This is a genomic window from Gracilinema caldarium, assembly GCF_029265695.1.
GTDB lineage: Bacteria > Spirochaetota > Spirochaetia > Treponematales > Breznakiellaceae > Gracilinema > Gracilinema caldarium_A.
Genome location: NZ_JAJUHW010000010.1, coordinates 1 through 56,652, shown reverse-complemented (window position 1 = coordinate 56,652; position 56,652 = coordinate 1). Strand labels below are relative to the sequence as shown.

Sequence of the window (56,652 nt, the reverse complement as noted above, 5' to 3'; positions counted from 1 at the left end):
TTTTAGCCAAGGTGGCATACCAGTGGGCATCAAAATAATTGTTCCGTGCTAAATTGGTCTCTGCCAGATTAAGAGCTTCCCTCACTGTTACTGGACCCTTCTGTCCTGAAAGCAGTGGGATTATTCCTTCTGATGTTTCGATATAGCCCTTTTCAATTTCCGGATGTTCAATTTTGAACATTTTGGCCTTTTCTTTGTCCTCTGCAATAGCCAACGTGTCTCGTAATGCTTGGGTTTCTTCGCTTTGCTGCCAAATACGTTCGCAAATAGCAAGATGTAATGCCGCTTCTTTCCAATCTTCCCGGGCGATTTCTGCTGCTGCCTTATCCCGGGCTTCTTTAAAAAGCCGTGCCTGGCTTTGCATTTGATATTTACCATCATAGAGCAAAGGTTGTATGAGCAGCAGCAGTATTCCATATGCTGCACTGGCCCCAATTATAATCACCAGCGGTTTAGCCATACTGCTAAAAAAATGGGGGGAAAACCGGCTGTGTTCCTGTTCTTTGACAATAGTAAATACAAAACTAGAGGCAATTGCAGAAAAGAGCAGAATCGGAAAAAGGTTAATAAAGTCGATAAAGCTTTTTGTGAGCGGCCAGCTCAGCCAATAAATGGGCAGCGGCAATGGTTCCGGCGGAAGCAAAAAGTAACGGCCTATTAATAACACCACAGCAGCAAGAGAATAAACTGCCAGGACAGGTATGATTTTAATCTCCTGTTCATGAGCCATTGGATTTCTTCCTATCCTTGCTTAAGTATAATAAAAATGCAAAAAGATGAATAAAGGTACCCACTATAAAAAGGGGTAACAATGCAATGAAAGGCAGCATTATTGATGGAACCACGGGTGTAATAAATGCCCCAATGATATTCATAACAGGTTCTGAAAAAAGAAAATTCTGTATCCAGAGGGAAAAGCGCAAGAGTAGCAGTCCAAAAAGCAAGTTTGCCAATGGCCATTCACTGAGATTAATGAGCGGTCCCAGGGATGTTAAGAAATACAAAAGTAATGCTACTGCAACGGTAAAAGATAATAAGCCTGCTTCCCAAAACTGTGCTAAGTGTTTACCCAGGTCTGTACTGTCCTGAATAAGGTCGTTGATAAGGCTGTTTTGCTGTGGAAGGAGACTTGTAAGCCTTACAGAGCTTCCCTTGTTTTGAATGAGAACCTGTTTTGTGTTTCCTTCGAACAATATAGTTCCCGGCTGAATTGCAAGATTGCTTGTAATAGGAACATGAGTTCCAAGCAGCGGCAAACTTCTTTCATAAAGAAAGGTCACTGCAATACTAAAACCGGTAATAATAATAAATAAAAGCGGTATTGATATAAATACTGGTATTTTTCTTCTATAAGCATAATTAACGCCAACAATAGCTGTGCTGTAAAGCGTGATAATCTGAATCATCCAAAATACGTTTTTTATTAATTGTCCCACATTGATAGTACTAGGCGGTACATTGCAGGCGTTAAATATATAATCAAAGAGAAAACTAAGACCGAGACAAACGGCAAAGATCCCTATAAAAAATGCGAAGATTAAAATGATAAGCCGGGGAGTACTTTTCACAATACCATAGCCTACCATGCAATATGAGCATATGCAAGGCAAAAATTATTCAGAATTTATACCCAATTTTTCCCAGGCTATTAACAGGTTATCCACAATTTAAATTTTACTAAACTCGTTAAAGTTTCGCAATCATTAAAGATTTTTGACATTTATAAGAAGATAGAAATCTTTAATTATAAATTTTTATTTCATTGTAATATTATGATTTAGTACAAATAATTAAAGATTTAGCTACAACCAATTAAGTCCTTTGTCTACATAAATAGACAATAGAATTGTCTACTCTTGTATAAGCCACAAATTATCCACAAGCTTTCCACATTATTTTATGACTAAAGTGCTTTACAATTGGTACCCAAAACCATATAGTGTCTTGATTTGAAAGGATTTATTTTTATCTGAAACCCTCTCTAATTTGCGGCGGAGCCTGCAAACGGCCATATCAGCTATCCGAGATGTCTTTTGGCGTCCAGGCCAAAGCTGTCCCTGCAAAACAGAACGACTGATCTGATGCTTTTCTGAAACAGCTAACATCCGCAATATCAATGCTTCTGTGTCATTCAGCTCAATAGTCCCCGCAGGGCCTTTTAAAATTTTGTCATGTAAAGAAATGTTGTATTCCGGAAACTGGATTTCCCGCTGCATGAACAATTGACGGGAGACCCGGACGGTGAATTCTCGGTAGTCAAAAGGATAACTGATAAAATCACGGGCCCCAAGGAAGAACGCCGTTTCTATTTCGGATAGGTTCCCGTATGAGATAAAGGGGTGATTATTTAATTGATAATACCCCTTGGAGACTATCAAACTGTTAGGGACAAGTACGAGTGTGGATTGAGCTGCCTTTTCCGGCACCTCATGGGCTAAAATAACAGAAAAGGGAAATTGTGCTGCCCGGAACCAACTCTGAACTGCAGGATCGGCTCCGATTACATACAGATTTCCCTGATCAAACATAGGTTCCTGAACTATTAGTTTGATGAATTTTCAGGCAGGGCCTTCATTTTTTCTTTAAGTTCAAGGAGCATTAAATCAGCAGAAGCATCGGATTTTTCAAGAGCCGCAAAGCGTTTTTCCAGGTTGGTGTCCTTTGAAAAATCCTCCAGTTCCTTTGCCGCATCGGCTTCGGCTTCCAATTGGTCTACCTTCTGGGCCATCCGGTCAAAGGCTTCAAAGGCACTCTTGTTGCCCGTAACGTTGGAAATAGTGTTCTGTATTTTTTGCTGTGCCTCTGCCCGTTTTGCCCTGGCAATAAGCAGGTTTTTCTTGCGCTGGGCCTCTTCGATCTTGTTCTGGAGTTCCCGAAGGCTCTCTTTCAGTTTTTCTACCGAAGCTTTCTGGGCTTCCCACTGCTTTTTATATTCTACATAATTGTTTTCATACTCCTGTTTTCGCAGGAGCGCTTCTTTTGCAAGATCATCCTGGCCGGCCCGGACTGCAAGCATGGCCTTGCGTTCCCATTCTTGAGCTTGGGCCTGCTGATTCATGGTTTCCCGTTCCAGCTTTTTTTCATCCGCAATAGCCATCGCAACGGCTTTCTTGGATTCTATCAGCTGCTCATTCATATCGATGATCAGCTGGTTCAGCATTTTTTCGGGATTTTCTGCTTTATTAATCATATCATTCACGTTGGATGATATGAGGGTTTTCAGTCTGGAAAAAATTCCCATACGGAAGGACCTCCTACTTTGTTTTGGGAAGATATTCAGAAAGAATTGAATAGTGCTCCGTTAAAGCCAGGCTCATTGCTTCCAAGGATGCTCTGAATTCTTCAAAATCCATAGTCTCATATTCAAGGGTGTCAATCAAGATGATATCATTATTCTCAAGTGCATAAGCCCCGTGCACTACATCGCTGGCGTTGAGTTCCAGCAGTTTAGTGAACAATTCTAATTTGTTTTTTTCTGGAGTATGCATAACGAGAACCCGGATGATAACAAGGGGATGGGCATACACCACAACAACACCGTTCAGGCTGTGCTGCTCGTCTTCGATTATCCACATGTTATCGCCCAAATCACGGTAGGTGAGCATTAAATCGATGAGATATCGTTCAATTTTTGTTTCCGCCATGCAAAACTCCTTTTCGGATTATGGCTAGAAGAGGCTTATCCCAGGAAAACCTGTCCCGCATTATCGATGGCCAGGATCGTTTTGCATTCCGAACAGCGGAAACGGCCCGGCTTTACTGCCTTGAGCTTTTTTGAACAGATAGGACAGGAAAAAATCTTGGGGAATACCGAGGTTTTTTCCGTAGTGGAGCCGGAACGGAAAAAGTCGATAGATTCTTCAAGATTGTCCTTGATATTAAAGAACTGTGAAAAGCCTAAAAGCTGGAAAACCTCATATACTTTGGGCTGAATTTCCAAAAGTACCAGATCTCCGCCCCTGGGTTTAACCGACTTAAGGAAGGCCGTAAAAGAACCGATGCCGGTAGACGACACATAGTTGAGTCCGCCGCACTGGAAAATAAGCCGTATAAATCCGGCTTCTATTGCTTTTGCTACCCGTTTCTGAAAGTAGTTAGAGTTATATGTATCAATATATCCGGTGAGATACAGTACCAGACAACCGTCAACCTCATTTACTTTCTGTAGTTTAATTTTGAGGCTTTCGTCTTTCTCATCATCAAACCCAGGTACGATATCGTTATTAGTCATGACGCTCCTTCCGTCCTGAGGCCATGGGGCCCAAGATTTAAAACCGCTGTTGCACTACAGAATTATCGTCTCTATAGTATCGGCTGACAAGAGACCAATATACACTATATTATTCGTCTCTCTCTAATTTGTCAAACAGGTGCCACCGGTTTCCCCTAAAATGATAGGTTGTTTTTTGCTATATTACAAGACCGTTATCAACGGGAATAAGCGCTCCATTAAGATGCGGCTGTTTCAGAATCTCGACGGCCATGTTGGCAATAGTTTCGCTCGCTATGAGTGTGCCACCGGGCGCTTTTTCTCGGGCGTAGCGGCGGTCCTGTTCTGTTAGATACTCGGTATCAATCATGCCGGGGCAAATGACATTACAGGTTACATTAACCGCGCCGCCGATTCGTGCCACCGATTTTGCTAAGACACCGAGGCCTGTCTTGGCCGCAGCGTAGGCTGTGGTTGTTAAAAACCCGCGGATACTCTCCGTGTTGGTGCCTCCGAATAGGAGAATACGGCCCCATTGCTGACTGAGCATCTGATCCAAATAGGCGGAAACCAAAGCTCCGGGGAATGCTAAATTCATTTTTGTCATATAATCCCAGTCATTTGCTTCCAGCTGTGTGAGGGGTTTCCGAAGAAAGGGGCCAAAGGAAATAACGAGAATATCCGTCTTTGGTACCTGTTCAAGCAGCTCCGTAACAGATTCTGGCCCCTTAAGTGGTTTAAGCAGTGCCCTGTGGCATTGGTCCGCTGTCGTGATGCCTGCTGCCCCTTGGATGTTTTGAATGTCTTGAAGTGTTTGATCCAGCCGTTCCTGAGAAGACCCGCCATGCACAATGATATGGGCCCCCTCTCGGGCTAAAGCAAGGCTGATCGCTTTGCCAATACCGCCTGATCCGCCGATAACCAATGCGGTACGTCTACTGAATATTGAATCCATATATGCTATAGTACTCCAACTATGCAGCTTTTGGATATTGTGGTTGTCCTTTCCCGGCCGGCTGAATCGGGAAATGTAGGAGCCGTATGCCGGGCTATGAAAAATATGGGGCTTTCGCATCTTCGTATTGTTTCTCCCGAAGCCCCTTTGGTCGATGAACAGATCCGGGCCCGTGCGGTCCATGCAACAGATGTTTGGGATGGGGCTGAACTGTATTCAACCCTTAAAGACGCCATTGCCGATTGCGCCTTCGTGATTGGTACCACTGGCCGCAGGGGGAAAAAGCGCAAACATGTTTCAATGACTCCAGAAGAAGTGGCGGAGTTTTGTTATACCCATCCGGGGCCAGCGGCCATCGTGTTCGGTAACGAACGGACAGGTCTCGACTCTGATGAAATCGCCATCTGTAATCTGGCTTCCCATATTCCGGTCGATGAAGCCTTCCCTTCGCTCAATCTATCTCATGCGGTTCAGGTGTACACCTATGTGATCCATCGCTATTTCACAAGCTGTGAATTAAAGGATACACAAGGAACATGGAAGCCGGTTTCTCAAAATGAAATTGAGTCTCTTGTGAAAACGGTTACCGATTCACTTGCTTCTATAGGTTTTTATAAACAGGCAGGAAGAGATCTGCAGGAACGGTTTTTTCGGGATCTTTTTGCCCGTTCTGGTATTACCAAAGAGGAACAGGAGTATTTAGCAGGAATTTTCAGAAAAATCGGCAAGCTTGCAAATTGATATCTGATTATACCCTTGTCAAAGCAGACAAGCCGCTACATACTTATTGATATGAAACGTTTTTTCATTGGTCTTGCTTGTTTATTACTGGTTTTTGGCGCTGCCCAAGCACAAACTGCGAAATCTTCTGCGGTAAAGCGAATTTATTCAGTCGATTTCAGTATTACCATTCGTGATCTGTTTCTGGCTGCAAAGACCCAAGATGATAGCTCCATACCTGTAGATAAGGCAATCCTCCTGGATGGCGATATTGGCACGATTACTGTGCATCAAGATACGGATAAGAATTTTATCGCCGAAGTTGAACTTTTAAATGGAACCTGGGTCGGAGAAGATCAGGTTGATTTATATCGAACCTATGTTATATTCGAGGGGCTTCAATTCCGCTCTTGGTTTTCTCCCCAGTCTCAGACGAAGCTTAAGCCCGGACAGACTGTACTGATCCTTGGTTCCTATGAAGGTATAGGCCAAGATTATGATGAGAAGACCCTTGTGCCTATCGTAAAAGCACTGGATATACGGCATATTTATTAAAGTAGTTAGAATCGAATATGCTCAGCCTGTATTGGACCTGTTCCCGCAAGCATGCTGGCCCGTTCAATAGTCATTTTTAATTGCCGTACATTGCCGGGCCAAAAATAGCTGGAGAGTTTTGCGAGTGCATTATCAGCAATTTCCGTGCCGTATGGTTTTAAAAAGTGTTTTGCCAGAGCGGGAATATCTTCTTTGCGGTCTCTGAGGGGTGGGATGTATATGGTAATACCTTCCAGTCGGTATTTCAGGTCGGAACGGAAACATTTAAGCTCAATCAGTTCGTCAAGATTTTTATTAGTAGCGGTAATCAGCCGAAAGGATATTTCGCGGAGCGCCTGTCCCCCAAGGCGTCTTACATACCCATCTTCGATTATTCTCAAGAGTGCCACTTGAAGCGCAGGGCTTGCTTCTCCTATTTCATCAAGAAAAAGACTGCCCCCATTAGCCAATTCAAAACAACCCTTATGGGGCCGTGCATCGGTAAAGGCCCCTTCCTCGCAGCCAAAGAGTTCGCTTTCTATCAATGTTGAGGGTATAGCCCCGATATTGCGGACCACAAAGGGGCCCTGGCTGCGGCTGGACTGGCGGTGTATCTCTCTGGCAACCAGATCCTTGCCGGTGCCGCTTTCTCCCAGAATGAGTATGGGCAGCTCTGAATGGGAAAATGTAGCTATTTCAGTTTTAAGTGTTTGGAGAGCCGCTGATTCTCCGATAAGCGTAAAATCTATGTTGTCCTGGGAAATGGATGACAGGATTATCTTTTTTAAGCGATGCCGTAACATGGAAGCCGTATACGGCTTGGATAGAAAATCCTTCGCTCCAAGCCCTAAGGCTCGAACGACATAGATGGGATCCGCATGGCCTGAAAGCATGAGAACTGGCGGTGGGTTTGCGATTTTACCGATTTCGGACAAAAGCTCAAACCCATTTCGTTTAGGCATCTGCAAATCCAGAATGACCGCGTCGGGTTGATATTTAGTAATTATTGGTATTGCATGAAGGGGCTTATTGCAGGTGATTACATGGTATGTATCGATGAGTTGCAGCGTGAGTGCCTGAAGCTGCTCATCCGCATCATCGATACATAGCACGGAATACATAGTTACCCCCTGCGGAACAGTTTGTAATATAATAACAGAATCTTGTAATATAGATAGGGGAAAATTCTAAAAATGCGCAGCGGGTTTTGTATGGTATAACCAATCCATTCAAGCCCCCGTTCAAAGGTTTTCTTGCCCGGGCGTTTTTTCCGTTCTGCAAAAACATCAAAAAGATCACTGCACCAAATTTGTATGCCCGGTCCGAAATTTCCCTTGTTGCGGGCGAGCCATCGCTCATCTCCAGAAACCCCTTTAGCCACAAGAAGCAGTGAAGGGCCAGCCTTCCTGATTGCGGTTAAAATGGTGTTTTCTTCGGTTCGCTTAAAGTCCCCGGTACAGCGCCCTACTATCCGCAGCCGCGGAAAGGTATGCCGCAAATTGCGCTCTGCCTGTTTAAGGCTTTTAAGCCGAGAACCCAAAAGGTACACCGATTTACCCCGTTCTTCTAAGGCTGTGAGGGTTTTTATGAAAAACTCAAAGGGCATAATCCGATGCACCGTTTTTCCTGTTAAGAAACGGATGCCGCCGACGATGCTTTTTGATATGGGGATAACCAATGCAGCGTTTTGCACATAGGTTCGGTATTCATTGTTTTTTCTCGCCCTGAGCAAATCCCAAAGAGAAAGGAGTACAATATGATTGCTTCCGCCCTGTTCCAGCAGGGCATATAAAATGTCCGGAAGTTGTTCAATGGACACGTTGCTGATTTTAACTTTTAGGCAATTTATCTGTTCGACAGATTCCATGATGCTTTCTCCAGTAGCAAAACTTGGACTGCGGCTATGGCATATATGGCGGCCGTTTCGGTCCGTAGCACATTTGCGCCAAGCAACAGGGGCTTAAAATTGTGGGCCATAAATTCAGCTGCTTCTTCTTGGGAAAAGCCGCCCTCTGGCCCCACAACGATAAGGACCGTTTCGGCATTTCCCTCAAGATATCCATGCAGGGTACCCTTTGCAAGTGGGTCCTGATGGAGTAAGAGAGCCCTGCTCTCGCTATATGTCTGGCAAACCTGTTCCCAGTAGCTTATTAGTCCCGCTACATCTGTAATAGGTTCGATGCGGGTTGCCACATCGGATCCGCTTTGCTGCCGTGCCTCTTTAATAATCCTGTTCCATCGTTCGATTTTTTGCAGCCCCTGTGTTTTATCCACTTTCGGGACTGAGTACCGGGATACGAAGGGGACGATTGCGGCAACTCCTGCTTCTGTGGCTTGCCTTACAATGAGATCCATTTTCTGGCCCTTGGGCAAAGCCTGGCAAAGAATTATGGACGATACGGATGGTACCTGTTCTCTGCGTTCCCGGTCTGCAACAATGCTGGCAGGTATGCCCTTCGATGCTGTTGATTCATCACTATGAACCGATCCCAACGTACGGGCAGTAAGGCTTGTTTTTCCGATTTCAACAATCTTAAAGAGAGATTCGGTGCCATCGGGAAGCAATCCACGAAACTGGTCACCCCGATCAAGCCTTAGTACCCGTACCAAATAGCGAAAATCCCTGCCCCCCAGCACTATACTTCCCGTATGGTCTGGGGGCTCAGCAAGAAGAAGCCGCCGCATTAAGGTTTCTTTGTTGTATCGGTGGTCTCTTGGGTTCCGGCATTGTCCTGGACAGCATCCTGGAGCTGCTTGAGGGTTTTTGTAGATTTCATCAATTCTGCAAAATTTTCCTGCCGCAGAACCTGAACCGCTGCTTGAAGTTGAATATCGTATTCAAGGTCATACACCGGTGCGATGGACGTCCGGTTCCGTTCATCCCGGATAAGCCGTTTAAGGAGCGTAATATCCAAATTGTAGGCGGCTGATAGTTCCTTTGCAAAGGCTTCGATCCGTGCGGGGATTGCGGAAGGTTCAGCCTTCACAAAGGCAGGAATCTTGTTGTCGTTGATGAGCCGGTTTAGGGCAGCCGCTTCCTTTTCTGTCAGTTCGGGGAGCTTAATCTCCCGATCTGGGGGAATGCCCTTTTTATCAATATTGACATCGCTGGGTGTGTAATACCGGGCCATGGTCAGCTTAAAGCCTGATCCATCAATCGGATATACCTGCTGGACCGAACCTTTTCCGAAGGATCGCTCACCGATAAGGTATGCCCTGCCGCGGTCCTTAAGTGCTCCTGCTACTATTTCCGAAGCCGAAGCGGAACCCCGGTTGATAAGCACCACCACCGGAATAGTGGCCGGTACTAAGGGGTTTTTACGGGCCGTAAAGACAGAGTTTTCTCCGGGGAGCCGGGATTTGGTGGAGACCACAACTCCTCCATCGAGGAAGAGGTCCGATACGCCGATAGCTGACTGCAAGAGCCCGCCATAATTGTTGCGGAGATCCACGATAACTGCCTTGTAGTTGTTTTTTCTAAAGTCATTTATGGCTTGCTGGACCCGCTCTGTAGTCATGGGGGTAAAGGTGATAATCCGTACATACCCAATATCGGAGCCGATCATGGCATGTTTAACCGTTGGAACTTCTATAATGGCCCGTGTCAGTTTAACGGAAAACTCCATTTTATCCCCGCGCCGGATAAGGATGGTGACTTCTGTACCGGGGACACCCCGTAGTTTAGAAAGAACCTGATCCATGGTGAGTTTTTCAGTATTCTCTCCGTTAATTTCTATTATGAGGTCGCCGGGCTGTATGCCGGCCCTCCATCCTGGAGTGTCTTCTATAGGTGCCGCTACCTCCACATAGGGCGGAAGCCCATCGGGCCGGGGACCGCTTGGTTTAGAGATATACAAACCTACTCCCCCAAAGGAGCCCTGAGTTGTATCGTTCAGGTCTGACATGTCCGCTTCGGTCAGAAAGGTGGAATAGGGGTCTTTGAGAGATTCGAACATGCCCTTCATGGCCCCTTCGTAAAGGGTTTTGGGATCCACCTCATCTACATAATGCCGGAGAATGAAATCAAAAACGTTTTGAATAATTGCAGGATAATTCTGTTCTGCCGCAGGTTTGTTCTGGGCTTGTATATCGCTGACTGCAACAAACAGAAACAATAGACCGGATAAAAAGACGGAGCTTATCCAAATAAGCGAATTGGAGCGTTTCCGCTGGGGCGGTAAAGTTTGTGGTTCGTTCATAGGTATATTCTAGAGATGAACATGGCTTTGTCAACCAAGGGCCTGGAAATGATTGTAATTATACCTATATAACCCCTTGACCGGCGGGATTGTAACCCGTAGAGTTTTATCATGAAAATACATCGCCCCCTTGGTTTGAGCGTCCTTGTGTATGAAGTTGCCCGTATGGTCATCTTGCTTGTATTGTCCGTATCGCTAGAGCCCTCAGGTTTTGTTGGGCCTGCCTTGATAGGATATTTGCTGGCTCCGCAGATTCTTTTTGCGCTCATTGCGCTTTTTGTTTGGATTGATGAAACGAGATATCGGGACTATGTTTCTTTATACGTGGCTGGAAAAACGCTGCTCGTCTGGGCGGGTCTTTTATGGCTGTTTACTTCTTTTAAAACGATAGTAAAAGCCCTTATGATGTATACTGGAACTGCCGGTGAACCCTTTATGATTGCAATCCTCGTCTTGATACCCTTTGAGATTGCAACCATAATACGTATGGTATTGTATATGAAGAGGCCGGCGGAGGATCACTGATGCGTATTCTTCCCATTGCCAGCGGAAAGGGCGGTGTTGGTAAATCTCTGATTTCTGCTAACCTGGCCATTGCATTTGCCCAGGCAGGAAAGAAGGTTGTCCTGGCGGATTTAGATCTGGGAGCTTCGAACCTGCATCTTCTGATTGGGTACCGGGCTCCTAAAACCGGAATTGGAACTTTTTTAAGTGATCTCCGATCCGATTTTTCCCGGGTTGTGGTTGATACGGATATTCCAAACCTGCGTTTTATTCCAGGAGACGCAGAAATACCCGGCAGCGCTAACTTAAAACCTGCCCAGGTGAGTGCTTTAGCCCGCCGGCTTTTAAGCCTCGATTGCGACATCCTCGTGCTCGATCTCGGGGCGGGGACTCATCAATCTATTTTGGATTTCTTTTTGCTGTCCGGCCAGGGAATTGTGGTAACCACTCCCACGGTAACCGCAACGTTGAATGCCTATCTTTTTCTTAAAAACACCGTGTTTCGTCTCATGTATTCATCTTTTAAAAAGGGAAGCGGTGCCTATGCCTACCTGGAACAGCTCCGAAAGGACGGATCAAGCCTGCAGCAGCTCTATATTCCTAAATTAATGGAAGCTATCCGGGATATAGACAATGAATCGTATACCAAATTCAAGGAACGGATGAAGCTTTTCCATCCTCGGTTAATTATGAATATGATCGAGGACCCCAAGAGTGCTGAAGTGGCCCAGAAAATCAGACGGTCCTGTGCGGAATATTTGGATCTGGAGATTGAACATCTAGGTGTTATTTACCGGGATACACTGCAGGATACGGCTCTGGCAGCCCGGCTCCCTATCATTCTTTATAAAAACCAATCGATCCTGTCTCAGGCAATTTACCGGATTGCGGATAAAATTATGCAGTCCGAGGAAGACCGGGTACCCCTGGAGGGGAGGACCATAGAAGAGAGTTTTCAGGAAGCTGAGATGGAGGCTGAGGTTGATTTTGAAGCGAAGATGGAATACGTGGAGGATCTTTTACACTGCGGAGCCCTTTCCATGGCAGATCTCGTGGAAACCGTTAAAACCCAACAATTGGAAATTAACCAGCTCCGGAAGGAAAACCTGTTTCTAAAAAGCAAACTGGTTAGAGTTCTTTCATCCTTTCCGTCTGATCGCGACCGGCGTTAGGAAACTTTTGGAGATAATGGCCGATGGCTGGAACGGTTGTTAAAGGTGACATGCAGATTGTTGTCGACAGCCTTGAACTGGAAGTAAAACTTTCATTCAGCCCTGCCAAAGAAGGCCCCGAATGGTCCGGAGAAGGGATTTTAAAACTTTTAGGCGAAAAACGAATTACCCCCCTTCCGTCGCCGAAATTGATCGAGGAGATTTTACAGCGTTTTGCCAAAGCCAAGGGGCCTGTGGCAGAAACGGTTGTAAAGGGTGAAGCACCGGTCCCGCCGGTACCGGAACAGGTTACCTGGTCGGATTTGCCGGTACCACCGGAATTGGCCGCCCTCATCCCTGAGGTGGCTGCAAAGGCTGGAAATCCGGTGCTCTACCAAATCCGGGTAGAAAAGATTAAACGGGAAACGGAGGTAACTAAGCCTGGACCTTTGCCGTTTCTGCCGCCTAAAAAAGAGATTGTTGTTACCTATGACAAGAAAGAGGTTCAAGAACCAGTCTATGTTGATCCGACGGTGCTGGACTATGCCTATGCCCAACGGGGCCAGCGTGTTGGCTTGGTAGCCCCGCCCAAACCAGGCAAGCCAGGTAAAAGTGTCTATGGCAAACCGGTCCTCCCCGATACCTCAGCAGATGCCCAGTTTTTTCTGGGTGCGGGACTTGTTCGTGATAAAAACGAAATTAAGGCAGAGCGTACGGGCGTAGTGCGGATCGGGAGAAATTGGGCCGATATGCTTCCCCTGGCTTCCCATAGCTGGCGGGTGGAACGGGGTACAGATAATGTCACCTTCTTCTTATATTTTGAACCTGGGAACCCCCGGCTTCCCCTGCCACAGGCGATAGATATTATTTCTGCGGCAGTCTCTCAAGGCGCCCGTAAGGAAGATTTACTTGCAGAACCGGAACTGCTGCGGCTCATACAGGATGCGGTCCAGAAAGGAGAAGCACTCCTTGCCCATCCCTTATCCAGATTGATGGATGGAATGGCGGAAGTTGTAGTTTCAAAAGATACGCTCCTTGCAACCTTGAATCTCCGCAAATCCTTGTCTGGCGGGAATCCGCTCACCCTTAAAGCTATTTCTGATGCAATCCGGAACTCCCGTGTCCGGGGTTTTGATGTCGAAAAGGTCAAGGCCGATATCATGGCTTTTATTCAGGGCCAGGACATAGAGCTTAAAGATTACATTTTAGTCCAGGGGAAAGCACCAAGTAGAGGAAAAGATAAAGAAATAAAATTGACAATTTCATTGCTCCCGGAAGCAGAACGGAAAGAACAGATGGATCGTCTTGCTTTGGATCCGAAGATTGCTGCCAATTTTGTTTCAGAATTTGGTTTTCCCCTGGAAGAGTGTACCCATATAGCCCTGGTGCAAAAGGGAGCGCGTATTGGGTTAATTAGCCAATCTACTTCCGGAGCCACAGGAATGGATGTCTATGGCCGCGAGATTCCTGGCTTGCCCGGCAATGATCCTGATATTCGGGTCTGTCAAAACATATCCCTGCGGCCCCCCGATATAATTGCTGAAAAATCAGGTATCCTGTGTATAAAACATGTGCCGCCCCTGTTTCAGGCCTGTATCCTGGAATATCAGGATGCCCAAATAACCGTGAGTCTTTCTTCTGATGCTATGGAGGCTCGATTAAGCCTGGTCCGCGAATCTGGCTTGGGGAAACCCCTCACCGCAGAGGCGGTGAATCAGGCCCTTGCAGAGGCGGGGGTCGTCCGCGGTATCGATGGCAGTGCGGTCGCTGAGGCGCTGAAGATAGCCTTGGAAACCGGTTCCTGTTCATCGGTGCTGGTGGCCCGTGGCCAGGCTCCGGTTCCCGCAGGGGAACGCTCGATTACCTGGCTGGTAGAGCTTAAGGCTGGCCCAGAAGGCAACGGGGTGATCAAAAAGGCTGCGGTCAAAGAAGGGCAGCTTCTTGCCCGGGTAATAGATTCCGGCGCTGAAGGCCGAGCTGGTTTTGATGTTAAAGGGACGGTTTTGTCCCCCGAAAAAGGGACCAGTGTAAAGATTCAGCATGATGAAAGTATTCTTGAAAAGCCCATTGAAAATGGCTTTGAGTGGTATGCCAAGCGAACCGGAGACCTGGTATTCGATGGCTGGAGCGCTAAAATAACTTCCCTCTTTGCGGTAAAAACCGATGTGGGGCCTGCCACGGGAAATATCAATTTTGTGGGAGAAATTCGTATCGCAGGTTCGGTTAAGTCCGGTTTTGCCGTTTTTGGCGGCCAGGATGTTTTGATTGGCGGTACTGTTGAGGCTGCCCTTGTTTCATCTGGTGGCAAGGTTGTGGTAAGCCAGGGCATTATCGGTGGGGGCAAGGGGGTGGTCCGGGCCCGGAAAACCATAGAGGCGAGCTTTGTGGAACAGGCGACGCTGCTTGCGGTGGAGCATATCCGGATACAGAACGGCTGTCTTGGCAGCAACGTCAAGACCAATGGCCGCCTGATTCTGGTGAGCGAGCGGGGCAATTTTGTGGGAGGTCTCTGCCGGGCCCGGCAAGGGGTAGATGCGGCCAACCTCGGTTCCGAGCGGGCGATCCACACCGAAGTTTCCTTCGGGCAGGATTATCTAATCATGGACCAGATCGAAGTGGCTGAACGGGAAATAGAAAAAATTAAAAAGGCTTTACAAGACATTGAAATGCGGCTCAAGAAACTAGAAGCCTCTGGATCTGCCCTCGACGCTGCCCGGGCAGAAAAGGTCAGGCTTATGAAGCTGCTCGAAAAATACGGGCTCCATCTTTTTACGCTCCGGGAAAAATTTGAAGAACACCATGGATCGGAAATTCGTGTACGGGGCACTGTGTACCCAGGGGTGGTCATGGAAAGCCACGGACGGTATTATGAGGTAAAACAGAGACGAACCGGAGTGGTCTTTTACTTTAACCGCGACACGGGACGTATTCAGGAAAAAAATCTGTAAGCAGGAGTAAGTATGCCGCTCTATATTAAATATCCAACCTGGATCAGGCCGGAGATAATTCCAGGTCTTCCGGTTCGTTGGTATGGGCTTATGTACCTGGTAGCCTTTGTAATTGCCTATCTGCTTTTTCGCAGGCAGCAAAAGGAACGGAACCTTCATCTGGATGAGGACAGTATTTCATCCTTGTTTTTCTGGACTATTGTGGGCCTTTTAGTTGGGGCCCGTATTTTTGCCACCATTGTCTATGATACGAGTGGTATCTACCTTCAAAAGCCCTGGCGAATTTTCTGGCCCTTTGAGGGCAAAAAATTCGTAGGCCTCCAGGGGATGAGCTACCATGGGGGCCTTTTGGGAGCGATTGTAGGATTTGTGTGGTACTGCGCGTACAAAAAATGGGATGCCCGGGAACTGGGGGATATGCTGGTAGCGGCGGTCCCTCTGGGATATACCTTTGGTCGTCTCGGCAACTTTTTTAACGGAGAACTCTACGGACGGGTTACCACTAGTCCCATTGGTATGATTTTTCCCCATGCAGAACAATTCCCCTACAATCTGCCGTGGGTAAAAACCATTGCCGAAGAGCTCGCTATCGTTCCGGTCAATGGCTATGTTAATCTGCCCCGTCACCCGTCCCAGCTCTATGAGGCTCTGTTCGAAGGAATAGTCCTCTGGGCTATTCTGTGGTATCTACGGAATAAACGGCCCTTTAAGGGATTTCTTATCGGGCTTTATATCATTGGATATGGAACCTTCCGTTTCTTTATTGAGTATTTTAGGGAACCCGACGCAGATCTGGGGTATCGGATAGAACTGGTAAAAACGGGCCTGCCGCCAGCTTTATTCTCATCCTTTTTTAATTTCTCTACTGGACAAATACTCTGCTTTCTGATGATTTTAGGTGGCGGTATCTGGCTGTTCATCGCATCCAGGCTGCCAAACAATAAACCGGGAACGGTACAGCTTGGTAGCCCTGCCCTGGTAGAACAGCACCAGGAAGACCGGTCAAAACGCAGGAATGAACAGAAAAAACTGCGCAAAAAATTAAAATAGAACGGTTGAGGAAGTTGCCCATGAAATATTTTAGCACCCGCGACAAGTCTCTGGCGGTATCCTTTTCTGCCGCAGCCTTAGGCGGCCTCTCCTCGGATGGTGGGCTTTATATTCCCCAGGAGATTCCAAGCTATACTCCTGCGGTCCGATCTTCCCTGGGTACCATGGCCTTTATTGACATTGCATTTGAGACCATACGGCCCTTTGTTCACGAGGATATACCCGATTCTGTTCTTGGTGCCATGGTAGAATCGGCCTTTAATTTTTCTGCACCCCTCGTTCCGGTAGATGACCGATTGGTACTAGAGCTCTTCCATGGCCCGACCGCAGCGTTTAAAGATTTTGGAGCCCGTTTTATGGCTCGCTGTTTTTCCTATCTGAGGCGGAACGAGGATAGGGATCTCCATATACTGGTGGCCACGTCCGGTGATACGGGCGGGGCTGTCGCTGATGGTTTTTTTGGAGTCGAAGGTATTTCGGTTACGGTACTGTATCCTCAAGGCCGGGTGAGCCCCCTGCAGGAACGGCAGATAGCCGGCCTCGGAGGGAATGTCGCGGCCATTGCTGTGGAAGGCAGTTTCGATGATTGCCAGCGGCTGGTAAAAAGCGCCTTTGTGCATCCTGAATTGAGCCGGCGCATCAATCTTTCCTCCGCCAATTCCATCAACATATCCCGGCTACTTCCTCAGGCTGTATATTATGCTGCCGCTGCGGGGCTGGCAAAGGCTGGCCGTTACAGTGAAGACCTGGTTCCTACACCTCGGCTCAGAGGAAAGTCCCACGAACAAGGAGTGCTCAGATCGGGGCAGCTTGGAAAGGAAATTTTATTCTGTGTTCCCAGCGGCAATTTTGGTAATCTGACTGCGGGTCTTTATGCCCAGGCTATGGGTGCTCCGATTGCTGGTTTTATTGCGGCAACCAATAGTAATAAGACCATTCCGGATTATCTTGCTTCGGGGATATACGAGCCGCGGCCTTCGGTGGCGACGATTTCTAACGCTATGGACGTAGGCACTCCGAGCAACTTTGAACGGATGAGTTCTCATTGGACCTATGAAGAATTGCGAAACAATATTATGGGTTTCTGGATCGACGATACCAGCACAAAACAGACGATCTCAGAGGTCTTTGACAGGACTGGCTATGTGCTTGATCCCCATGGTGCGGTGGGTTGGGCTGCGGTAGATCGATGGCAGTCACAGCAGCATAGCAGTGAGCATAGGCTAGCCCATATTTCCGGTCCTGTGGCTGTTTTGGGCACTGCTCATCCGGCTAAATTTTCCGAAACAGTAGAACAATTGGTTGGCCCCGTACCGGTACCGCCGGCCCTGGCTGCGGCGATGAATCGTACCGTACAGGCCCGGACCATTTCGGCCAATGTGGAAGCTCTGGTCGAAACACTGCTGAGTGGGCGCCCCTGACATTTTGGAGCTATGGTTCCATTCCCCATGAAAACCGCTTGATACTCAGGGCCTATACGGTTCATAGTGGGGATGTTTATGACCATTGAAGCGGAAGATATCCTGTATGATTTTCTCGAAGAGCGAATTGAGCCCTTTACTATTGGTGATGTATTAGAAATCATCTATAAAAAAACAGGTTCGGCGGGAAAATCTCGTTTAGCTGAAGAAATCCTATTGTTTATAGAAAAGCGAAGGCTGGCCTTTCCCCTGCCGAACAATATGTATCAGACCCGGCGGGGCTTTTTTGAGAACGTCCGTTTTGTTATAGAGCCCAGCCGGCTTGAAATCCAAAATGGTATTCTGATTCCGGGGCATCGATGTCTGCCCTTCGAGAATCCTATCCTTTTTCCCCATGAATTTCAGTTTGTCTGGAAGGATGATGTCATTCCCAAGACCCACACGGAAGGAAAGCCCGAAGATTTTTATCCTTTTTACAGTTTGTATGGGGAAGAGTATGCTCCTCAATATATTGCCAAGGACAACCCGGACAATGAAGCCGCTTTTAATGCGGACCCCTACGAGGAGCCCGGAGAAGTTTCCATTACAACCTTGGATCTCCGCAGCTTTTACCGTGAAACAGGTTTTGTCCCCGGAAACGGTCTTGTTGTCCAGGTAACCGATTGGAAAGCCGGTATTTTCACCATTGTTGATGTGTTGGCAAAAGATGTTCTGGCCGACGGGGCTGTAGAGTGGGCTCAGGTGTTAGAACAGGGCTTTTTTACCGCCTTTGAGCATATTGGTCCCGCTTCTTCCACAGAAGAACAGCTTGCCTTTGCCTTCTGGTATGGCGGCCAGCGGCTTTTAGAGCTCCCTGCTATAAGCTTAGAATCCTTTATATATGAGTATACCGATGCCATAGATACGGTCCCCTATGGCATGGAAAGCCGGTTTTGGTATGCGGGAAAAGAAATTCCTGACGGAAGCCGGTGGACCGAAGACGGGGCCCCTCCGGATAAGACTGAGCTCGAAGACATGTTGTACACCTATGGACTACCGGTTTCGGAATATGTCATTCAGTCTTACATCCGGGATGCCCTTTATCAACAGGATGATGCGCTCCCTGCGTTAATTGGCCGTATCGTCCCTGCTCCCATCAAAATGAATGTGGAAGATGAATTGTTCCTGTCCCAGTATGTCATGGAAGTGTACGAGGAGTTTGCCCAGACCTACAGCCTGTTTCTTGATAAGGATATGGGGCCCATACGTCATAGTGCAGCCGAATTGCATACCGCAGTAGTCTCATTGATGAATCAGCTGAGCGGTCATGGGGTGGATCAGTCATGGCTTCCCCGGCATACCCTGGTAATGCTCTCCCAATTGCAGCTTCACTCAGCGCGGCTTTTGGAAGACCTGGATTTGGAACAGCCCTTGGATAAGGCGGATCTGGAAATGATGGACACCGCACTGGAAGGGATGATAGAAACCTACGAAGACATAAAGCGCCGGGTGCAGGAAGCCCTCGACGGTTACCGGCGCAGCCGCCTTTCGGTGGTTCGCTCTGATCAGCAGTTTCGGCAAAAAGCCCAGTGGCAGGCTCTGCAGCTTGCAATTTCGGGTACTTCGGTGTGGCGCCGTATTGTAGTTTATGACTCCCTTTCGCTTTGGGACCTGCATCGCATCATCCTTGCCCTATTTGGCTGGTCGGGCGAAAAAATGCACGGATTTGTTATCGACGGCGAAATGTATGATACGGAAGGCAGCACCAGCGATAAGGATGAACGGCTTGTTTCTATCGGGGAAATTATCGATGCCGGAGTTTCGGAATTTGTTTATAATTACGATTACAACGCCGAGTGGGAGGTTCGAATCAGCCATTTGCATCCGGTAGAAGATGCACAGGCTCCCTCAAGGGTGGTCTGTATTGCCGGAGCCGGAGCGGCTCCGCCAGAGCATATTGGCGGCCCCTTGCGGTATAGGCGCATGCTGGCGGGACTCCAAAAAGGCAATTCTGCCGAACAGGCCGAATCTCGAAAGGCTCTGGGAAAAGATTTTGACCCCGACCAATTTGATACTTCTACTTGTAACAATCGATTGTTATCTTTATCTTTACAGGGGGAAAAGGAGTAAGCATGGCTGTACAGTCGGAAGCTTCGATGGATATTTCTACCCTGCTTGAACGGGGTGGTGTTTTTTATAATGTGAGCGGCAATACGGTGAGCGAGGCCCTTCATAGCCTGGTAGAAACTGTAGAACTGCCTCCCAGTTTGACCAGGGAGCAGCTTAAAAAGGCAATTATTGAACGGGAAGAGCTCATGCCTACTGCTGTGGGAAACGGTATCGCCCTGCCTCACCCCCGCAGCCCTTTGCTTAAGGATATCAATGATCAGTTTATCACTATAGCCTTTCTGCAAAAAGCAATAGACTGGAAAGCCCTCGATGGCCGGCCAGTCCAAACTCTCATTCTCATCGTATCTGCCACACCAAAATCGCACCTCTGGACCCTGTCACGGATCAGTTTCCTCTGCCAGCAGGAAGCCTTCCGGGATCTTTTGGAACAGCGGGCTTCTAAGGAAGAACTGATTGGGGCTATCCGCGCTGCGGAAGTAGCCTGGAAATAATGCATAAGGAGTAATTGATGAATACGAAAGCGTTGGAGAAGGTCGCACTGAGTGTTCGTTCACTTTCTATGGATGCGATCCAAAAGGCCAATTCAGGTCATCCGGGACTTCCTCTGGGAGCGGCAGAATTGGGGGCTGTCCTGTATGGAGAGCTTTTGCGCCATGATCCCAGCGATCCTGCTTGGATTGATCGGGATCGTTTTGTACTGTCCGCTGGGCATGGTTCCATGTTTTTATATTCCCTCTTGCATATGAGCGGTTATCCCATCACCTTGGATGATATTAAATCCTTTAGGCAGATTGGTTCTCCCTGTGCAGGCCACCCTGAATACGGCGCAGCTCCGGGCATCGAAACGACCACGGGGCCCCTGGGTCAGGGGATGGCAACCGCGGTTGGTATGGCCATAGCTGAAGCTTATCTGGCGGCCCACTTTAATACCCCATCTCATCAAATCATCAATCATTATACCTATACACTGGTAGGCGACGGCTGTCTCCAGGAAGGGGTATCCGCCGAAGCATCGAGTTTGGCGGGTCACCTTAAACTGGGGAAACTTATCGCCTTTTATGATTCAAATAAGATTACCATTGATGGATCTACGGACCTGTCGTTCACAGAAGATGTGGCGAAACGCTACGAGGCCTATGGGTGGCAGGTGCTGAAGGGTTCCATGTACAATTTTGATGAGATTGCGGACCTGTTGGCCAAAGCCAAGGCAGAAACAAGCAAGCCGAGTCTCATTATTCTGACCTCAATTATCGGTAAGGGGGCCCCCAACAAACAGGGAAGCCACTCGGTGCATGGCGCACCCCTGGGGGCCGACGAAATCGCCGCCGCCCGGGCCGCCCTGGGTATTCCCTCTGAATTTTATGTTGCCCCCGAGGCTCAAGAGTATTTTGCCCAGAAACGGCAGGAATGGAAAAAGGCCCGTTCCGAATGGCAGTCTCTGTTCGATGCCTGGTCTCTGGCGAATCCGGACAAGCGCGCCGAATGGGATGCCTTTTTTGCGGCTACGCCTGGAACCTTTACGGATCCGGCCTTTGCATTGGGCGAAAAAATAGCCACCCGTACGGCTTCCAATAAGGTGCTGGTGGAAGCGGCCCGGGCTATTAAGAATCTTGTCGGCGGTTCTGCGGACCTTCAGAGCCCCAATGCGGTGGCCATTCCTGAAGCAGGCGTTTTCGGACCTGTACAGCGGAACGGCCGCTATATTCACTTTGGTATCCGGGAGTTTGGTATGGCCGCCATCTCCAATGGTATCCAGCTGCACGGGGGACTGCGGGCTTTCTGTGCTACCTTCCTTGTATTTGCCGATTACCTCCGGCCTGCCCTCCGGCTTTCGGCACTCATGAAGCAGCCGGTCATTTATGTGCTTACCCATGACTCCATCTATATCGGGGAAGACGGGCCGACCCACCAGCCGATAGAACACCTTGCAAGCCTCAGGGCCATACCGAATGTACGGGTGCTGCGGCCCGCAGATGCTGAAGAAACAAGCCTGGCCTGGAAAATGGCCCTTGAACGGACCGACGGTCCCACGGTATTAGCCCTCACCCGGCAAAATGTACCGGTTTTCTCAAAGGCCGATCCTGACTGGCGGGAAACCATTAAGACCGGCGCTTATATCGTGAAAAAGCCCGCGGGAAAAGCCGATGTGGTCATTATTGCCACCGGCTCTGAGGTCCCCATGGCCCTCGCCGCGGCGGAAAAAGTCCAGGGAAAACAGGTCCAGGTGGTATCGATGATAAGCCGGGAGCTTTTTGAACAGCAGCCAGCGGAAATTAAGAATGCTATTATCCCTGAAGGTGTGCGGACCGTGGTTGTAGAAGCCGGCAGCCGCATGGGCTGGGAAGGCTGGGCAAAGGAAGCGGATATCCTTTCGGTGGATCGCTTTGGAGAATCAGGCCCCGGTGACAAGGTGGCCGAGCACCTCGGCTTTACTGTTGATGCCCTGGTCGGTATTATAAACCGGGTATAGGCGGCAGACAGCATGGCAACCGTATTCGAAGGCGACTCCTACAAGACTCCCGATAAGGTCAAGCGGGCCTTCAGGGAATACCTTCTTTTGGGCTCTCGGTGGAGTCCCTACAGTTTTTTTATCAAAGTTATTTTTAAGTATCGGGCTCTGGCCTTAAAGGGTCTCTATACCGATGAGGTCTGGGCCGACAGCTCCCGGGAACTCATGGGCTACCTGGAAAGCTGCGGCGCCAAGTTTGATATCCGGGGCATGGATAATGTTAAAAAGTTCCCCGGGCCTATGGTTTTTGTGGCAAACCACATGGGAACCATGGAAACCACCATACTTCCCGGTCTCATTTGCCCCATTAAGCCGGTTACCTATGTAGTCAAGGAAAAGCTTGTACACGGCCCTATTTGGGGACCCATTATGCGGTCCCGGGACCCTATTACGGTAACCCGGAAAGACCCCCGCGGAGACCTGGAGGCGGTGCTGACTGGCGGTTCTGAGCGGCTTGTGAAGGGTATTTCTATTATTATTTTCCCCCAGGGTACAAGGACCGAAGTTTTTGACCGGACCAAGTTCAACAGTCTGGGAATAAAACTTGCTGCCAAAGCGGGGGTCCCCATAGTTCCCGTGGCGCTCAAAACTGACTATTGGAGCAACGGAGCTCTGCTTAAGGGTTTTGGGCCCGTACACCGGGATCGAACCGTATATATCGAGTTCGGTGAGCCTATGATGGTAGAGGGCCGCGGAAAGGCCCAGCACGAAGCCTGTCTCGATTTTATAGAAGGCAGACTTAAGCAATGGGGCGCCAAGGTGGTCGAAGCCGCCGCTGAGTAAGCCTTGAGCTAGTCTCAGGCCGGGCTAAAACCTGGCCTGAGGCAAGCTTGGCCAAACTCAAGCCAGGCTTAAATCACGCCCCGTCCTGTCCACTCCTGTATTAACCGAGGGCCTTTCCAATTTTTAAGGCCCGTACCAGATTGGCTGCGGCGAATCGAAGGTTTCTGGGGCCATTTTGAATCATTTTATCAAGTGAATCTTCTCCGATAGAAATAGAAACCGCATAATCAAAGAGACTGAGAACCTGATTGAGATCTCCTGCCAACGCTCCTGAAAGCAGGGCTACCGGCACACCCGCTTCTTTGCAGACCCGGGAAACAACAGCACAGAGCTTGCCATGGCTTGTCTGGCTGTCGGTGCGGCCCTCCCCGGTAATGACCAGGTCTGCATATTTTAGTGCCTTCATCATACCGGTATACTGCATCACGAGGAACGCCCCTGATTCGATGGATGCTCCAAGACAGATCCGCAGGGCCGCCCCGAGGCCACCTGCGGCGCCGTCGCCAGGATGATCTGTGTCTGCTGCAAGACCTGCTTTGATCCAAGCTTGACCGAGCCGGCTCAGCCCCTGGTCGAGCAGCGGTACCATGTCCGGCGTTGCTCCCTTCTGGGGCCCAAAAACTGCTGCAGCTCCCTCAGGCCCGGTAAGGGGGTTGGTTACATCGCTTGCAACTTTTATTGTTACCTCTTTTAACCGAGGATCGGCTTTTTCGGTGCGAATTTCGCTGATTTTGAGAAGGACTTCGCCGCCTTCACCGACGGGCTTTCCTGTATCATCTAGAATTTCAAATCCCAGTGCCTGAAGCATGCCGATGCCCCCATCTACCGTGGCGCTTCCGCCGATACCAATGACCAGTTCCCGGGCTCCTGCATCCAGTGCGGCCTTGATAAGTTCTCCTGTGCCGTAGGTACTTGCTTTAAGGGGATTTAGTTTCCCCGGTGGTACGAGCTCAATGCCGGAAGCGCTGGCCATATCGAGAATGGCGATTTTGCCCCCTTCGATAAGTCCAAAGGCTGCGATTACCGTATCTCCTAAGGGTCCCCGGACTTTGACAGAAATAAGCTCTCCGCCGGTTGCTTCGGTTACAATCCGGGCGGTTCCCTCTCCTCCATCGGCCAATGGATAGCTTATTGTATTGATGGCCGGATCTGCCTCTCTAATACCCGCAATGATTTCTGCGCAGGCTTCCTGGGCACTCATGTTGCCCTTAAAAGAATCGGGGGCGACGATTATGGTCATATGAGCCTCCAAGCTTATAATAATTGTAAATCAATTTATGGGCATTTTTGAGGGCAATCTTTCTGTTTTTTTGTGTTATTACTGTGCATTATGCACAGTCTGATTCATGAAATAGGCAAGGACTCGAAAATAGTCCCGCCAGTGGATCTCTGTGATAAGATCGATACCTGTAAGATCATTGATTTTTTTAATCCGGTTTGCAAGGGAATTGCGATGTAGATGCAACCGGTCTGCCGCCTCTTGGATCGCATAATCGGCGCGAACCAGTGCGAGCAGTGTTTCTGAAAGCCAGTGGGGCAAGCTGCCGCCGGCATTTTGTATGATTCCCTCAAGAGTATATTCAAAAAGACTCACCAGTTCCCATCTCAGGGTTGGGTCGGTTAAAAGATCCATGACATGCCGGTAAAGCATGACAGGTTTATTGTCAGTTTGATGTATATGGCCCTTAAGCCAAAGGATTTCCCGGTATGCCAGGTGATAACGGCTTACATCCTTCTGCTTCATGCTCACATAAAATTGACTCGCCGGAAGATCATGTTGTAAGACCCTCCAGAATGTTGTTATGTCCTCTTCCCATGATCCGAGGCTGAAACCTTTTGTTTGGCCGAGGGCCTTAAAAAGCAATATATCTCCCTGTGGCGTTGCCGCTAGGATATCCTGTTTGCTGCGGTTCTGCTGTTCCTTAAGGATCCGCAAACCCGCTTCGGTTTCCATGCCGGGAGGAAGGGTAATAAGGATTGCTGTCCGAGGCAGGGCCGCTTCATAGCCGGTCCTGCGGGCAAGCTCATGGAGGGATGTATCGTCCATCGATTCAGGATTAAGAAGCTTGGCGATAAAACGGTTCATGCCAGCCTGCTGGCGGAGCATTTTGTCCCGCAGTGCTTCCAGTTCCATGAAGGTTTCAAGGCTTATTTTAACCGCATAGGCAAGGCTCCGCACTTCCGCGGGCCGACCGGTTACGCCGACTACCCCGATAGTCTCTCCCCTATGCTGGATCGGCAGATTCACCCCAGGTTTCACCCCCGGTGCAGGATCGTCCTGCTCCTCAATTTCTTCTTTGGCCGACTGGGATCTTATAAGCCGGTGGGCCGCATCATGGTAGCTTCCGATACGGGAAGTATCCCTGCTTGCAATGATGATGCCCTCCTGGTTCATGATATTGATGTTTTGCTCGATGTGTTCTCCGAGTCTTTGGAGAAATGATTGGGCGAGTTCCGCAGAGAGTATATTTAACGAATGAACCGCTGTCATAAAATTATTATTGGTCAAAATTGTATGGCTGGCAACCGAGTTGCCTACTTGCACAAACAAATCGTTGTGCCGGATACTGGAATTATGAAAAAGGAACGGCTCAGTTTTCTTTGGGGTAAGAATATCATTGTATTTCTTTTTATCCTTTTTTCGTGGCCGCTCTTTCCCCAAAACCAGGCGGGAGTTGTTTTAAGGCAGACTGTGTCCGGGCCCTATATTCTTGTGGAGCGGTCCGACTGGGCCCGCTATGATAACGGAAAATACACGGGCCATGTGTACCGGGAGACACGCTATCGGCTCGATCCAGTCCAAGACCCAGCGGGCCAGCGCTACCGCGGAACGGTCTATGTGTTTGAAGAAACCTTGAGAGATCTGCAGAAGGCGGCTCGGCCTTTGGATGATATTATTCCCGTCGATTTTACCCTGTCGCCCTCGGGTTCCATGCGGATTGCAGATGATAAGGGGTATCCGCAGCTACGTAATTTCCCGCTTTTCTCTGATAAACCTCTTAGATCCGGCGATTCTTGGGTTGCCCATGGTGAACGCATCGTGGATCCCCGGAACGACGGAAACCGGGTAAAACTTCCGATTGTGGTGGAATACCGTTTCCTGGGTGAGGAATCTTATAAAGGTGAAAATGTTTTTCGTATCCAAGCCCAATATGCCACCCGGTACAAGGCTGTATCAAGAAGCTCCCAGACGAAAACGCCTGGAGCAAGCCAGGGCGGTTCTGGTCCCTTTGTCGAAGCAAGCGGAAAGCATGTGGTAGATATTTTGATCCGATCTGCGGACGGCCGGCTTGTTTTGATGCGGGATACGCTGGATGAAACCTTCCTGTGGCCCGATGGATCTTCGGTACGATACAAGGGGTTTACCCTGAGTTTCAGTGAAAGCTTTCTGCCCTTTGACCGCTCGGCGGTTTTGGCCCAGGTTACCCTGCAATTGGGCGGGGATAACGGCCAGACTAGACGGGTCGAAAAGGTTGGCGGCGCAGATTCGGTTGATGCGGGCTCTGGCGGTGCGGCCTCTGGAACTACCAGCACCGCGGCCGCCCCAGCTTCTGTGTCTGCCGCGGGCGAACAGCTCCGGTCCGGCGGAAACTTCGAGCTTGACCAGGGTCTCGCGGGCGCTGCCCCGCCATCCGCGGCCACGAGCGGGGGATCTGCCCCGGCAGCAGAGACTCCATCGCCGGCTGCGTCATCCACTCCGGTCGCCCCTGCACCCGCAGCCCCATCCTCCGCTGCACCTTCTGTTGCAGTCGTGGACCTGCCGGCCCAGAACATCGAGGTGGCAGCCGTCCCCGAGGGGGTAAAACTTACCGTACGGGATATCCGCTTTGTAGCCGACTCTGATGAGATCCTGAGTTCTGAACGGGGACGGCTGGATATCATTGCCCGGGCCCTGCAGTCGGTTGCGGGTGCAGGGGCGGTGCAGCCTCTGATTCTTGTGGAAGGCCACACCGCTGCCGTGGGTCGGCCCGCGGGAGAGCAGGAACTGTCGGTCCGGCGGGCAAAAAAAATCGTGGATGAACTGGTTGCCCGGGGGATTCCTGCGGACCGGTTTATCTATAAAGGCTGGGGCGGCACAAAGCCTCTTGCGGACAACAGCACCGAGACCGGCAGGGCAAAGAACCGCCGGGTAGAAATAACCATACTGCAGTAATAAGGGGGACCATATGATTACCCTGCAGGGAGTGAACAAGACCTACAGTAAAAATAAAACGAAGGCCCTGGATTCCATCAACCTGACAATTCCTGATGGTTCTATTTTCGGCTTCCTTGGCCCTAATGGGGCCGGAAAGACCACGACCATAAAGCTCATTACCGGTGCTCTTGAAGCCGATGGGGGGACGATTTCGGTGGATGGTTTGGAACTTCCCGCCCGGGCCCTTGAGGCAAAGGCCCGTATCGGCTATGTGCCGGATAACCCGGAACTTTTTGCGCGGCTTAAGGGCATTGAGTTCCTTAATTTTATTGCCGACCTGTACGGCGTTGACCGGGATGCCCGTCGGCAGCGCATCGAAACCTACACCAGACGCTTTGAAATAGCCGACGTGCTGTCTGCAAGGATCGGCAGCTATTCCCGGGGCATGAAGCAGAAGCTCCTCGTATGTGCCAGCCTCCTCCCTGAGCCGTCCAACTGGATTCTCGATGAACCCCTGGTCGGCCTTGACCCCCAGGCCGCCTTTAACCTTAAGGAACTCATGCGGGAGCGGGCCCTGGCGGGAACCTGTGTGTTTTTTTCTACCCATGTGATGGAAGTGGCTGAAAAGGTCTGCGACCGGCTTGCTATCATCAATAAGGGAAAGATTATGTTTACCGGCACCTTGGATGAACTTAAGGAGCTTCGGGGAAAAGACGGTTCCCTGGAATCCCTGTTCCTGGAACTGGTGGAAAGCGGAGGCGGGGAAGCATGAAATCATTGGCAGCCATTATCCGGTTTTATTTTTCCACCTTTTATGCCCTTCCTGCACTTCGCGATTCGTCGGGTAAACTTTCACCAAAGGGGCTCTTAAAGGGGGTGGGAACCCTGGCCCTCTTTATCTATGTCATCGGCGTTTTCGGTTATATGGCCTGGGAAGTCTATTCATCCCTGTATAAGGTTTTTGCAACGCTGGGGCTTCTGCGGCTCATGCTGGTCTACGCACTGCTGTACGGGAGCCTCTTGGTGGCAATTCTCAGTTTTGTCTCCAGTTTTTCCACTGTCTATACCAACGAGATGGAAACCTATCTGGCTACTTTGCCGGCGAAGCCTGTCTTTTTACTTGCAGGCAAGGCTTTGGCCCTGGCGGTTCCCCAATTCTTTATTGCTCTGCTTTCTATTGGTACCGGTTTTCTCATTTATGGCATATCCGCAGGTGTTTCCGCCCTCTTTTATGTCAATGCCCTCCTTGAGATCATCCTGGCTGTCATAGTTGTCAGCGTCCTAGGCTACTGTATCAGTATCCCGCTCCTTTCGGTAAGTAAGTTTTTTAGGAACCGGGATCGGATGCTGGTGCTAATTGGATTGGCCATGATGGTCATCATTCTCTTTTTTAACGCATCCATAAACCGGCTGCTCGCTTCATCAGCTGGCCCGGAAGAACTGGCGGTCCTCCTGCGGGGGTCAAATGAAGCTTTCCTGCGTCTTCTTGATGCACTTCCGCCTCTGCAATTTTTGCTGGGTGCCCTGCTCAGTGCGGCAAACCCTTTATATACCCTTGGTCTCCTTGCCTGCCTCATGTCGGTCCTTGCAGCTTCCTACGGGCTTTTAAGCGTCCTCGCCCCCCGCTATACCCGGGTTATACAGGGTTTTTCCGAACAGTATGTCAGACGGATGAACCGAACTCAGACTGTTGCCTTCCTCAAGGCAAGCACGGCCCGGCGGGGAAAGCTTGTTTCCCTCCTTCTCCGGGAACTGTGGAGCATGAATCGGGAGCCGGTGTACTTTTTGAATGGGCCCTTCATCATTGTGCTTATGCCCGTCGTTATTGCGGTGAGTCTAGTGTTTTCTTTGGGAAATCAAGGGTCCCTGAATGAACTGCGCAGCGCCGCTGGGTCACTCCTTTCGCCCCTGCAGCAGGTGCTGTTGAGTAGTCTTGCCGGGGCCTTTCTCGGTTCAGCCACGAGTATTACCTGCACGGCCCTTTCTCGGGACGCCAAGCATATCAGCTATATGAAGACCCTGCCGGTTTCACCGCGGCTCTATCTCATGGCAAAGCTGCTCCATGGCCTCGTTTTTGGACTTGCAGGTTCCCTCATGGCGGTATTTCTAGGGATTTTTCTTTTTCGTTTTAATGTATTGCGGGTACTTCTTGTACTTGCCGCTTCCAGTACGCTGTCAGCCCTCTTTAATTTGGCAGGTCTCTACATCGACACCCTGAATCCTCAGCTTGCCTGGGAAAACCCAGTGGCGGCCATGAAACAGAATGTCAATGCGGTAGTGATGATACTCCTTGAAATGCTCATTCTGGCGGGTACCGGTGTTGCAGCCTTTGCCTGGGCCAAGACCTGGCTGCTCCTTGTCCTTATTCTTGTGGTGCTTCCGCTTCTTCTCTTTGCGGTTCTGCTTGCGCTGTATCTGCCCTTGGGGGAGCAGCGGTTAAAGACTCTGGAAGTGTGAGGGGGGAAGGGGGTAAGCTCTGCTTAACCTCAGGCGGCTCGTGAGTGATTGCTTATCCCCTATAGTCAAAACTGTCGGGGAACTCTGGGTTTTCGTCGGTGCAAATGTCGCCCTCCTTAGCAAGAAGGGTCTGGATGTAGGGGTAGGGGGCAAAAAAGGCCTGCCAGGTTTCAGGCGCGACAACCTGCAGCCCCGATAACCCCCGCTCGTCCATGCGACGCCTTATTTCGGAGATCGAAAATTCCCGCAGTGCGGTACCGCCCCTGGCGGGCTCGCTGGCGGTTTTGCTTGCGCTTCCGTCGAGGGCGGCGACCGTAACAGCGCCGCCCTTGGAGGGGCTGCCCCTGGCGAGGCTGGCAATCGCAAAGGACCAGAGGCCCCCGTACATGCGGATACAGGTGGTCGCTAGTTCTACCCGGGAGAATACGGACCTGAGGGTCCGGTGTATCCGAGCAAAGGCTTCGGGGCGGCAATCCGGTGATTCGCTGTGCATGATAAAATAAGCCCGCTCATCCTTTAGAAGCTTTGACAGGGCTAAAAAGAACTCCCGGCTGTAGAGTCTCAGGGATGGACCTGCCGGATCGGTCATATCCATAATGACAATGTCATATTGATTATTAGCTGTTTCGACAAAGGTTCTGCCGTCCTGGACATGTATGCTGACTCGATCATCGTCAAAGGCACCCTTGCTGCAGAAGGCAAGCAAGGTCCGGGAAAATTCAATGACCGCATCGTCCAGTTCTACCAGGTCCACATGACGGACCGTGGGGTGCTTCAGGACTTCCCGCAGGACCCCTCCGTCTCCGCCGCCGATGATGAGCACCCTTTCAGGCTGCGGATGAGCAAGCAGGGGAATGTGAGCCATGGGTTCATGGTACTGAAATTCATTGGCCTCCATAACCTGGGTGGCCCCATCAAGAAGTAAGGTGCGGCCGAATTCCTCGGTCTCCAATAGTTCTATGCTCTGGTATGCCGTTTTGCCGCGGTATAAGATCTTTTTAGCCCGATAAAACCATCCTGAAGTCCGGCTCACCCGCTCACGGATTTCATAGGACTTGGAAGACAGAATTCGGTCTAGAAATTTTCGCATTCGAAGATCTCCTGCATTTCCTTGCGGATGAGCTCCTTAATTCGTTTCCGTTCATCCTGTGAAAGGTCTTCGATCTCAGGTCCAAAAAGATAATCGTTCAGTTTTATCTCTTTTTTCCTCATTTTGGTATGGAAAATATTATCCGAAAGGATGTTAATGTCGTAGACGAGGTAATCTGAAAGCACATCTTCATCAATAAAATCCTGGATTGATGAGATGTCATGGTCAATAAAGATTTTGTTTCCCCTGGTGTCCCGGGTAAAGCCCCGGACCCGATAGTCGATAAGCACCACATCAGAATCAAAGCAGTCGATGAGATAGTGCAGAGCCCTGAGGGGACTGATCATGCCGCAGGTGGATACATCGATATCTACCCGAAAAGTGGCAAGCCCGGTGCTGGTGTCGAATTCCGGATAGGTATGGGCGGTGATATGGCTTTTATCCAAGTGTCCTACAATGGAAGTCTCCGGCATGTGGTTGGTGGAGACCGCGGGACTTAGAACCGGATGATCCTCGTTGATGAGGGCTACCACGCTGGCTCCGCGGGGATCATAATCCTGGGTTGTGACATTAACTAATTTTGCGTCGATAATCCGGGTTACTTCTTCTATGATTGTTTTCAGCCGCTCCGAATCATATTCTTTGTCGATATATTCCAGGTATTCTATTTGGGACTCCTGGGATCGGGCATAGCAGAGGTCATAGATGTTAAAACTTAAGTATTTCGTAAGGTTGTTAAAGCCTTCAAGCCGTACTTTTCGTCCCCGAACATGTTTGAGCACTCTCTTTGTGTCTCCTAAAAATTGGTATTTTTAAATAGTGTAATATAACGCTTTATTAGTCAAGAAACGGAGAAGACCGCGCTATTCCCACTTACCATTGTTTAGGTTATAGTGGGCCAATTATGAATAATTCGAGACTGGCATCCTTCGGATCGTCCCTTGCAGGTATTCCGGCACGGCTTCTTGCTCCGTACCGCGGGCTTGGTACTTCTTTATGGTCCATGTTTTTTGCCACCATGATTAACCGTTTTGGCGATTTTGTGGGTTCCTTTCTTGCCCTTTATTTATCCCGGGTGTTGGGCTATGAAGCAGCCCGTGTGGGTTTTGTGATTTCCATGGTGTTTACCGCTTCGATGGCAGGTTCTCTTCTCTCTGGCTGGGTCGCTGACCGCACAGGCCGTAAAGAAGCCCTCCTTATGTTCCAAAGCGCAGGGGCGTTCATCAATCTGCTACTCAGTTTTATGGTCCATGTTCCTTGGGCGCCCGCACTCATCGTATTTGGCAGCCTCTTTCGCGGCGGGGCCCGGCCGCTCATCGGCGCGGTACTTACTGATCTCGCTCCTCCGGAAAAACGGAAGGAAGTCTTTGGGCTCCAGTACTGGTCTATCAATGTGGGGGTTGCTCTGGGACCCCTGGTGGCAGCATTCCTATTTGAACGTTCCATTCCTTGGTTATTCCGGGGCGATGCTTTTACAACCCTGCTCTCAGTTCTCTTGATAAGCCAGGGTGTAAAAATGCCCAAGGAAACTCATGTGGCATCCTGTTTGGAACATCATGATGGGCGGGGCGCCTTCCGAGCCTTTGTTTCCCGGCCTATACTGCTTGCCTTTGCGGGTCTTGCAGTCCTTTCCAGTCTTACCTATTCTCAAACCGGCTTTGGTCTTCCCATGACGGTGTCCCATGTGATGGACAAAGCGGGTCCCCGTTCTATGGGATACCTTATGTCTTTGAATGCGGTGGTGGTAATCCTCTTTTCCATTCCGATTGCCCGGCTCCTTCGTTCATGGACTCCCTTGAGCTGTATGTCCCTTTCCGGTCTTTTTTATGTGATAGGATTCGGTATGCTTGCCATGCGGCTTTCGTTTATTGGGTTTGCAGTCTCCACGGTTATTTGGACCACCGGAGAAATCGTCTCTTCCATAAACATGGGGGTCTTTCTTGCCCGGCATTCTCCTGCCAATTGGCGAGCGTCCTTTCAGTCCTTTCTGGGTGTCTGTTTTTCTGCGGGCTGGGTAATCGGCCCGCTTACTGGGGGCTGGCTGCTTGGGGGAGGCAACTATGCCCTGCTTTGGCTTGCAACCGCCGCAGTTTGCTTGATCTGGGCTTTTTTAGCCTTTGTGGTAGACCGCTGGGACCGGAGGATCCTTGCCTATGAAGCGTAAATTCCAAGATGGGGAAGGGCGGCTTTTGGGTGCGCCAAACAAAGAGAGTCGTCAAAAGGCCCCTATTGGGTTAGAGCCGCCCGGCACCGAAGCGGTCCTGCGAACCTTTGTCCGGATCATGGACCTTAAGGGCCTGTTCCGCCAGGGCTGGCTGAAACGGGGTGTCAGCGAAGCGAGGGCCGAATCGGTGGCGGACCACAGTTTTGGCACGGCCCTTCTGGCCCTGCTTTTAGCGGATCGGCTTGGGCAAACTGAAGAGTTTGCCGGTCTGGACCGGCTTCGGTGCCTGGAGATGGCCCTGGTCCATGAACTGGGAGAGGTCTACGCAGGGGATATTACGCCGGTAGACGGTGTATCGCCTGAAGAAAAATATAGACGGGAACGGGAAGCTTTCCTTCGGGTTGTAGCTGGTTTGCCGGAAGCTGAGCGTCTTCTTGCCCTGTGGGAAGATTTTGAGGAGGGTAAAAGCCCCGAATCCCGTTTTGTTCGCCAGCTTGACCGGCTTGAAATGGGGATTCAAGCGGCGGCCCTCAAAGCGGAAGGATTCAGCGGGATGGATGAATTTCTTGAAAGCGCCCATAGGAGCGTAACCCAGAGGGACTTAAAAGCAATATTGAGCCTGGCGGAAAAAAGCGCTTGGGGTGTATAGTGTTCCATTATGCAGGACCTGATACCGCTTCTCATCTGTGCATACCTCGCATCTCTCGGTTTCCTGAGACTGCGCCGCTTTTATACCGCCCCGCTTTCCCATCTGCAAGGCAGCACTGTATCCTCCCAAGCAGTACGTTTTTCGGTCATTATTCCTGCCCGCAACGAAGAACAGAGGCTCGGCCCGCTGCTTGAATCTTTGCAAAACCAGACGTTTACGCCCTATGAAGTCATTGTTGTGGATGATGGTTCCACCGATGAAACCGCTGTGCTCGCCCGCCGGTTTGGATGCCGGGTTGTTCAGCCTGCAGATACACTATCGGCTGCCCAGCTGGAAGCCCCAGGGGATCCCAGGTGGACAGGAAAAAGCGCAGCCTGTTATGCAGGAGCTCTGGAAGCGAGGGGCGACCTGCTTGTTTTTTTTGATGCCGATGTGACTTTGGCCCCCGATGCCCTGGAGTATCTTGCATGTTACAGCAGACCAGGATCTGTACTCAGCGTTCAGCCCTATCATGCTATGAAAAGGGCCTACGAACAGTGTTCTCTCTATTTCAACCTGGTTGCCATCCTTGGCCTTGATCTCGGCCAGTGGCGGCATCCCTTTGAAACAAAACTCGGTTTTTTTTGGTCCCTGTATGGTCATAGATAAGGAAACATACCATGCTACGGGGGGACACCTCCTGGTTCGGGACTCCATACTGGAGGATATGGCGTTAGGCCAGGCCTTTGCTAAGCTTAAGGTCCCCCTCTATTCGATACCCCACAGGAACCGAATAACCTTTAGAATGTACGCAGAGGGTTTTCATACGCTTTTTAACGGCTGGTCAAAAAATATGGCCCTGGGAGCCCAGCGATCAAGTCTCTGGACTATCCTGATCATTTCATCAATTATGACCTTATCTTTCAGTATCCCCATAGGGTTGATAAGATCTCTCGCCGCGGCGCAGCTGAGGGCGGGTTTGTTTTTTGGTGCTGCCTATCTCGTTTTTGCCGGTGTTTTATTTTCCGGTGTAAGGCGGATCGGGGCCTTCCGCTGGTGGAGCTCTCTCGGTTTTCCCTGTTTTGCCCTCTTTTTTGTAATCGTGCTCGCGAGGTCTTTTATGATGCAGCTATTGCGTCTTCCCATAGAGTGGCGGGGCCGGAGGGTTCAGATTAAATGATGGTGCTCTTCTATATCCTCGCCAATTCACTTTTTTGGGTGGCGGTTCATTTTGCAAGCGGCTATATGGTGCATCTTTTCCCGGATAGTCTATACCGGCCTGAAGGGCTGCTTTTTAGAATCCACCCCTGGGAAAAGAAGGGCTCAGTATATCGGCGGTATCTAAGAATACAAGCCTGGAAGGACAGGCTTCCGGAGGCGGGTGAGTTTTTCTCTCTCCACCCTTTTAATAAGTCCCGGCTTGAACGTTTTGACCGGGAGTATCTTGCCCGTTTTGTGCAGGAAACCTGCCGGGCAGAGCTTGCCCATCTTTTACCCTTTGTGTTTTATCCTCTCTGCCTTCCCTGGAATCCCTGGCCTGCGAACCTGATTATGTTTTTGTATGCCCTCTTAGCCAATGTTCCTTTTGTCCTTATTCAGCGCTATAACCGGGCCAGGCTGCTTGGCCTGCCGATTCTAGCGCCTGACCCTGGAACGCTTAAGCGTAAGTTTAAACCTTAGTTATTGGTACGGGGCTCGGGCTGCTTCGACGGGCTAGCTTGTCCAGCCGTTTTAAGTCCGGTGCAAGGAACCGTTCGCTTACTTCTTTGCGGGAAAGGATAAATAGTTCTTCGAACCAGAGGGCGTCCAAGAGGGCCGCGCGGTTTGCAAGGAATACCTCGGTTGGAATGATGACCTTGCGGGTTTCTACGAATTGCACCGTCCGGGCCGCCAGGGGGTACTGGGGCATACGTTCCTGGGTTGTGTTCGAAATATTCCCACCCACGGTAATAGCGAAGCGGTCAGCAGCGGTTTCGATGATGGCCTCTATGGTTTCCCAGATAAAGTGACTGTCGGGTGTAATGCCGGGATCGAAATAGGATGCGCTCAGGTCGGTACGCCCAATAGTAATGGCATCGATGGCTGGATAGGCAGCGGAAAGGATGTCCGGTAAGAGCTGAACCGCCTGTTTTGTTTCTATATTGATGGCTAAATGGTGGTCCTTAGCGGGGAATACTGATCTGTAGGCATCTAGAAATTTTTTAATGCCGAAGGGCGACTCCACCATGGGGGCGATGATGCCGTCGACCCCCAGCTCAAGACAGTCTTTAAGATCCCGGACTGCCTCGACCCCGCCAATTTTAACAAAGAGCTTTACCCCCGCTTGCAAGGTGATGCGCCTCAGCCGTACCATGTCCTGGTAGCTCGTCCCTTCTGCCTCAAACTCAGCCTTAATACCTTTAATCTGGTATTCTTCCTTCATTAAAAAAAGCTGGTCCAGAAGTTTTTGCTCAATTTCAATCATAGGGGAAAGCCTCCTAATCTGTTTTTATTATCGAACTATTTTGGTAAAGCTAAAATGGATTTATAAAAGCGGTGGGAAGGGATGTCCATGGACACTGCGTGGACATCCCTTGTTTGTTTGTTGGAAGTTTTATTTCTTTTCGGGGTATTTTATCACCAGGTGCAGTTCATCAAGCTGTTTCTGGTCGACCTCGCTGGGGCAGTCATCCATGGGGCTGACAGCAAAGGAGTTCTTCGGGAAGGCGATGACTTCCTTAATCGAGGTTTCCCCTGCCATGAGCATGACGAGCCGGTCCAGGCCGGGGGCGATACCGCCGTGAGGCGGGGCACCGTACTTAAATGCTTCGGTAAGGAAGCCGAATTTCTTTTCCGCGTCCTCAGGGTTAAAGCCTACGATTTTGAATACCTTTTTCTGCAACTCCGGATCATGGATACGGATAGAGCCGCTGGCGAGTTCAAAGCCATTTAATACCAGGTCGTACAGGTCTCCCTTAACCGAACCGGGATCGGTTTCCATGGTGGCATGGTACTTTTCCTGGGGCCAGGTGAACATATGGTGGGCCGCTTCCCAATGGTTTTCCTCTTCGTTGAACTCGAACATGGGGAAGTCGATGATCCATGCAAACTCAAAGCGGTTGGGATCACAGAGGCCTAAGTCTTTGCCGAGCTTGGAGCGGACTGCGCCGAGGGCCACGTTGGCGATTTTACGCTTGCTGTCCGCTACCATAAGGATAAGGTCTCCGACCTTTGCTCCCAGTCCCGTAATGATCCGGCCCGCCAGGTCTGCGGGGGCTCCAGAACCGTCAGCGGCTGGCAAGAAGAATTTGCTGGCCCCTCCTTCCAGAGTTGCCTTGCCGTCTGCACCGGCAACAACCTTCATCCAGGCCATACCCTTTGCTTTGTAAATCTTCGCAGCCGCTTCAAGTTCATCAATTTGTTTGCGAGAGTAGTCGGCCTTTCCGGGAACAACCAGGGCCTTTACGCCGCCGCCTGGGATGGTAACTCCCTTGGCTGCTGCGGCCTGACGCTCCGCTTCGCCGTTTGCCAGAGCATCCTTAAAGGCTTGGAAGGTAGAATCTGCCACATAGGGTGCAAAGTCCTGCATTTCCATGGTAAAACGGAGGTCCGGCTTGTCCGAGCCATAGAGCTCCATGGCGTCGTCGTAGCTGATACGGCGGAATTTTTCAGGAAGAGTCACATTCAAGGTCTTTTTAAAGACATAGCCAAAAAGGCCTTCGATCATGGTAAGAACGTCTTCACGGCTGACAAAGGACATCTCAATATCAATCTGGGTAAACTCTGGCTGCCGGTCCCCCCGGGCATCCTCGTCCCGGTAACAGCGGGCGATCTGGAAGTATTTGTCAAAGCCCGCGACCATAAGTATCTGTTTATAAAGCTGGGGCGATTGGGGAAGGGCGTAAAATTTTCCTGGATAGAGTCGGCTCGGAACCAGGTAGTCCCGGGCGCCTTCGGGTGTGGATTTAATAAAGGTCGGTGTTTCAATTTCGTAGAAACCGTGGGCCTGCATCCACTCCCGGACTGCAAAGGTGACATCGTTTCGGAGTTTTATGCGCTTCTGCATGCCTCCGGAACGGAGATCCAGGTAGCGGTATTTAAGACGCAGGTCTTCCTTAGCGTCGGATTTTTCTTCAATCTGGAAGGGCAAGACCTCGCAGCGGCTCAAAATAACCAGGTTTTTTGCCACGACCTCGATTTCACCTGTGGCCATGTCGGGATTAACCATGTTATCCGGCCGGGCCCGTACAACCCCTTCGACGGCGATACAATATTCGTTATGCAGCTCAGAAGTGGTCGCTTTAAGCGCCTCTGGGGCATCAGCATCAACGACAACCTGGGTAACCCCATAGCGGTCCCGCAGGTTAATAAAAGAAATGCCCCCATGGTCTCGTTTGCGGTGGACCCATCCGTTCAAAATCACAGTTTTTCCTGCGTCGGCTTTTTTAAGATCCCCGCAGGTAACGGTACGTTTCATCGTTTCCATAGAAGGTTACTATATATGGTCAGTATGCCTGCATGCAAGGGGGCGAATAAAATTGATGATATGAGGAGCCCTATATTAGACCCTTATTATTTGCATTCTGTAAGAAATTGGTTTAGGATATGTAAATGTGCTGTCTGGGGGCTTGGCCCTAGACGGCGCGACGCTTTGCATTGAGGAGGTTTTTGATGAAAAAGCGGATCGGATTATTAGTTCTCACCATTCTCGTTTCGGCTGCCCTTGCCTTTGGCCAGAACAGCCTGTCAGCCTATACCACATTGGAAGAACCCCTGGCAAAGGAGCTCTTTGAACAGTTCCAAAAAGAAACAGGCATTACGGTGAATTTTGTGCGCCTCTCTGGCGGCGAAGCTGTAGCCCGTATGGAAGCAGAAGCAGCCAATCCCCAGGCTTCTATCTGGGTTGGCGGTGTCGGCTTGGATCATATCACCGCAAAGTCCAAGGGACTCACCACTCCCTATAAGTCGCGGTTTGCTGCAAATACTCCTGCCCAATTTAAGGATCCGCAGGATTACTGGATCGGACTCTATGTAGGTCCCCTAACCTTTGTGATCAACCTGGACAAAGCAAAAGAACAGGGGTTGCCCATACCGAAGAGCTGGGCAGACCTATTAAACCCGGTGTACAAAGGCAAAATTCGTATGGCCAATCCCAACACCTCGGGAACCGCATATAATGTGCTAACCACCATGCGGTATGTGTTCAACGGTGATGAAAACAAGGCCTTTGAGTACCTTAAAAAACTGGATGCAAACATTGACCAGTATACCAAATCGGGATCTGCTCCCGGCAAGAGCGTTGCCATTGGTGAAATACCGATAGCTATTGGGTATGCCCATGACCAGGTAAAACTCAAGGTAGAAGGCGCCAATGTGGCAATTATCCCCCCCGCCGAAGGGACAGGCTATGAACTAGCTTCCATGTCCTTAATAAAGGGCGGCAAAGATGCGGTGAATGCCAAGAAACTGTATGACTGGATTCTTTCTTCCAAGGAAGCTCAGAAAATCTTTACCAAATGGTATGTGGTTTTAGTCGCTAAGGGAGCTGAAAAGCATCCTATGGCTCTCTCTATTAATGAAATAAAAACCGTTAATCAGGATATGGCGTGGGATGGAGACAAGGTTAATAAAGACCGGCTTCTCAAACGCTGGATGGATGAAATCGGTGTAAATCGCTAAAATCTGTTCACAGATTGATGGGGACTGTTCGGTGTCAGCTTTCTACGGCTCCGGATACGTCCCCATTTCATTATGGAGCCGCAGCATGGTACCCCAAAAGAAATGGTTTAAATTGTTGGGCGTGGGTCTCCTTTTTGCAGTGATTGATTTCTGGATATATTCGTCCTTAATTGGATCCTTCCGGTCTCTGACCGAAAAAGCCCAGTTCAAAGAGATTACCCTTTTTGCTAAAACTGCTCCAAAGGATGCCAACCTTTTTGATACATGGATTATGGAATTATCCCAGACCATTGAAGGCAGCAAAGGTCTTTATGTGCATCTATCGCCAGATACAGGGGACTTTATTAATCCTACCGGTGATAAAACGGCCCTTTCGTTATGGGAACAGTTTAAGGATACGGCGGATTTTAAAAAAGGTCTTGAAAGTGTCTATTACCTTGAACCCTATGCGGGCAAACAGTCTCTATCGGACAAGGCTAACCATACCGGCACTCTCAATGTGTTTTTTGCACCTGTGCCGGACGAAAATAGTGCTGATTTGCGGGGCGCACTAGTGGTGTTTACCATCCCTGGATCTGCTGCGGAATTTGAAAATCTATTGCGCAATCTTTGTCTCTTGGCCCTGCTCCTTTTTGTCATCATTTATAGTGTGGTTCTCTTTGCACGGGACCCCTTAACAGGCTATGGAATACTTATTCTTTTTGGCATAGCCCTTGCGTTTATTGCATACCCATTGCTGGAAGCGGTAAGGCTTACCTTTGTAAAGGACGGCATTTTTACATGGGAGATTTGGAAATCTACCCTATCTGCACGTTATTTGGTTTCCCTTTGGGGCTCCATGCGACTGGGCATTATAACCGCCAGTATATCAACAATCATTGGATTTTTGTTTGCCTTTGTGACCGAACGGACCAGTATTAGGGGCAAACGGCTTATCAGTACTCTTGCAACCATGCCGGTTATTTCACCGCCCTTTTCTTTAACCCTGTCTATTATTCTCCTTTTTGGAAATAACGGTCTTATTACCAAACAGCTACTGGGCCTGCAGAACTTTAGTATCTATGGCCTTGGGGGGCTGGTCTTGGTTCAGACCATTGGAATGTTCCCCATCGCTTTTTTAACTCTCTCCAGCGTTCTTAAATCTATAGATTCAACCGTAGAAGACGCTGCTATGGATTTGAACGCAGGCCGTTTTCATACCTTTTGGACGATTACTCTCCCGCTTGCTATGCCAGGCATACTTTCCGCATGGCTCTTGGTTTTTACCAATTCACTTGCCGATTTTGCAAACCCATTGCTGTTGGCAGGTTCGTATAAGGTCCTGTCGGTAGAAGCCTATATCGAAGTAACGGGCCGCAATAACTTAGGCGGAGGGGCTGCCCTGTCGCTGCTGCTCCTCCTTCCGACCCTGACAGCCTTCTTTACCCAGCGGTATTGGGTAAACCGCAAGAGCTTTGTTACCGTGACAGGCAAACCTTCAGTCAGGCTTACTGAGTTGGCGTCCAAGCCGGTACGGATCGCACTTACCGCCTTTGTGGTTATCAGCCTCGGTTTTATTGTTGCCCTTTATGGAACGATTGTAGCCGGCTGCTTTGTGAAAAACTGGGGCATCGATTATACCTTTACCACCGCAAATATCGGGGAAGCCCTATCTCGAGGCTGGCAGGCTATTCGGGATACAGTAACCCTTGCTACAATTGCAACCCCCCTCGCGGGAATCATTGCTATGGCGGCGGCTCTTATTCTAGTTCGGCGCAGTTTTATAGGCAAACGTATTTTGGAAGTCTTACTTATGACACCCTTTGCTGTTCCTGGTACCCTCGTGGGTATCGCTTATATTCTCGCTTTTAACAAACCGCCGCTTCTTCTGGTCGGAACCGCTGCTATTATTGTTATTAATTATATTATCCGAGAGCTCCCGGTTGGTATGGAAACGGGTATCGCGAGCCTCCGGCAAATCGATCCATCTATCGAAGAAGCTGCCCAGGATCTGGGGGCCGATATGCCTACGGTGTTCAAATCCATCGTACTTCCCCTTATCCGACCGGCCTTTTTGTCCAGCATGTCCTATACCTTTGTCCGTTCCATGACTGCGGTCAGCGCGGTCATTTTCCTCATTTCTGCCCGCTGGTACCATTTAACAGTGCAGATTTACAATTTCTCCGAAAATCTGCGTTTTGGACTGGCCAGCGTGCTGGCCACTACGTTGATCCTGATTGTATTAGCCGCCTTTGGGATTATGAGGCTCATAGTCCGTGATCAGGGTCTAACCGAAAAAACAGTGTCACAGTAGGAGTTGTATATGTCAGAAAAACAGAGTGTATCCGTTACTCTCCAGGGAGTTACCAAACGGTTTAAAAATACAAAAGGCCGGCCCGATGTTATTGCGGTCCATGAGTCGAATTTTGTGGTCGCACCGGGGGAACTGGTAACTCTCCTTGGCCCCTCGGGGTGCGGCAAGACCACAACCCTAAGGATGATTGCAGGTTTTGAGCTGCCTTCTTCCGGAAAAATTCTTATTGGCAACGAAGATGTTACCATGCTTCCACCAAATGCCCGGGATACAGCCACGGTTTTCCAAAGTTATGGCCTTTTCCCCCACATGACGGTGGCTGAAAATGTTGCCTATGGCTTACGATTACGAAAAAAAAACAAGGCTGAAATTGAAAAAAAAGTTGCAGAAACCCTCGCTCTTGTCGGACTTGAGCATTTAGCGGACCGTGCACCGGGTAGACTCTCGGGTGGTCAGCAGCAACGGGTTGCCCTGGCTCGGAGTCTGATTGTAGAACCCTCAGTGTTGCTTCTCGATGAACCCCTTTCCAATCTCGATGCCCTCCTTCGGGAACAAATGCGCATAGAAATCAGGCGGATTCAGAAGAGTCTTGGAATAACTGCCGTGTATGTCACCCATGATCGCATAGAAGCGATGAGCCTTTCTGATCGGGTCATTGTGATGAAAGATGGGGAGATTCAGCAGATTGGCAGTCCTCAAGAAATATACGAGGACCCAGTCTCCGCTTTTGTTGCTGGTTTTGTCGGTAAGGTCGTATTGCTCCCTGTGGAAGTCCTCAGCGGAAATGGCACTGTCTGGACATGCAGGCTCGGTTCCCGGCAGCTCACCGTGAGCCGCAGTGCGCCGAATATTACGGCCAATTCTAAGGCCCTGGTAATGGCCCGACCCGAATCTCTGAGGCTCACAGACCCAGGCTCAGGCCTTGTGGATGGACGGGTAAAAATGAACGTTTATCTCGGACACAGTATCGAATCATTTATTGAAACTCCCTTCGGGGAAATACTCGTTCAGATTGATGATCCGGCATCCAAAAAAGTATATGTTGAAGGAAGCCCCGTAGCCATCACCTCAGATGAAGTCCGGCTGCGGCTCCTTCCTGCCGAGCTCGGTGATAGCCAATAAGAATGGTGTGCAAAAAGGGGGGCTTATGAATACACCTCTAATAACAGCATGGGATATGGCTCTCAGACTTCTGGCAGGTTTCGTTGCAGGGGGCATTATTGGCTTTGAACGGGCAAGCCGCCACCAGGTCGCGGGACTCAGGACCCATATTCTTATCGCCTTGGGTTCCACGCTGCTCATGATACTATCTATTTGGATACCCCAGGAATTTAACATGCTCAAGAATGGAGACCCGGGCCGTATTGCGGCTCAGGTAGTTTCCGGCATAGGTTTTCTTGGAGCCGGAGCTATCCTGAGGCTGGGAAACAATGTAAAAGGCCTCACCACCGCTGCTTCGCTTTGGTTTGTTGCAGCGGTGGGACTCGCTATCGGTGCGGGCCTCTTTTTTGCCGCCGCCATTGCAGAAGCCATGGGGCTTTTTACCCTGGTTGCTTTGGATGTCCTGGAAAAGAAACTCTTTCCGGCGGAACGGAACAAGCTCATGGAGCTTACCTTTAAGAGTGCCATTCCCGATACCCGCAAATCTCTGGAAGTACTTGCCTCCTACGGTGTACGCGTTCAGTCGATCGATGTGGACCAGAGCCTTACCAAGGGTGGCGGTTCCCGGATCCGGCTACTCGTTGGGTTTCCGAATACAACGAACCTACAGAAGTTAAGCAAGGCCCTGAAAGAGACTGGCAATATCGAGCGGATCGAAATTAAGGAGAAATATTAGCCGGACTGGAAACTATATCAGGGTTTGGTGAGGTTTTCTAAATTCGTTAGATATGCAAGCGCCTCATCTCTGTTTCTTCCGCACATAGCGGGTTCTGGCTGCAGGGAGCTGCATACAAGCGGCCGTTCGCTCTTACCATACAGCTGGCACCTAAGGTCTTCGTCGAGATGAGGGCAGGGTATGCCAGCGGGTTTACCCTGAGGTAGCAAAGGCATTGGGCTCGTGATGGATGGAGCGATGCAGCAGGCACCGCAGCCGCTCCGACATTGATTTTTCATAGCAGTTTCAGGACCGGTATGCGGGGCTCGGTCAGCGCCAAGGTGATAGGGAAGTCTTCCCGTTCAAGCTGTACCGGCTCGCCGTCCATTTGGGCCAGAATCGGTTCGCTGTAGCGGACGAGGACTTTAGCCGCTTTAAGGAGATGGGCTTCCGCAAGGTTCGCATGCTTTCCTGAGGTAAAAAGCTTTTTCAGTTTCAGTTTTTTAAGAAGGGGCATTTCCTCCACACCGCACACATTGCGGTCATCGGGCAGTATGGAAATGCCCGCCCCATAGGTCCGGTGCCCCGAAATGCCGAAGGCCAGAAGTAAGAGCTTTTCTTCAAATCTGGAAAGACTGCTGCCCCTTTCATCAAAGGCTTCGATATACATAGGAGCCACAGGGTAGATCCGGTCGTAAAAGAGTGTCGCGATATCGACCCACAGCTTGTAAGAGTCTCCGGGAAGGTGGCCCTTCATTTTGTTGGTCATGTAGGTCACAAAGGCATCGAGCCCTATGGAAAGGATATTAAAAGCGAGAAAGGGGCCCTTGTCTTTTTTCGCGGTCCGCAGTTCTACCGCAGGCATAAAGTCCACACGGCTCGGATGCACCAAAAGGTCCAGAGCCTTATCCAGGTCCCGGGCATCGGCTCCATCGTTGCCGGTTCCCATGGGAAGGCGGAGTATGGCAAAACTGCTGCGAAGATGCGGAGGCAGCTCGTACAGGGCGGTCAGGGCTTCCAGGCTTGTACCATCCCCGCCTGCGGTAATGATAAGGTAAAAGGGGGCTGCCTCTCCCGTTTTTTCCGGTCTATTTGCCAGGGCTTCATCGATGAGGCGGCGGACCAGGTCTCCCGCGTGGTTGGGCCGCAGAGTCGGGATGAGACCTAAGGCACCGAGACGGCCTGTTCCCTGGTCTGCTTCCAGGGCTGTCTGGGAAGGCATGGCCGGCCCGGAGCGCCGCATGGTTTTCCGGGCCTGGTCCGCATAGATGCGGAGAATTTCCCGGTGCCGTTTCCAGCGTTTTGCAATGGTAAAGCCCCCTGCCATGGGGTTTGCGATGATGGTCCATACCAGGGGACGCTCGGCCATGAGCGGAGTATGGGTGCACATTTCCGCCAGGTCGGCGGCAAACTCTTGGACCGCCTGAATATCTTTCATAGAAGAATAGATTCTCACAGGTTTTGCAATAACGTCAAGATTGGAGCCATATCCTCAGCTCCATCCACAAGGATGCCCCCCATGCCCAGTTTGAGGGGCAGGGCAATATCAATATCATATCGGTCACCGATGGCGATACATTCCTCTGGCTTCGCCTGCAGGTCCTCTGCGGCCTTTAAGAAACTGCGATCGTGGGGTTTTGATGCCCCAAAGGTATCCAGGCCGACAATAACAGAAAAAAGATCCAAAACTCCGAGCGTCCCAAGGGTCCTCTGGGCTATGTCGGTAGGGTTATTAGTTACCACCGCAAGTCCCGCATAGTCTTTCATGGCCAGGAGGGTACTGCGCAGGACTGGATCAGGGGAAAGAAAGTGTTCCGGGTTGATGAGTTCACTTCGCCAGCGGATACTTTCTTCGATAGGGATGCCAAAGGCTACCATGGTGTTACCAAGGCTGAGCTTCTCTCCCTGGTGGCTCTGAGCCCAATGGCGGCGGTATTCATCAATCTGGGCATTCATTTCCTCGTAGGAAAGCCCCCGAAGTTCTGCAAGGCGCTGAATAAGGACGACATTTTGATGTTCACCGTAAGCGTGGTTTGTGTAAAGGGTCCCGTCCATGTCGAAAATAAGGCCCCTTACGCGGCGGGGAATATGGAAGAGCTTCATTCAAAGAACCGCTCCATTTTATGCAGCATGGTTTTATAAACCTCGAACCGTTCGGAGTGCATGGCGTAGCGCTGCTGCACCGGTTCGAACACTTCTTTGATTTTTACCGTCCCTTCTATGGCTGCCTCGATGCTTGGATAGTAACCAAGGCCTTTCATGGCAAGGCATGCGTTGCCAGCCAGTTCCCCGTCCTCTATCTGGTGCACCGCGAGCCAGCGGCCGGTCACATCGGCCTTGAACTGGTTCCAATAGGTGTTTTTTGCTTGGCCCCCTGAGAGCCGCATTCCTTCGATCCAGTAGCCCTCCTTTTCCAGGTTTTCAATGGCGGTCCGTACCATGAAGGCGATAGATTCAATAACCGCATAGCCCAGCTCGGCCCGGTTGGTGAGTCCCGCGGTGGAAAAGAAGGCGCTCGAGACCTGCAGTCTCCCTGCGGACCGGATGTCGGGGAAAAAGAAGTCCCGCGGTTTTGTACATTGCTTGCATTGAAGGATTTCCGCAAGCATTTCCCGGTAGTCCCGGCTTTCCTGACCTGTAATATGGCGGAACCATTCAAAAAGACGGCCCGTGGTTGGCAGTATGGCTCCCACGTTCCAAAGCCCCTCTTGTATATGGGGTAAGGTCCGCAAAGTTCGGGCTTTGCTTCCCTGTCGAGCGCAGACATTAATCCCCTCGGAGGTCCCCGCCCGGTCGCAGACCATACCCGGTACAACGACGCCGGTCCCAATAAGGGCGGTTATAAAATCCGGTCCGCCAGAAATGATAGGAAGCCCCTTCGGAAGGCCGGTTCTCCCGGCCGCGGCGGCGGAAACAGAACCAATCAGTACGCCCTGTTCAACAAAAGGGGGAAATCGATGGCTTTCGAGCCCATAGGCTTGTATTTGCCGTTCGTCCCAGTAGTAGGGAACATAGGCTTGGTTGGGGATTACCGTACAGGGCTCTGCGCCGAGACGCCAGGCAAGCCATTCGTGGGATGATAAAAACCGTTCTGTATGGGCGTACTGGTCCGGCTCGTTTTGGGCCAGATAAGCTGCGTGGGGCAGAAAGAGCGACGGGTGGGCAGCTCCATCGTTTGCTTTGGCGACCCTGCCGTCGTGCCAGTGCAGGGGCAACAGGGCCTGGCCGGATTTTGTTACCGGGACTAATGTAGGCCCATTGCCGGAAATCGCAAGGCCCACCGGCTGCGCCCTGTTGCCCCGTTGCTGCGCTGCGGCCTGCAGGGCCCCCGCCGCGCGGATAAAGGCCTCTTCCCAGTCGCTCGCATGGACTGTGCCATCAAGGACGCGGTCGGCAGGGTAGGGTTCCCGAACAAAGGCTAATAGTTCTCCGGTGGTGGAAATGAGCGCGGCCTTTAGGGAGGATGTTCCGATATCGGCGCACAGAATGGGGGCCGCGCTTTCCATAGTTATGCTTTAGCGATGAGCTTTTCAATAATTTCCCGATTATCCAAAAGGGAGCTGAGACTGCGTCCGTGATGGAGCCGGGAAATGGTTTGGGCAAAGAGGCTCGTTATGTTAACACTGGCATACCATTCACGTTTCAAGAGATCCTCGTGGTATACCGCATTGGTTCCGATAATCCGGTAAAAAAGCCCTTCCCGGTAGGCCTTCTCAAAAAGATCGATAGCTTCGCCTGAAAAGAAGGGAAGGCTTATGGCACAGATCACATCCTTTGCGCCCTGATCTTTTAAGAATTTCATTGCCTTAAGGAGGGTCCCGCCGGTTCCGAGCATATCGTCGGCCATAAAGACCGTTTTTCCCTGGACGTTACCAAGAAGCTTAATCTCAGCAATATTGTTGTCCAGGGCGTTCTGGGTCACCCGTGAATAGTCCCGTTCCTTGTAGAGGAGGGCTAAGGGCTTCTTTAGGCTTGTGGCATAGAATTTATTCCGGTCCACCGCGCCTGTATCAGGAGAAACGACCACAAAGTCTTCGCTGTGTATGTCCGTAATCTGGGACAGCTTGCGGATAATCTGGTAGCTTGCATGGAGGTTTTCCATGTGGAGCATATTAAAGGCGTTTTCTATTTCCCGGGAATGGATATCCAATGTGATGATACGGTCTACCCCCATGGATTCCAGCATTTTGCCGATACGGCTCGCAGTGAGCCCCTCCCGGCCTTTTTTCTTGTGCTGCCGCGAATAGGGATATACCGGAAGCACCAGGGTTATTTTTTCAGCCCCCGCATGTTTTGCCGCATCAACCGTAACGAGGAGGTTCATGATATGGTCGTTGACCGACAGAACCTTCATGTTTTTGCCGTCGTTAAAGGGGAGCGGATGATGGTTTTCCACATCCTGGAAGATATAGATGTCCTTGCCGCGGATGGACTCAAGAATTTCTGTTTTTATTTCCCCGTTGGGGAAATAGGTAAAACGGGCAGGAATCTTGAAGGGCGGGGTCCTAAATTTCTGGATGTCTCCGCTCAGGTTGCGGCCAGAAATAACCACATCATTGGCAAAATTGATTTCCCGGATGACCGCTTCTTTTTCCATGGTATAGCGCTTGGAAAGAGCGGCAGCCTTGTTTTCAAATCTACGACGATAAAGACGCTTAAGGTGAACAATTACCTCGTTGGCAAACTGTTCGCCCCCTGGGCATGCCAGGATTCCGAGTCTGGTGGGGTCTGCGTAGTTCATGGGTATATATGTGGTACCACAGAGAGCCCCTGGCGGTCAAGCTAGAGAAATTTGACAAAATCTTGAAAGCCCTGCTAGATACTTGCAGAAAAAGGAAAAACAGCCGGAGCTGTTTTAGTTCTCCAGCAGGGTAATTTCCACGCGGCGGTTTTTCTGCCTCCCCGCTTCAGTGCTGTTGTCCGCAAGGGGCCGTTCTGCTCCATATCCGCGGACCACGACGCGGGTGCTTGTTCTGGCACCCTGGCCTATAAGGTAGTCCGCAACTGCCGCGGCCCGTTCTTCCGATAATTTCTGTCTTCCCTCGGCTGTCCCGGCCAGGGCCGTATGACCCCCGACTAATATGTCCCGGTCGGGGTATCGCTTAAGAATTTCCGCAATTTTATCGAGCTTAGCTTTTTCGGATGGCAAGAGTAATGCTGAGTCTGCCTGAAACTGTATATTTTCGAGGCTAATCGTAACCCCCTCGGGAACCACCCGGACGGTTGTATCTTTTATACCCTGTGCGTTAATATCTGCTGCTATTTCCTGGGCTACCGCTTCACGGTTCATTGGTTTTGCTTCTATGGTTTCCGCCTTGGCGCTTCCCCGGTATTCTACGGTGGAACCGTTGGAAAGTTCCATAATGATGCGGAACTGTTCCGTATAAGCCGCGGGCTGACCCAGTTTTTGGTTCCAGTACATTACTTGGTCAGAGGCTCCCATGATTCTGGTGGGCCAAATGGTCCCTAAAACCCGCTTCGGTTCATCAAAAATACGATAGCTTATAGAAATTGCAGGGTATTCAGTTCCATTGTAGTTTTTTTTACCAAGGTAGGTGTAGGTCGCGTTAAAGGGAATCCGGTAGGGCTCCTTAATGCCGAAACTGGTACTGAAATCATGAACCTCTTCTCCCGGAGCGGTCCAGCTTTCGCCGATCTGCAGGTCCCGGTCTGGAAAAATGGGTACATTGCGGACTACGGGCATATAATAGGATGGCCCAATCGTATAAGCGCCGAACTTATCCCGGTCAAAGACAGAATTGTATTCCTGGCTCCACTGGAAGGTTCTCCCGGATCCAACGCCTACAGACCGTTCCGAAGTCTGAAAAACCGCTTCATGCCGGCCTACCCCGTTGGTCACTGCGCTCACCGTTACCGAAATACGGTTGAGGATTTCCGCCTGATGACTCAATACCCGGTTTATATAGACGTCCTCCTGCACGGTGGAAAGAAAGCGGTACTTGTCCCCTGCGGTATAGATAAACTGAAACCGCTCGGCCCACAGCACATTGACGGAAATCAGGCAGAGACATAGAAAAATGGCACCATATTTCTTGTTCATATTGATGAATATACCACCCTTTCTTACCTTATCGGATGCGGGGAGGCCTCTTATTGACTTTTTTTGCCATTCACGGTACAAAAGAGTGCCTCGGGCCCTTAGCTCAGTTGGTCAGAGCTGCGGACTCATAATCCGTAGGTCGCTGGTTCAAGTCCAGCAGGGCCCAGAAATATTTTAGCCGCCGTCAGGCGGCTTTTGTTTTTTAACCAAGCGCTGGACTTGAAACGGAGGGACCGCCGACCGGCAGGGAGGAAGAGGAGCCAGGATGGCCCGTCACTTAATACGTATCCAGCGAAGAACCTCATCAAACTTGGGCCGTTTCCCGTACATCAAAATACCAACACGGAATATTTTAGCTCCAAGAAACCCAGCTCCGATCACAGAACATAGTATAATGCCAAGCGAAAGGGTGATTTCCCATACAGGCGGCATGGAGACAAGAATCCGTACCAGCATAACAATCGGAGCTGTCATGGGAAAATAAGATAAAATCACTACAAAAAGACTTTTGGGGTTCATAATCATAGGACTTATCATGACCATGGGTATAACCAAAAAGATGATGAGGGGCCATGCAAGCTGGCCAAGGTGGTGTTCGTCCTCCGCTGCAGCGCCAAGGGCCGCATAGCCAGCTCCGTAGAGAAAGAAAGCCAAAATAAAAAATACTACAAGCCAAATAAAATTGCTCACCGTTATGGCCTGCGGGAGCTGAACATGCAAGGTTGGTCCAACAAGGGTAATCATTGCAATACCCATGCCAAACCATACCCCGTATTGAATAAGGCCCGCGATTCCAAGCCCCAGTATTTTCCCAAACATAAGTTCCCGTGCCGAAAGGCTCGAAAGCATAATTTCCACGGTTTTGCTTGTTTTTTCCTGTACAACTGATCGCCCTATGAGCTGTCCGTACAGGAGCACCGTCATGTAGATCATCATGACAAAACTGAGGACGGTAAAAAGTATGCCTAAAAAGTCTTCGTTAGTTTTAGTTTCTTCTTTCATATCTTTACCAAGCTTAACCACCCTGAAATCGGGCTTGCTGAGCAGGGCCCTGACTGTTTCTGGTGTGAGTCCCAGTTCCTTGCTATTCCATTCCACAGCCAGCGAATTGAGCATTTCGTTTATCATACTGTACAGCATGGCTTCCATACCGGTAGAACTATAAAACCGCGCTTCCTCCCGCGGCCAGGCTTCGGGAATTTCAAGGATCCCCGCGTACTGTTCAGAAAGCACCTTGGATTTACCTTCCGAAAGATCAGTAATACGGAGAGGCGGTATAGCTTGGCTATCCAAGGCTTGGGCAATTCGCTCGTAAATTTCGTTTACGCTGGTATAGATTGCCACGGGCTTATTTGGTTTATTCATGTTCGGATTGCTTGTGAGAAGATTTGGCAAGACCGTAATTGCGAGAATCAGAAAGGGACCTAAGAGAGTGATAATGACAAAGGTTTTATTTGCCGCAGTGGCTTTGAATTCTTTAATGATTACTGCTTGCAGTTTACGCATTGGTAGCCTCCTCATCGGTATGCCCAACCAGCCGGACAAATATTGAATGAAGACTAGGTTCGATGAGCTCAAACCGGCGTACCCGTATTTTGCCTGCCAGATCCTGATAGAGATTATTCACCATATCGGGATCTGAAAGTTCTACTTCGGTCCAACGTGGAAAAGTCCTGGCTGTTTTTATATAGGGTAACTTTTCTATAAACGAACCATCTCCATCAAACTCAATTTGAACCGTATTGGTTCCGAATCGGCTTTTAATATCAGAAAGAGATCCGGAAAGGACCGATTTTCCCTTATTGATCAGCAGGATTCGTTCACAGATCCTTTCTGCATGGTCCATGATGTGGGTCGAAAATATGATTGTTTTTCCTGCGTTTTTTAGCTCTAAAAACACTTCCAGCATCAGGTTTTGGGAAATAGGATCCAGGCCGGAAAATGGTTCGTCAAAGAGCAGCACCGGTGGATCATGAATGATCGTCCCGATAAACTGTACCTTTTGAGCCATTCCCTTAGACAGCTCTTCGATTTTACGGTTTTTCCAATCCAAAAGGCCAAACCGCCCAAGCCAATTTTCTATCCGCTGTGCAGTCATACTTCGGTCGGCCTCCTTGATTTCCGCAAGAAAGGCAAGCAGGTCCTTGACTTTCATTTTTTTGTAAAGGCCCCGTTCTTCGGGGAGATAGCCGATAAGATTCTTATCGGCTTCAGAGAGCGGTTTCCCATTGAACAAAATAGTCCCCGAATCGGGAGCTATGATGTTCATAATCATCCTGATTGTGGTTGATTTACCTGCTCCGTTTGGTCCGATAAGGCCGAATATTTCTCCCGGCCGTACGGAAAAGCTGATGCTGTCTACTGCTCGAAGTGTATCAAAAGATTTAGTTACATTTTGTACTTCTATCACTGTTTTCCCTCCTTTCAGGGATTTGCAAGTATTCTGCACTGTATACGAGATATCGCACAAGGAGTGAAATGAAAAAAGGAATCTGAAATTCTGCAAAATCGTGCTATAATTATTGATATATCATGCATGGAGGTGCCCATGAAAACCCTGTGGAAGGGCCATGCAAATCCACGGGTTGGTCTTGGGATGATCCTTGCAGCGGTTTGTGCCGCCCTCCTTTTTACCGCCTGTCCGTTGTTCGAATCTCCCGAACCTGAAATCCCTGATTTGTCTGGCTATTGGTTTGCCGAAAACGTTTCGGTAATGATCGAGTCGGAACAAGTATCCGTAAAAGGACTTGCCATCATTCAAAATGGTTCCATTGAGTTTCTAGCCTTTGAACTCGATGGGGACCATATTGCAGGAATGCGGGGAACGTATAGTAATACCGACGAAGAGATGACGGTACAAGTAAATGCAAACTTTGACCCAAATAGTGCTAATTGGAGTGCCGAAACTTCTACCGAACATATCCCCTTTACCCTGGTTAACAATGTTCTGACCATGGATATCCCCGGGCCGAACGACAATACCATGCGGGGCTCCTTTACAAAGATTGCCGCTCCAAGCCGTCCTGCAGCCTGGGTCGGAAACTGGTCCGGAACTTGGGCAGCGAAACCAGGTGCTGCGGCCATATTGCAAGCTGATGGTAGTTTCGAGTTCAGCTTTAATGGCACCATGAATAGTAGTTCGATATATTTAATCCAAACCGGTGTCTGGCAACTGATTGTGTATGGCGATACGAACTATCTACTCAACCATATAACGCACCAAACCATAAACACTGAATCTGCAGATGTAGATTTTTACGGACTCACCGTTGCTTCATTAAATACCGAACAGACACAGGCAACCATCGAGACCTCCTTGGGTCTCCTCGTATTGGATAAACAACAATAACTGGTCTTTACGAGCCCTGTGACTATTATCAGTGCTGAGCCCTGAACTGTCCCTCGAGGCTCAGCCTTGAATCTCGAGGGAATCCCCAGAACCTACTCCTGTCGATGTAGTGCACTGGAAAACGCCTTTTGTTGGGCCTATACTTATCCTATGCAATGGGAAATAACAACGCCCTGTCCCCTTCTGGACAAGGCGGGGCACATCACTACAGAAGGCTGGGCCCGCTACCCCTATTGGACCTACGAGCGGCGTTCAATAAAAGCCAATCCCCTCCGTATTAAGGAGTGGGATTATTATATGGTCTTTTCCCATAAGGGCCGCTTTGGTCTCAGCTTTACCATCAGTGACCTTGGCTACCTGGGTCTCGGCGCTCTCTGCTTTTTCGATTTTGCCCGGTCCTATTACAATCAGATAGATGATCTTGCGCTGCTCCCCTTAGGCTCTCTTGGCCTTCCTGCTTCCTCGAACGCGGACGCCCGCATAAGCTTTGTAAGCAAAAAACTTTCCATCACCTATGAGTACAGCCCGGGGAAGCGGCTTATTAGCTTTTCCAGCCCTGAAATTCGAGATGCCGAGGGAAACACAGGAATATCCGGTACCATAGAGCTGGTACAGCCTGAAGATCTGGAGAGTACCGTCATCGCCACAAGCTGGCAGGAAAACCGGCGGGCCTTTTATTACAATCAAAAGGTAAATTGCATGGCAGCCAAGGGTGCTTTTACTATCGGTTCAAAGGTTTATCAATTTGATCCTGATTTTGATATGGGAAGCCTCGACTGGGGCCGGGGTGTGTGGACCTACCGAAATACCTGGTATTGGGCATCCCTTTCGGCTCAACATGAGGGAAAAGTCTTAGGTTTGAATCTGGGATATGGCTTTTCCGACCGCAGCCCAGCCTCGGAAAACACCATTCTATACGATGGCAGGATTCACAAGCTGGAGGAGGTGGTCTTTCATTTTAATCCCGAAGATCATTTAGAAAATTGGCATTTTACTAGTTCAGATGAACGGCTTCGCCTCACCCTTAAACCAATATTGGATCGTCAGTCCCGATTTGATTTTAAGATCCTTAAATCTATACAGCATCAGGTGTTTGGGACTGTCTCCGGCTATCTGGTCCTTGATTCGGGGGAACAGCTTAATCTGGACAACATTATCTGTATGTCTGAACATGTGTTTAATCAATGGTAGAAAGGACTGCCTGCTGTATCCCTTGTCAAAATTAGCGCGCTATCTTACAATTCTTGTAACATCACAGGTCCTGTGATAAAAAACCCCGGTTAATACGTCCGTTGTGAGAGGTTATGGCGGACATTCCGGAGCGGCTCCACTCAATGGTGCAGAACCGTCAAAACCGGCATGGTTAAACTTCAGACACTACTTAAGTATTTTGGACCCGTTGGTTCATCAATCTTGTGGTATAAGGAGGTTTATCCATGGAGCCTGCTCTTTCTGTTATTACCGATAAAACCCTGACCTATCAGCAAAAAGTTGCCGGTCTTGCCCGTGTGGGTGAAGCGACCGTTCATCCCCTTGCTATATCAAAGGAAATACAGGCTTACCGCGACGCGGGGGTCATCTGTGACCTTAATGAAGGCCCCGCACCATACCGACCCCGGTATGTAGTTCCCGATTTCCGAAAGTTTATGGCACAGGGGTCAACATTTCTCGCAGTTCCACCCCCGAAGGATATTTGGGAAGCCACGGCAGCGCTCCTTATTTTATACCGCCATGTGCCGAGCATCACCACGTTTCCTGTGTACTTGGGAGATATCGACAACCTTTTGCAGCCCTTTGTCTCTTCTGAGGCGGAAGCCCGTAAGGCTATCAACCTTTTTTTACTCCAGATCGATAGGACTATTAACGATTCCTTCTGTCATGCAGACATCGGCCCTGAAGAAACTACCGCAGGACGCCTCATTTTGGACATGAGCCGGGAACAAAAAAACGCGGTCCCCAACCTGAGTCTGAAATTGGACCCGGAACGCACCAGTGAAGATTTTCTTCTTAAAGCCTGTGAGACTGCCCTCGAGGTTGCTAAACCGAGTTTTGCGAACCACCCACTCTTTTCTCAGGAATTTAAAGCGCTCGGTTTTGATGATTATGCTATCGCAAGCTGCTACAATGGCCTCCCCGTTGGGGGCGGCTCCTGTACCCTGGTACGGATGAACCTGGCCCGCCTTGCACCACTTGCCCGAAATTTGGACCAGCTCTTGTCGGAATTGCTGCCCGACGCAGTCCAGAAGCAACTTGAGTATATGGATGAACGGGTCCGGTTCCTTGTGCAGGAATCGAACTTTTTTGAGTCAAGTTTCCTTGTCGAAGAAGGACTTATCCATCAGGACCGCTTTACCGGTATGTTTGGGATTGTTGGGCTCGCCGAACTTGTGAATCATTTCTCTGCTCCCGGTCGCTTTGGCCACTCTGATGCAGCTGATGCATTAGGCTTAGATATCATCGACCGGATCAACCGGCTTGTTGCGAATCACCATAACCCGCTGCTTAAAGCCGCTGGGGGCCGCTATCTCCTCCATGCCCAGGTCGGCATCGATTCGGACCGGGGGGTAAGCCCGGGCTGCCGTATTCCCATCGGTGAAGAACCGGAACTCAGCGAACACATTCTCCGGTCAGCCCCCTTCCACCGCTACTTCCCGAGCGGTATCGGCGATGTCTTTGCTTTTGAGCCCACGGTAAAAAACAATCCGGCCCATCTGGCCGACATAGTTCGGGGGGCTATGAAGAGCGGGCTCCGGTATTTCAGCGCATACGCTGCCGATGCTGAAGTGGTGCGTATTACCGGGTACCTGGTGAAACGCTGTGAAATTGAGCGTCTGAATCAGGGGAAGGCCTCACTGCAGGACACAAGTGCACTAGGGCGGAATGCCGTCAATAATCTTGGAGTCTTGGACCGGCGGCTGAGGTCCTGATGGATCAGAGTTGAGCGGCAGCCGAATATGCATGAGTATCATATTCATGACGTGATGGGCTTTGTGGCGAAGATACTCCCCTCTAGCGCTGTGGATGGGCCGGGCAACCGGTCCGTGGTCTTTCTCCAGGGCTGCGACTTTGACTGCAAATATTGTCATAACCCCGAAACCCGTAAGTCTTGTAGTGCCTGTGGTCTCTGCGTGAGCCATTGTCCTGCGGGTGCCTTAAAGCTCTCAGACGGCCAGATTCTCTGGGACAGGTCCCGCTGCACCGACTGCGGAACCTGTATCAGCCGCTGTCCCCATTCATCGTCGCCCAAGGTTCAGCAGCTTTCGGTTTCAGAGGTTCTCGAAAGACTTAAGCGGTATATTCCCTTTATCCGGGGCCTTACGGTCTCTGGTGGCGAATGTGGCCTCCAGGCAGCCTTTCTCACCGGCCTTGTTCGCGGCGCACAAGAACGGTATCAACTGGGGACCCTTATCGATACCAACGGTTCTACCGACTACAGTGCTCTGCCGGATCTGGTAGCCCATGCGGAGGGCTTTATGCTCGATGTCAAAGCATGGAACGAGACAGAACACAAAGCCCTGACCGGGGCGAGTAACCGCATGGTCTTAAAAAATCTGGACTTCCTTGCGGGTATGGGAAAGCTTTATGAGGTGCGTACCGTGGTGGTCGGCGGACAGTTTAATGCGGAGGAGACAGTCCGGGAGGTAAGCCGCGTCCTTGCCGCGCGGGGCAGCCAAGCCCGCTACAAGATAATTGCCTTCCGGCCCCAGGGTGTGCGGCCTCAGTTCCAAACATTACCGCAGCCAGAAAACCAAAAGCTCCAGCAGCTTGCTGATTTAGCCCGCTCTATTGGTGTTAAAGAAGTCCTTGTTGTGTAAGTGTGAAATGGAGTCCGCCCTATAAAATCCAGCCAGGCGAGTTTCTAATTACCGCCTTACAAGCCGATTGTCGTACATATACTGGCTTGTCTT

The 56,652-nt window shown here is 50.1% G+C and carries 52 protein-coding genes and 1 tRNA gene (1 of these 53 only partly in view); 28 read left to right on the top strand and 25 right to left on the bottom strand.

Annotated elements, in window-relative coordinates; translation table 11 throughout:
* The 7 genes from Q7P68_RS05200 to Q7P68_RS05170 form a co-directional block, all read right to left on the bottom strand.
* Positions 1 to 730, bottom strand: partial view of an LptF/LptG family permease gene (locus Q7P68_RS05200; protein ID WP_304223671.1) — the 5' end (the start) only. 1,067 nt of this gene lie to the left of the window's left edge; 730 of the gene's 1,797 nt are visible here — the first part of the coding sequence; its start codon is at positions 728 to 730; its stop codon lies beyond the left edge, outside the window.
* Positions 720 to 1,568: a hypothetical protein gene (locus Q7P68_RS05195; RefSeq protein WP_304223668.1), complete on the bottom strand. Its 849-nt coding sequence runs from the start codon at positions 1,566 to 1,568 to the stop codon at positions 720 to 722. Before Q7P68_RS05195 ends, Q7P68_RS05200 begins: the two co-directional genes overlap by 11 nt.
* Positions 1,569 to 1,913: 345 nt before the next feature.
* Positions 1,914 to 2,528 (bottom strand): winged helix-turn-helix domain-containing protein, encoded by a 615-nt coding sequence (locus tag Q7P68_RS05190; RefSeq protein ID WP_304223666.1) that lies wholly within the window; start codon positions 2,526 to 2,528, stop codon positions 1,914 to 1,916.
* A gap of 14 nt (positions 2,529 to 2,542) precedes the next feature.
* The gene (locus Q7P68_RS05185; protein ID WP_304223665.1) at positions 2,543 to 3,241 is read right to left on the bottom strand and encodes a PspA/IM30 family protein; all 699 of its coding nucleotides are present in this window, start codon (positions 3,239 to 3,241) and stop codon (positions 2,543 to 2,545) included.
* Positions 3,242 to 3,254: 13 nt separating this feature from the next.
* Positions 3,255 to 3,644, bottom strand: coding sequence for a type III secretion system chaperone family protein (locus tag Q7P68_RS05180; RefSeq protein ID WP_304223661.1), 390 nt, complete (start codon positions 3,642 to 3,644; stop codon positions 3,255 to 3,257).
* 35 nt (positions 3,645 to 3,679) lie between these two features.
* A complete protein-coding gene (locus tag Q7P68_RS05175) occupies positions 3,680 to 4,231 on the bottom strand; it encodes an STAS domain-containing protein (RefSeq protein ID WP_304223659.1) in 552 nt (183 codons plus the stop codon).
* Positions 4,232 to 4,409: 178 nt separating this feature from the next.
* Entirely contained in the window at positions 4,410 to 5,165 is a 756-nt protein-coding gene (locus Q7P68_RS05170) for an SDR family NAD(P)-dependent oxidoreductase (protein ID WP_304223656.1), read from the bottom strand.
* Positions 5,166 to 5,186: 21 nt separating this feature from the next.
* Between Q7P68_RS05170 and Q7P68_RS05165 the strand changes: the two genes are divergently transcribed.
* Complete coding sequence (locus Q7P68_RS05165) at positions 5,187 to 5,906, top strand: RNA methyltransferase (protein ID WP_304223653.1); 720 nt, start codon at positions 5,187 to 5,189, stop codon at positions 5,904 to 5,906.
* A gap of 51 nt (positions 5,907 to 5,957) precedes the next feature.
* Positions 5,958 to 6,440: a hypothetical protein gene (locus Q7P68_RS05160; protein ID WP_304223650.1), complete on the top strand. Its 483-nt coding sequence runs from the start codon at positions 5,958 to 5,960 to the stop codon at positions 6,438 to 6,440.
* Positions 6,441 to 6,445: 5 nt separating this feature from the next.
* On the opposite strand, the gene Q7P68_RS05155 is transcribed toward Q7P68_RS05160, so the two are convergent.
* From Q7P68_RS05155 to Q7P68_RS05140, 4 genes are read right to left on the bottom strand one after another with little or no spacing between them, the layout of a single operon-like run.
* The gene (locus tag Q7P68_RS05155; RefSeq protein ID WP_304223647.1) at positions 6,446 to 7,540 is read right to left on the bottom strand and encodes a sigma-54-dependent transcriptional regulator; all 1,095 of its coding nucleotides are present in this window, start codon (positions 7,538 to 7,540) and stop codon (positions 6,446 to 6,448) included.
* A gap of 2 nt (positions 7,541 to 7,542) precedes the next feature.
* On the bottom strand, positions 7,543 to 8,286 hold the full coding sequence (locus Q7P68_RS05150; RefSeq protein ID WP_304223646.1) for a WecB/TagA/CpsF family glycosyltransferase: 744 nt from the start codon (positions 8,284 to 8,286) through the stop codon (positions 7,543 to 7,545).
* Positions 8,265 to 9,104: an RsmE family RNA methyltransferase gene (locus tag Q7P68_RS05145; protein WP_304223644.1), complete on the bottom strand. Its 840-nt coding sequence runs from the start codon at positions 9,102 to 9,104 to the stop codon at positions 8,265 to 8,267. The genes Q7P68_RS05150 and Q7P68_RS05145 overlap by 22 nt, the downstream gene beginning before the upstream one ends.
* On the bottom strand, positions 9,104 to 10,618 hold the full coding sequence (locus Q7P68_RS05140; RefSeq protein WP_304223642.1) for a S41 family peptidase: 1,515 nt from the start codon (positions 10,616 to 10,618) through the stop codon (positions 9,104 to 9,106). The genes Q7P68_RS05145 and Q7P68_RS05140 overlap by 1 nt, the downstream gene beginning before the upstream one ends.
* A gap of 111 nt (positions 10,619 to 10,729) precedes the next feature.
* On the opposite strand from Q7P68_RS05140, the gene Q7P68_RS05135 reads away from it, so the two are divergent.
* From Q7P68_RS05135 to Q7P68_RS05095, 9 genes are all read left to right on the top strand, one after another.
* The gene (locus Q7P68_RS05135; protein WP_304223641.1) at positions 10,730 to 11,143 is read left to right on the top strand and encodes a hypothetical protein; all 414 of its coding nucleotides are present in this window, start codon (positions 10,730 to 10,732) and stop codon (positions 11,141 to 11,143) included.
* On the top strand, positions 11,143 to 12,294 hold the full coding sequence (locus Q7P68_RS05130) for a nucleotide-binding protein (RefSeq protein ID WP_304223639.1): 1,152 nt from the start codon (positions 11,143 to 11,145) through the stop codon (positions 12,292 to 12,294). The genes Q7P68_RS05135 and Q7P68_RS05130 overlap by 1 nt, the downstream gene beginning before the upstream one ends.
* 23 nt (positions 12,295 to 12,317) lie before the next feature.
* Positions 12,318 to 15,221 carry a FapA family protein gene (locus Q7P68_RS05125; protein ID WP_304223637.1) on the top strand — a complete coding sequence of 968 codons (2,904 nt, stop codon included), beginning with the start codon at positions 12,318 to 12,320 and terminating at the stop codon, positions 15,219 to 15,221.
* Positions 15,222 to 15,233: 12 nt separating this feature from the next.
* Positions 15,234 to 16,271: a prolipoprotein diacylglyceryl transferase gene (gene lgt / locus Q7P68_RS05120; protein WP_304223635.1), complete on the top strand. Its 1,038-nt coding sequence runs from the start codon at positions 15,234 to 15,236 to the stop codon at positions 16,269 to 16,271.
* A gap of 20 nt (positions 16,272 to 16,291) precedes the next feature.
* Complete coding sequence (locus Q7P68_RS05115; protein WP_304223632.1) at positions 16,292 to 17,692, top strand: pyridoxal-phosphate dependent enzyme; 1,401 nt, start codon at positions 16,292 to 16,294, stop codon at positions 17,690 to 17,692.
* Positions 17,693 to 17,770: 78 nt separating this feature from the next.
* Entirely contained in the window at positions 17,771 to 19,801 is a 2,031-nt protein-coding gene (locus Q7P68_RS05110) for a plasmid pRiA4b ORF-3 family protein (protein ID WP_304223630.1), read from the top strand.
* A gap of 2 nt (positions 19,802 to 19,803) precedes the next feature.
* Positions 19,804 to 20,292 (top strand): PTS sugar transporter subunit IIA, encoded by a 489-nt coding sequence (locus tag Q7P68_RS05105; protein ID WP_304223628.1) that lies wholly within the window; start codon positions 19,804 to 19,806, stop codon positions 20,290 to 20,292.
* A gap of 17 nt (positions 20,293 to 20,309) precedes the next feature.
* Positions 20,310 to 22,271, top strand: coding sequence for a transketolase (gene tkt, locus Q7P68_RS05100; RefSeq protein ID WP_304223626.1), 1,962 nt, complete (start codon positions 20,310 to 20,312; stop codon positions 22,269 to 22,271).
* A gap of 12 nt (positions 22,272 to 22,283) precedes the next feature.
* Positions 22,284 to 23,093: a lysophospholipid acyltransferase family protein gene (locus Q7P68_RS05095; RefSeq protein ID WP_304223624.1), complete on the top strand. Its 810-nt coding sequence runs from the start codon at positions 22,284 to 22,286 to the stop codon at positions 23,091 to 23,093.
* Between the two features lie 100 nt (positions 23,094 to 23,193).
* Here the strand turns inward: Q7P68_RS05095 and Q7P68_RS05090 are convergent, their stop codons facing one another.
* Both Q7P68_RS05090 and Q7P68_RS05085 read right to left on the bottom strand, forming a co-directional pair.
* Positions 23,194 to 24,333 (bottom strand): glycerate kinase, encoded by a 1,140-nt coding sequence (locus tag Q7P68_RS05090; protein ID WP_304223622.1) that lies wholly within the window; start codon positions 24,331 to 24,333, stop codon positions 23,194 to 23,196.
* A gap of 78 nt (positions 24,334 to 24,411) precedes the next feature.
* On the bottom strand, positions 24,412 to 25,584 hold the full coding sequence (locus Q7P68_RS05085; RefSeq protein ID WP_304223619.1) for a CdaR family transcriptional regulator: 1,173 nt from the start codon (positions 25,582 to 25,584) through the stop codon (positions 24,412 to 24,414).
* 84 nt (positions 25,585 to 25,668) lie between these two features.
* Here Q7P68_RS05085 and Q7P68_RS05080 point away from each other — a divergent pair, with 84 nt between their 5' ends.
* The 3 genes from Q7P68_RS05080 to Q7P68_RS05070 are packed head-to-tail and all read left to right on the top strand — an operon-like array spanning position 25,669 to position 29,685.
* Positions 25,669 to 27,246, top strand: coding sequence for an OmpA family protein (locus tag Q7P68_RS05080; protein WP_304223615.1), 1,578 nt, complete (start codon positions 25,669 to 25,671; stop codon positions 27,244 to 27,246).
* A 13-nt stretch (positions 27,247 to 27,259) separates the two neighbouring features.
* On the top strand, positions 27,260 to 28,000 hold the full coding sequence (locus Q7P68_RS05075; RefSeq protein WP_304223612.1) for an ABC transporter ATP-binding protein: 741 nt from the start codon (positions 27,260 to 27,262) through the stop codon (positions 27,998 to 28,000).
* Positions 27,997 to 29,685: a hypothetical protein gene (locus tag Q7P68_RS05070; RefSeq protein WP_304223610.1), complete on the top strand. Its 1,689-nt coding sequence runs from the start codon at positions 27,997 to 27,999 to the stop codon at positions 29,683 to 29,685. Before Q7P68_RS05075 ends, Q7P68_RS05070 begins: the two co-directional genes overlap by 4 nt.
* Before the next feature lie 52 nt (positions 29,686 to 29,737).
* Here Q7P68_RS05070 and speE read toward each other — a convergent pair whose 3' ends face one another.
* The gene (speE, locus tag Q7P68_RS05065) at positions 29,738 to 30,775 is read right to left on the bottom strand and encodes a polyamine aminopropyltransferase (protein ID WP_304223608.1); all 1,038 of its coding nucleotides are present in this window, start codon (positions 30,773 to 30,775) and stop codon (positions 29,738 to 29,740) included.
* Positions 30,760 to 31,557, bottom strand: coding sequence for an adenosylmethionine decarboxylase (gene speD / locus Q7P68_RS05060; protein WP_304223606.1), 798 nt, complete (start codon positions 31,555 to 31,557; stop codon positions 30,760 to 30,762). Before speD ends, speE begins: the two co-directional genes overlap by 16 nt.
* A gap of 122 nt (positions 31,558 to 31,679) precedes the next feature.
* Here speD and Q7P68_RS05055 point away from each other — a divergent pair, with 122 nt between their 5' ends.
* The 5 genes from Q7P68_RS05055 to Q7P68_RS05035 are packed head-to-tail and all read left to right on the top strand — an operon-like array spanning position 31,680 to position 35,247.
* Positions 31,680 to 32,939, top strand: coding sequence for an MFS transporter (locus tag Q7P68_RS05055; RefSeq protein ID WP_304223605.1), 1,260 nt, complete (start codon positions 31,680 to 31,682; stop codon positions 32,937 to 32,939).
* Positions 32,929 to 33,588: an HD domain-containing protein gene (locus Q7P68_RS05050; RefSeq protein WP_304223603.1), complete on the top strand. Its 660-nt coding sequence runs from the start codon at positions 32,929 to 32,931 to the stop codon at positions 33,586 to 33,588. The genes Q7P68_RS05055 and Q7P68_RS05050 overlap by 11 nt, the downstream gene beginning before the upstream one ends.
* Before the next feature lie 9 nt (positions 33,589 to 33,597).
* Positions 33,598 to 34,236, top strand: coding sequence for a glycosyltransferase family 2 protein (locus Q7P68_RS05045; protein WP_304223601.1), 639 nt, complete (start codon positions 33,598 to 33,600; stop codon positions 34,234 to 34,236).
* A complete protein-coding gene (locus tag Q7P68_RS05040) occupies positions 34,223 to 34,747 on the top strand; it encodes a hypothetical protein (protein ID WP_304223599.1) in 525 nt (174 codons plus the stop codon). The genes Q7P68_RS05045 and Q7P68_RS05040 overlap by 14 nt, the downstream gene beginning before the upstream one ends.
* Positions 34,744 to 35,247: a glycosyl-4,4'-diaponeurosporenoate acyltransferase CrtO family protein gene (locus tag Q7P68_RS05035; protein ID WP_304223596.1), complete on the top strand. Its 504-nt coding sequence runs from the start codon at positions 34,744 to 34,746 to the stop codon at positions 35,245 to 35,247. Before Q7P68_RS05040 ends, Q7P68_RS05035 begins: the two co-directional genes overlap by 4 nt.
* Here Q7P68_RS05035 and Q7P68_RS05030 read toward each other — a convergent pair.
* The gene (locus tag Q7P68_RS05030) at positions 35,237 to 36,031 is read right to left on the bottom strand and encodes an aldolase/citrate lyase family protein (protein WP_304223593.1); all 795 of its coding nucleotides are present in this window, start codon (positions 36,029 to 36,031) and stop codon (positions 35,237 to 35,239) included. The two genes, Q7P68_RS05035 and Q7P68_RS05030, sit on opposite strands and share 11 nt — an antisense overlap.
* Positions 36,032 to 36,160: 129 nt before the next feature.
* Complete coding sequence (aspS, locus tag Q7P68_RS05025) at positions 36,161 to 38,023, bottom strand: aspartate--tRNA ligase (protein ID WP_304223713.1); 1,863 nt, start codon at positions 38,021 to 38,023, stop codon at positions 36,161 to 36,163.
* Positions 38,024 to 38,217: 194 nt separating this feature from the next.
* Between aspS and Q7P68_RS05020 the strand changes: the two genes are divergently transcribed.
* From Q7P68_RS05020 to Q7P68_RS05005, 4 genes are all read left to right on the top strand, one after another.
* Positions 38,218 to 39,225 (top strand): ABC transporter substrate-binding protein, encoded by a 1,008-nt coding sequence (locus Q7P68_RS05020; protein WP_304223591.1) that lies wholly within the window; start codon positions 38,218 to 38,220, stop codon positions 39,223 to 39,225.
* An 85-nt stretch (positions 39,226 to 39,310) separates the two neighbouring features.
* On the top strand, positions 39,311 to 41,518 hold the full coding sequence (locus tag Q7P68_RS05015; protein ID WP_304223589.1) for an ABC transporter permease: 2,208 nt from the start codon (positions 39,311 to 39,313) through the stop codon (positions 41,516 to 41,518).
* 9 nt (positions 41,519 to 41,527) lie between these two features.
* Positions 41,528 to 42,640: an ABC transporter ATP-binding protein gene (locus Q7P68_RS05010; RefSeq protein WP_304223586.1), complete on the top strand. Its 1,113-nt coding sequence runs from the start codon at positions 41,528 to 41,530 to the stop codon at positions 42,638 to 42,640.
* 25 nt (positions 42,641 to 42,665) lie between these two features.
* A complete protein-coding gene (locus Q7P68_RS05005) occupies positions 42,666 to 43,355 on the top strand; it encodes an MgtC/SapB family protein (protein ID WP_304223583.1) in 690 nt (229 codons plus the stop codon).
* A 17-nt stretch (positions 43,356 to 43,372) separates the two neighbouring features.
* Here the strand turns inward: Q7P68_RS05005 and Q7P68_RS05000 are convergent, their stop codons facing one another.
* The 6 genes from Q7P68_RS05000 to Q7P68_RS04975 all read right to left on the bottom strand — a co-directional run bounded on the left by Q7P68_RS05000 (position 43,373) and on the right by Q7P68_RS04975 (position 49,395).
* Positions 43,373 to 43,633: a YkgJ family cysteine cluster protein gene (locus tag Q7P68_RS05000; protein ID WP_304223580.1), complete on the bottom strand. Its 261-nt coding sequence runs from the start codon at positions 43,631 to 43,633 to the stop codon at positions 43,373 to 43,375.
* Positions 43,630 to 44,772 carry a diacylglycerol/lipid kinase family protein gene (locus Q7P68_RS04995; protein ID WP_304223578.1) on the bottom strand — a complete coding sequence of 381 codons (1,143 nt, stop codon included), beginning with the start codon at positions 44,770 to 44,772 and terminating at the stop codon, positions 43,630 to 43,632. Before Q7P68_RS04995 ends, Q7P68_RS05000 begins: the two co-directional genes overlap by 4 nt.
* A gap of 14 nt (positions 44,773 to 44,786) precedes the next feature.
* A complete protein-coding gene (locus Q7P68_RS04990; RefSeq protein WP_304223575.1) occupies positions 44,787 to 45,437 on the bottom strand; it encodes an HAD family hydrolase in 651 nt (216 codons plus the stop codon).
* Positions 45,434 to 46,840: a xylulokinase gene (locus tag Q7P68_RS04985; protein WP_304223572.1), complete on the bottom strand. Its 1,407-nt coding sequence runs from the start codon at positions 46,838 to 46,840 to the stop codon at positions 45,434 to 45,436. The genes Q7P68_RS04990 and Q7P68_RS04985 overlap by 4 nt, the downstream gene beginning before the upstream one ends.
* 2 nt (positions 46,841 to 46,842) lie before the next feature.
* Positions 46,843 to 48,075: a ribose-phosphate diphosphokinase gene (gene prs, locus Q7P68_RS04980; protein ID WP_304223570.1), complete on the bottom strand. Its 1,233-nt coding sequence runs from the start codon at positions 48,073 to 48,075 to the stop codon at positions 46,843 to 46,845.
* A gap of 114 nt (positions 48,076 to 48,189) precedes the next feature.
* The gene (locus tag Q7P68_RS04975) at positions 48,190 to 49,395 is read right to left on the bottom strand and encodes an OmpA family protein (protein ID WP_304223567.1); all 1,206 of its coding nucleotides are present in this window, start codon (positions 49,393 to 49,395) and stop codon (positions 48,190 to 48,192) included.
* A gap of 92 nt (positions 49,396 to 49,487) precedes the next feature.
* Between Q7P68_RS04975 and Q7P68_RS04970 the strand changes: the two genes are divergently transcribed.
* Positions 49,488 to 49,561: transfer RNA gene (locus Q7P68_RS04970), tRNA-Ile, on the top strand.
* Between the two features lie 107 nt (positions 49,562 to 49,668).
* Here Q7P68_RS04970 and Q7P68_RS04965 read toward each other — a convergent pair.
* The gene (locus Q7P68_RS04965) at positions 49,669 to 50,901 is read right to left on the bottom strand and encodes an ABC transporter permease (RefSeq protein ID WP_304223564.1); all 1,233 of its coding nucleotides are present in this window, start codon (positions 50,899 to 50,901) and stop codon (positions 49,669 to 49,671) included.
* Positions 50,894 to 51,805 carry an ABC transporter ATP-binding protein gene (locus tag Q7P68_RS04960; protein ID WP_304223561.1) on the bottom strand — a complete coding sequence of 304 codons (912 nt, stop codon included), beginning with the start codon at positions 51,803 to 51,805 and terminating at the stop codon, positions 50,894 to 50,896. Before Q7P68_RS04960 ends, Q7P68_RS04965 begins: the two co-directional genes overlap by 8 nt.
* 138 nt (positions 51,806 to 51,943) lie before the next feature.
* Here Q7P68_RS04960 and Q7P68_RS04955 point away from each other — a divergent pair, with 138 nt between their 5' ends.
* The 4 genes from Q7P68_RS04955 to Q7P68_RS04940 all read left to right on the top strand — a co-directional run bounded on the left by Q7P68_RS04955 (position 51,944) and on the right by Q7P68_RS04940 (position 56,559).
* On the top strand, positions 51,944 to 52,744 hold the full coding sequence (locus Q7P68_RS04955; RefSeq protein WP_304223560.1) for a hypothetical protein: 801 nt from the start codon (positions 51,944 to 51,946) through the stop codon (positions 52,742 to 52,744).
* 150 nt (positions 52,745 to 52,894) lie between these two features.
* Positions 52,895 to 53,935 carry a DUF2804 domain-containing protein gene (locus tag Q7P68_RS04950; RefSeq protein WP_304223557.1) on the top strand — a complete coding sequence of 347 codons (1,041 nt, stop codon included), beginning with the start codon at positions 52,895 to 52,897 and terminating at the stop codon, positions 53,933 to 53,935.
* Positions 53,936 to 54,180: 245 nt separating this feature from the next.
* Positions 54,181 to 55,671 carry a YjjI family glycine radical enzyme gene (locus Q7P68_RS04945; RefSeq protein ID WP_304223554.1) on the top strand — a complete coding sequence of 497 codons (1,491 nt, stop codon included), beginning with the start codon at positions 54,181 to 54,183 and terminating at the stop codon, positions 55,669 to 55,671.
* 27 nt (positions 55,672 to 55,698) lie between these two features.
* On the top strand, positions 55,699 to 56,559 hold the full coding sequence (locus Q7P68_RS04940; RefSeq protein ID WP_304223552.1) for a YjjW family glycine radical enzyme activase: 861 nt from the start codon (positions 55,699 to 55,701) through the stop codon (positions 56,557 to 56,559).
* Positions 56,560 to 56,652: the final 93 nt, after the last annotated feature.

Excerpts from the sequence above, each read along its gene's own strand:
- Q7P68_RS05190 (WP_304223666.1), bottom strand. The coding sequence starts at position 2,528 with ATGTTTGATCAGGGAAATCTGTATGTAATCGGAGCCGATCCTGCAGTT.
- Q7P68_RS05185 (WP_304223665.1), bottom strand. The coding sequence starts at position 3,241 with ATGGGAATTTTTTCCAGACTGAAAACCCTCATATCATCCAACGTGAAT.
- Q7P68_RS05180 (WP_304223661.1), bottom strand. The coding sequence starts at position 3,644 with ATGGCGGAAACAAAAATTGAACGATATCTCATCGATTTAATGCTCACC.
- Q7P68_RS05175 (WP_304223659.1), bottom strand. The coding sequence starts at position 4,231 with ATGACTAATAACGATATCGTACCTGGGTTTGATGATGAGAAAGACGAA.
- Q7P68_RS05170 (WP_304223656.1), bottom strand. The coding sequence starts at position 5,165 with ATGGATTCAATATTCAGTAGACGTACCGCATTGGTTATCGGCGGATCA.
- Q7P68_RS05165 (WP_304223653.1), top strand. The coding sequence starts at position 5,187 with ATGCAGCTTTTGGATATTGTGGTTGTCCTTTCCCGGCCGGCTGAATCG.
- Q7P68_RS05160 (WP_304223650.1), top strand. The coding sequence starts at position 5,958 with ATGAAACGTTTTTTCATTGGTCTTGCTTGTTTATTACTGGTTTTTGGC.
- Q7P68_RS05155 (WP_304223647.1), bottom strand. The coding sequence starts at position 7,540 with ATGTATTCCGTGCTATGTATCGATGATGCGGATGAGCAGCTTCAGGCA.
- Q7P68_RS05150 (WP_304223646.1), bottom strand. The coding sequence starts at position 8,286 with ATGGAATCTGTCGAACAGATAAATTGCCTAAAAGTTAAAATCAGCAAC.
- Q7P68_RS05145 (WP_304223644.1), bottom strand. The coding sequence starts at position 9,104 with ATGCGGCGGCTTCTTCTTGCTGAGCCCCCAGACCATACGGGAAGTATA.
- Q7P68_RS05140 (WP_304223642.1), bottom strand. The coding sequence starts at position 10,618 with ATGAACGAACCACAAACTTTACCGCCCCAGCGGAAACGCTCCAATTCG.
- Q7P68_RS05135 (WP_304223641.1), top strand. The coding sequence starts at position 10,730 with ATGAAAATACATCGCCCCCTTGGTTTGAGCGTCCTTGTGTATGAAGTT.
- Q7P68_RS05130 (WP_304223639.1), top strand. The coding sequence starts at position 11,143 with ATGCGTATTCTTCCCATTGCCAGCGGAAAGGGCGGTGTTGGTAAATCT.
- Q7P68_RS05125 (WP_304223637.1), top strand. The coding sequence starts at position 12,318 with ATGGCTGGAACGGTTGTTAAAGGTGACATGCAGATTGTTGTCGACAGC.
- lgt (WP_304223635.1), top strand. The coding sequence starts at position 15,234 with ATGCCGCTCTATATTAAATATCCAACCTGGATCAGGCCGGAGATAATT.
- Q7P68_RS05115 (WP_304223632.1), top strand. The coding sequence starts at position 16,292 with ATGAAATATTTTAGCACCCGCGACAAGTCTCTGGCGGTATCCTTTTCT.
- Q7P68_RS05110 (WP_304223630.1), top strand. The coding sequence starts at position 17,771 with ATGACCATTGAAGCGGAAGATATCCTGTATGATTTTCTCGAAGAGCGA.
- Q7P68_RS05105 (WP_304223628.1), top strand. The coding sequence starts at position 19,804 with ATGGCTGTACAGTCGGAAGCTTCGATGGATATTTCTACCCTGCTTGAA.
- tkt (WP_304223626.1), top strand. The coding sequence starts at position 20,310 with ATGAATACGAAAGCGTTGGAGAAGGTCGCACTGAGTGTTCGTTCACTT.
- Q7P68_RS05095 (WP_304223624.1), top strand. The coding sequence starts at position 22,284 with ATGGCAACCGTATTCGAAGGCGACTCCTACAAGACTCCCGATAAGGTC.
- Q7P68_RS05090 (WP_304223622.1), bottom strand. The coding sequence starts at position 24,333 with ATGACCATAATCGTCGCCCCCGATTCTTTTAAGGGCAACATGAGTGCC.
- Q7P68_RS05085 (WP_304223619.1), bottom strand. The coding sequence starts at position 25,584 with ATGACAGCGGTTCATTCGTTAAATATACTCTCTGCGGAACTCGCCCAA.
- Q7P68_RS05080 (WP_304223615.1), top strand. The coding sequence starts at position 25,669 with ATGAAAAAGGAACGGCTCAGTTTTCTTTGGGGTAAGAATATCATTGTA.
- Q7P68_RS05075 (WP_304223612.1), top strand. The coding sequence starts at position 27,260 with ATGATTACCCTGCAGGGAGTGAACAAGACCTACAGTAAAAATAAAACG.
- Q7P68_RS05070 (WP_304223610.1), top strand. The coding sequence starts at position 27,997 with ATGAAATCATTGGCAGCCATTATCCGGTTTTATTTTTCCACCTTTTAT.
- speE (WP_304223608.1), bottom strand. The coding sequence starts at position 30,775 with ATGCGAAAATTTCTAGACCGAATTCTGTCTTCCAAGTCCTATGAAATC.
- Q7P68_RS05055 (WP_304223605.1), top strand. The coding sequence starts at position 31,680 with ATGAATAATTCGAGACTGGCATCCTTCGGATCGTCCCTTGCAGGTATT.
- Q7P68_RS05050 (WP_304223603.1), top strand. The coding sequence starts at position 32,929 with ATGAAGCGTAAATTCCAAGATGGGGAAGGGCGGCTTTTGGGTGCGCCA.
- Q7P68_RS05045 (WP_304223601.1), top strand. The coding sequence starts at position 33,598 with ATGCAGGACCTGATACCGCTTCTCATCTGTGCATACCTCGCATCTCTC.
- Q7P68_RS05040 (WP_304223599.1), top strand. The coding sequence starts at position 34,223 with ATGGTCATAGATAAGGAAACATACCATGCTACGGGGGGACACCTCCTG.
- Q7P68_RS05035 (WP_304223596.1), top strand. The coding sequence starts at position 34,744 with ATGATGGTGCTCTTCTATATCCTCGCCAATTCACTTTTTTGGGTGGCG.
- Q7P68_RS05030 (WP_304223593.1), bottom strand. The coding sequence starts at position 36,031 with ATGATTGAAATTGAGCAAAAACTTCTGGACCAGCTTTTTTTAATGAAG.
- aspS (WP_304223713.1), bottom strand. The coding sequence starts at position 38,023 with ATGAAACGTACCGTTACCTGCGGGGATCTTAAAAAAGCCGACGCAGGA.
- Q7P68_RS05020 (WP_304223591.1), top strand. The coding sequence starts at position 38,218 with ATGAAAAAGCGGATCGGATTATTAGTTCTCACCATTCTCGTTTCGGCT.
- Q7P68_RS05015 (WP_304223589.1), top strand. The coding sequence starts at position 39,311 with ATGGTACCCCAAAAGAAATGGTTTAAATTGTTGGGCGTGGGTCTCCTT.
- Q7P68_RS05010 (WP_304223586.1), top strand. The coding sequence starts at position 41,528 with ATGTCAGAAAAACAGAGTGTATCCGTTACTCTCCAGGGAGTTACCAAA.
- Q7P68_RS05005 (WP_304223583.1), top strand. The coding sequence starts at position 42,666 with ATGAATACACCTCTAATAACAGCATGGGATATGGCTCTCAGACTTCTG.
- Q7P68_RS05000 (WP_304223580.1), bottom strand. The coding sequence starts at position 43,633 with ATGAAAAATCAATGTCGGAGCGGCTGCGGTGCCTGCTGCATCGCTCCA.
- Q7P68_RS04995 (WP_304223578.1), bottom strand. The coding sequence starts at position 44,772 with ATGAAAGATATTCAGGCGGTCCAAGAGTTTGCCGCCGACCTGGCGGAA.
- Q7P68_RS04990 (WP_304223575.1), bottom strand. The coding sequence starts at position 45,437 with ATGAAGCTCTTCCATATTCCCCGCCGCGTAAGGGGCCTTATTTTCGAC.
- Q7P68_RS04985 (WP_304223572.1), bottom strand. The coding sequence starts at position 46,840 with ATGGAAAGCGCGGCCCCCATTCTGTGCGCCGATATCGGAACATCCTCC.
- prs (WP_304223570.1), bottom strand. The coding sequence starts at position 48,075 with ATGAACTACGCAGACCCCACCAGACTCGGAATCCTGGCATGCCCAGGG.
- Q7P68_RS04975 (WP_304223567.1), bottom strand. The coding sequence starts at position 49,395 with ATGAACAAGAAATATGGTGCCATTTTTCTATGTCTCTGCCTGATTTCC.
- Q7P68_RS04965 (WP_304223564.1), bottom strand. The coding sequence starts at position 50,901 with ATGCGTAAACTGCAAGCAGTAATCATTAAAGAATTCAAAGCCACTGCG.
- Q7P68_RS04955 (WP_304223560.1), top strand. The coding sequence starts at position 51,944 with ATGAAAACCCTGTGGAAGGGCCATGCAAATCCACGGGTTGGTCTTGGG.
- Q7P68_RS04950 (WP_304223557.1), top strand. The coding sequence starts at position 52,895 with ATGCAATGGGAAATAACAACGCCCTGTCCCCTTCTGGACAAGGCGGGG.
- Q7P68_RS04945 (WP_304223554.1), top strand. The coding sequence starts at position 54,181 with ATGGAGCCTGCTCTTTCTGTTATTACCGATAAAACCCTGACCTATCAG.
- Q7P68_RS04940 (WP_304223552.1), top strand. The coding sequence starts at position 55,699 with ATGCATGAGTATCATATTCATGACGTGATGGGCTTTGTGGCGAAGATA.